General features: G+C 65.5%; 45 protein-coding genes and 2 pseudogenes (2 of these 47 only partly in view). 20 read left to right on the forward strand and 27 right to left on the reverse strand.

The annotated features are described in order from the left end of the window. Positions 1 to 78, forward strand: the final stretch of a protein-coding gene (locus tag IPM80_01070; protein ID MBK8957035.1) for a hypothetical protein. It extends 594 nt beyond the left edge of the window; only the last 78 of its 672 coding nucleotides appear in the window; the start codon falls outside the window, past its left edge; it ends in the stop codon at positions 76 to 78. 118 nt (positions 79 to 196) lie between these two features. Continuing rightward, positions 197 to 649 carry a VOC family protein gene (locus tag IPM80_01075; GenBank protein ID MBK8957036.1) on the forward strand — a complete coding sequence of 151 codons (453 nt, stop codon included), beginning with the start codon at positions 197 to 199 and terminating at the stop codon, positions 647 to 649. A 42-nt stretch (positions 650 to 691) separates the two neighbouring features. On the opposite strand, the gene IPM80_01080 is transcribed toward IPM80_01075, so the two are convergent. Then, a complete protein-coding gene (locus tag IPM80_01080) occupies positions 692 to 1,873 on the reverse strand; it encodes an alkaline phosphatase family protein (GenBank protein MBK8957037.1) in 1,182 nt (393 codons plus the stop codon). A gap of 9 nt (positions 1,874 to 1,882) precedes the next feature. After that, positions 1,883 to 3,520 carry a YdiU family protein gene (locus IPM80_01085; protein ID MBK8957038.1) on the reverse strand — a complete coding sequence of 546 codons (1,638 nt, stop codon included), beginning with the start codon at positions 3,518 to 3,520 and terminating at the stop codon, positions 1,883 to 1,885. Positions 3,521 to 3,608: 88 nt separating this feature from the next. On the opposite strand from IPM80_01085, the gene IPM80_01090 reads away from it, so the two are divergent. Together IPM80_01090 and IPM80_01095 are read left to right on the forward strand one after the other, a co-directional pair. Continuing rightward, on the forward strand, positions 3,609 to 6,044 hold the full coding sequence (locus IPM80_01090) for an MMPL family transporter (GenBank protein MBK8957039.1): 2,436 nt from the start codon (positions 3,609 to 3,611) through the stop codon (positions 6,042 to 6,044). Between the two features lie 254 nt (positions 6,045 to 6,298). Further along, complete coding sequence (locus IPM80_01095; protein ID MBK8957040.1) at positions 6,299 to 8,743, forward strand: MMPL family transporter; 2,445 nt, start codon at positions 6,299 to 6,301, stop codon at positions 8,741 to 8,743. Positions 8,744 to 8,837: 94 nt separating this feature from the next. On the opposite strand, the gene IPM80_01100 is transcribed toward IPM80_01095, so the two are convergent. Together IPM80_01100 and IPM80_01105 are read right to left on the reverse strand one after the other, a co-directional pair. Further along, positions 8,838 to 10,049: an FAD-dependent oxidoreductase gene (locus tag IPM80_01100; GenBank protein ID MBK8957041.1), complete on the reverse strand. Its 1,212-nt coding sequence runs from the start codon at positions 10,047 to 10,049 to the stop codon at positions 8,838 to 8,840. Continuing rightward, the gene (locus tag IPM80_01105; GenBank protein ID MBK8957042.1) at positions 10,046 to 10,591 is read right to left on the reverse strand and encodes an Rrf2 family transcriptional regulator; all 546 of its coding nucleotides are present in this window, start codon (positions 10,589 to 10,591) and stop codon (positions 10,046 to 10,048) included. The genes IPM80_01100 and IPM80_01105 overlap by 4 nt, the downstream gene beginning before the upstream one ends. Positions 10,592 to 10,778: 187 nt before the next feature. Between IPM80_01105 and IPM80_01110 the strand changes: the two genes are divergently transcribed. Next, positions 10,779 to 11,309 (forward strand): cupin domain-containing protein, encoded by a 531-nt coding sequence (locus tag IPM80_01110; protein ID MBK8957043.1) that lies wholly within the window; start codon positions 10,779 to 10,781, stop codon positions 11,307 to 11,309. Between the two features lie 112 nt (positions 11,310 to 11,421). Here IPM80_01110 and IPM80_01115 read toward each other — a convergent pair whose 3' ends face one another. Together IPM80_01115 and IPM80_01120 are read right to left on the reverse strand one after the other, a co-directional pair. Next, positions 11,422 to 13,911: an MMPL family transporter gene (locus IPM80_01115; GenBank protein ID MBK8957044.1), complete on the reverse strand. Its 2,490-nt coding sequence runs from the start codon at positions 13,909 to 13,911 to the stop codon at positions 11,422 to 11,424. A gap of 231 nt (positions 13,912 to 14,142) precedes the next feature. Then, complete coding sequence (locus tag IPM80_01120; GenBank protein ID MBK8957045.1) at positions 14,143 to 14,991, reverse strand: hypothetical protein; 849 nt, start codon at positions 14,989 to 14,991, stop codon at positions 14,143 to 14,145. A 154-nt stretch (positions 14,992 to 15,145) separates the two neighbouring features. Here IPM80_01120 and IPM80_01125 point away from each other — a divergent pair, with 154 nt between their 5' ends. Both IPM80_01125 and ettA read left to right on the forward strand, forming a co-directional pair. Then, entirely contained in the window at positions 15,146 to 17,224 is a 2,079-nt protein-coding gene (locus IPM80_01125; protein ID MBK8957046.1) for a PQQ-dependent dehydrogenase, methanol/ethanol family, read from the forward strand. 241 nt (positions 17,225 to 17,465) lie between these two features. After that, positions 17,466 to 19,153 (forward strand): annotated as a pseudogene (gene ettA, locus IPM80_01130) (energy-dependent translational throttle protein EttA). A 111-nt stretch (positions 19,154 to 19,264) separates the two neighbouring features. Here the strand turns inward: ettA and IPM80_01135 are convergent. Then, positions 19,265 to 20,818 carry an amino acid permease gene (locus tag IPM80_01135; GenBank protein MBK8957047.1) on the reverse strand — a complete coding sequence of 518 codons (1,554 nt, stop codon included), beginning with the start codon at positions 20,816 to 20,818 and terminating at the stop codon, positions 19,265 to 19,267. A 110-nt stretch (positions 20,819 to 20,928) separates the two neighbouring features. Next, on the reverse strand, positions 20,929 to 21,933 hold the full coding sequence (locus IPM80_01140) for a sodium:calcium antiporter (protein MBK8957048.1): 1,005 nt from the start codon (positions 21,931 to 21,933) through the stop codon (positions 20,929 to 20,931). Between the two features lie 258 nt (positions 21,934 to 22,191). Here IPM80_01140 and IPM80_01145 point away from each other — a divergent pair, with 258 nt between their 5' ends. Both IPM80_01145 and IPM80_01150 read left to right on the forward strand, forming a co-directional pair. Next, positions 22,192 to 24,006, forward strand: a complete 1,815-nt coding sequence (locus tag IPM80_01145; GenBank protein MBK8957049.1) for an SLC13 family permease — start codon at positions 22,192 to 22,194, stop codon at positions 24,004 to 24,006. A gap of 46 nt (positions 24,007 to 24,052) precedes the next feature. Continuing rightward, a complete protein-coding gene (locus tag IPM80_01150) occupies positions 24,053 to 25,903 on the forward strand; it encodes a KUP/HAK/KT family potassium transporter (GenBank protein ID MBK8957050.1) in 1,851 nt (616 codons plus the stop codon). 31 nt (positions 25,904 to 25,934) lie between these two features. Here the strand turns inward: IPM80_01150 and motB are convergent. Next, positions 25,935 to 27,115 (reverse strand): annotated as a pseudogene (motB, locus tag IPM80_01155) (flagellar motor protein MotB). 16 nt (positions 27,116 to 27,131) lie between these two features. Further along, positions 27,132 to 27,986 carry a flagellar motor stator protein MotA gene (gene motA, locus IPM80_01160; GenBank protein ID MBK8957051.1) on the reverse strand — a complete coding sequence of 285 codons (855 nt, stop codon included), beginning with the start codon at positions 27,984 to 27,986 and terminating at the stop codon, positions 27,132 to 27,134. Between the two features lie 147 nt (positions 27,987 to 28,133). Between motA and IPM80_01165 the strand changes: the two genes are divergently transcribed. Further along, the gene (locus IPM80_01165; GenBank protein MBK8957052.1) at positions 28,134 to 29,345 is read left to right on the forward strand and encodes a CoA transferase; all 1,212 of its coding nucleotides are present in this window, start codon (positions 28,134 to 28,136) and stop codon (positions 29,343 to 29,345) included. 16 nt (positions 29,346 to 29,361) lie between these two features. Here the strand turns inward: IPM80_01165 and IPM80_01170 are convergent, their stop codons facing one another. The 4 genes from IPM80_01170 to IPM80_01185 all read right to left on the reverse strand — a co-directional run bounded on the left by IPM80_01170 (position 29,362) and on the right by IPM80_01185 (position 35,961). Beyond that, positions 29,362 to 30,447 (reverse strand): FHA domain-containing protein, encoded by a 1,086-nt coding sequence (locus IPM80_01170; protein ID MBK8957053.1) that lies wholly within the window; start codon positions 30,445 to 30,447, stop codon positions 29,362 to 29,364. A 311-nt stretch (positions 30,448 to 30,758) separates the two neighbouring features. Then, positions 30,759 to 33,182, reverse strand: coding sequence for an MMPL family transporter (locus IPM80_01175; protein ID MBK8957054.1), 2,424 nt, complete (start codon positions 33,180 to 33,182; stop codon positions 30,759 to 30,761). Positions 33,183 to 33,393: 211 nt separating this feature from the next. Beyond that, positions 33,394 to 34,611, reverse strand: a complete 1,218-nt coding sequence (locus IPM80_01180) for an acyl-CoA dehydrogenase family protein (protein ID MBK8957055.1) — start codon at positions 34,609 to 34,611, stop codon at positions 33,394 to 33,396. Between the two features lie 189 nt (positions 34,612 to 34,800). Then, positions 34,801 to 35,961, reverse strand: a complete 1,161-nt coding sequence (locus tag IPM80_01185; GenBank protein MBK8957056.1) for a beta-lactamase family protein — start codon at positions 35,959 to 35,961, stop codon at positions 34,801 to 34,803. Positions 35,962 to 36,072: 111 nt separating this feature from the next. Here IPM80_01185 and surE point away from each other — a divergent pair, with 111 nt between their 5' ends. Then, on the forward strand, positions 36,073 to 36,987 hold the full coding sequence (gene surE / locus IPM80_01190) for a 5'/3'-nucleotidase SurE (GenBank protein ID MBK8957057.1): 915 nt from the start codon (positions 36,073 to 36,075) through the stop codon (positions 36,985 to 36,987). Between the two features lie 104 nt (positions 36,988 to 37,091). Next, positions 37,092 to 38,150, forward strand: coding sequence for a class I SAM-dependent methyltransferase (locus IPM80_01195; GenBank protein MBK8957058.1), 1,059 nt, complete (start codon positions 37,092 to 37,094; stop codon positions 38,148 to 38,150). Positions 38,151 to 38,195: 45 nt separating this feature from the next. Here IPM80_01195 and IPM80_01200 read toward each other — a convergent pair whose 3' ends face one another. From IPM80_01200 to IPM80_01210, 3 genes are read right to left on the reverse strand one after another with little or no spacing between them, the layout of a single operon-like run. After that, complete coding sequence (locus IPM80_01200) at positions 38,196 to 39,302, reverse strand: acetoin dehydrogenase dihydrolipoyllysine-residue acetyltransferase subunit (protein ID MBK8957059.1); 1,107 nt, start codon at positions 39,300 to 39,302, stop codon at positions 38,196 to 38,198. Further along, positions 39,299 to 40,312: an alpha-ketoacid dehydrogenase subunit beta gene (locus IPM80_01205; protein MBK8957060.1), complete on the reverse strand. Its 1,014-nt coding sequence runs from the start codon at positions 40,310 to 40,312 to the stop codon at positions 39,299 to 39,301. The genes IPM80_01200 and IPM80_01205 overlap by 4 nt, the downstream gene beginning before the upstream one ends. 11 nt (positions 40,313 to 40,323) lie before the next feature. Next, the gene (locus tag IPM80_01210) at positions 40,324 to 41,298 is read right to left on the reverse strand and encodes a thiamine pyrophosphate-dependent dehydrogenase E1 component subunit alpha (protein MBK8957061.1); all 975 of its coding nucleotides are present in this window, start codon (positions 41,296 to 41,298) and stop codon (positions 40,324 to 40,326) included. 244 nt (positions 41,299 to 41,542) lie between these two features. Between IPM80_01210 and IPM80_01215 the strand changes: the two genes are divergently transcribed. The 3 genes from IPM80_01215 to IPM80_01225 are packed head-to-tail and all read left to right on the forward strand — an operon-like array spanning position 41,543 to position 43,553. After that, on the forward strand, positions 41,543 to 42,010 hold the full coding sequence (locus IPM80_01215; GenBank protein MBK8957062.1) for a nuclear transport factor 2 family protein: 468 nt from the start codon (positions 41,543 to 41,545) through the stop codon (positions 42,008 to 42,010). Further along, positions 42,007 to 43,002 (forward strand): threonine dehydratase, encoded by a 996-nt coding sequence (locus IPM80_01220; protein MBK8957063.1) that lies wholly within the window; start codon positions 42,007 to 42,009, stop codon positions 43,000 to 43,002. The genes IPM80_01215 and IPM80_01220 overlap by 4 nt, the downstream gene beginning before the upstream one ends. 53 nt (positions 43,003 to 43,055) lie before the next feature. Further along, positions 43,056 to 43,553, forward strand: coding sequence for a GFA family protein (locus tag IPM80_01225; protein ID MBK8957064.1), 498 nt, complete (start codon positions 43,056 to 43,058; stop codon positions 43,551 to 43,553). A gap of 15 nt (positions 43,554 to 43,568) precedes the next feature. On the opposite strand, the gene IPM80_01230 is transcribed toward IPM80_01225, so the two are convergent. After that, positions 43,569 to 44,021: an inorganic diphosphatase gene (locus IPM80_01230; protein MBK8957065.1), complete on the reverse strand. Its 453-nt coding sequence runs from the start codon at positions 44,019 to 44,021 to the stop codon at positions 43,569 to 43,571. A gap of 260 nt (positions 44,022 to 44,281) precedes the next feature. Between IPM80_01230 and IPM80_01235 the strand changes: the two genes are divergently transcribed. Both IPM80_01235 and IPM80_01240 read left to right on the forward strand, forming a co-directional pair. Beyond that, positions 44,282 to 45,367: a GGDEF domain-containing protein gene (locus IPM80_01235; GenBank protein ID MBK8957066.1), complete on the forward strand. Its 1,086-nt coding sequence runs from the start codon at positions 44,282 to 44,284 to the stop codon at positions 45,365 to 45,367. Then, positions 45,364 to 46,116 (forward strand): class I SAM-dependent methyltransferase, encoded by a 753-nt coding sequence (locus IPM80_01240; protein MBK8957067.1) that lies wholly within the window; start codon positions 45,364 to 45,366, stop codon positions 46,114 to 46,116. Before IPM80_01235 ends, IPM80_01240 begins: the two co-directional genes overlap by 4 nt. Before the next feature lie 102 nt (positions 46,117 to 46,218). Here IPM80_01240 and IPM80_01245 read toward each other — a convergent pair whose 3' ends face one another. From IPM80_01245 to IPM80_01255, 3 genes are all read right to left on the reverse strand, one after another. Next, positions 46,219 to 47,031, reverse strand: coding sequence for an alpha/beta fold hydrolase (locus tag IPM80_01245; GenBank protein MBK8957068.1), 813 nt, complete (start codon positions 47,029 to 47,031; stop codon positions 46,219 to 46,221). Next, positions 47,028 to 47,414, reverse strand: a complete 387-nt coding sequence (locus IPM80_01250; protein MBK8957069.1) for a cupin domain-containing protein — start codon at positions 47,412 to 47,414, stop codon at positions 47,028 to 47,030. Before IPM80_01250 ends, IPM80_01245 begins: the two co-directional genes overlap by 4 nt. A 90-nt stretch (positions 47,415 to 47,504) precedes the next feature. Beyond that, positions 47,505 to 49,346, reverse strand: coding sequence for a lysophospholipid acyltransferase family protein (locus tag IPM80_01255; GenBank protein ID MBK8957070.1), 1,842 nt, complete (start codon positions 49,344 to 49,346; stop codon positions 47,505 to 47,507). A gap of 226 nt (positions 49,347 to 49,572) precedes the next feature. Here IPM80_01255 and IPM80_01260 point away from each other — a divergent pair, with 226 nt between their 5' ends. Beyond that, positions 49,573 to 50,397 (forward strand): ferritin-like domain-containing protein, encoded by an 825-nt coding sequence (locus IPM80_01260; GenBank protein MBK8957071.1) that lies wholly within the window; start codon positions 49,573 to 49,575, stop codon positions 50,395 to 50,397. Here IPM80_01260 and IPM80_01265 read toward each other — a convergent pair. After that, positions 50,374 to 51,264, reverse strand: a complete 891-nt coding sequence (locus IPM80_01265) for a sterol desaturase family protein (GenBank protein ID MBK8957072.1) — start codon at positions 51,262 to 51,264, stop codon at positions 50,374 to 50,376. The two genes, IPM80_01260 and IPM80_01265, sit on opposite strands and share 24 nt — an antisense overlap. Positions 51,265 to 51,295: 31 nt before the next feature. Further along, positions 51,296 to 51,934: a hypothetical protein gene (locus tag IPM80_01270; protein ID MBK8957073.1), complete on the reverse strand. Its 639-nt coding sequence runs from the start codon at positions 51,932 to 51,934 to the stop codon at positions 51,296 to 51,298. A gap of 365 nt (positions 51,935 to 52,299) precedes the next feature. Between IPM80_01270 and IPM80_01275 the strand changes: the two genes are divergently transcribed. Then, positions 52,300 to 52,950: a glutathione S-transferase family protein gene (locus IPM80_01275; GenBank protein ID MBK8957074.1), complete on the forward strand. Its 651-nt coding sequence runs from the start codon at positions 52,300 to 52,302 to the stop codon at positions 52,948 to 52,950. 109 nt (positions 52,951 to 53,059) lie between these two features. Here IPM80_01275 and IPM80_01280 read toward each other — a convergent pair whose 3' ends face one another. Continuing rightward, entirely contained in the window at positions 53,060 to 54,199 is a 1,140-nt protein-coding gene (locus IPM80_01280) for an LLM class flavin-dependent oxidoreductase (protein ID MBK8957075.1), read from the reverse strand. A gap of 111 nt (positions 54,200 to 54,310) precedes the next feature. Next, a complete protein-coding gene (locus tag IPM80_01285) occupies positions 54,311 to 55,126 on the reverse strand; it encodes a methyltransferase (GenBank protein ID MBK8957076.1) in 816 nt (271 codons plus the stop codon). 291 nt (positions 55,127 to 55,417) lie between these two features. On the opposite strand from IPM80_01285, the gene IPM80_01290 reads away from it, so the two are divergent. Beyond that, positions 55,418 to 55,738 carry a hypothetical protein gene (locus tag IPM80_01290; GenBank protein MBK8957077.1) on the forward strand — a complete coding sequence of 107 codons (321 nt, stop codon included), beginning with the start codon at positions 55,418 to 55,420 and terminating at the stop codon, positions 55,736 to 55,738. A 6-nt stretch (positions 55,739 to 55,744) separates the two neighbouring features. Here IPM80_01290 and IPM80_01295 read toward each other — a convergent pair whose 3' ends face one another. Both IPM80_01295 and IPM80_01300 read right to left on the reverse strand, forming a co-directional pair. Further along, positions 55,745 to 56,923, reverse strand: a complete 1,179-nt coding sequence (locus IPM80_01295; protein ID MBK8957078.1) for a carbohydrate porin — start codon at positions 56,921 to 56,923, stop codon at positions 55,745 to 55,747. A gap of 5 nt (positions 56,924 to 56,928) precedes the next feature. Beyond that, positions 56,929 to 57,671: the final stretch of a PAS domain-containing protein gene (locus IPM80_01300; protein MBK8957079.1), read on the reverse strand. 1,879 nt of this gene lie beyond the right edge of the window; only the last 743 of its 2,622 coding nucleotides appear in the window; the start codon falls outside the window, past its right edge; its stop codon occupies positions 56,929 to 56,931.

Below are 57,671 nucleotides of genomic sequence, written 5' to 3' on the forward strand. Positions count from 1 at the left end.
CTCGGCATGGCCATCGGCGAAGCCGCCAACGAAGCGAGCTGGGTGCTGGCGACGGTGGTGTGGTTGTGGGTGGGCTAGGAAGGATTCACTGGCATCTTGTGGGTCAGACTTCAGTCTGACATGCAGCGAAGTCAGACTGAAGTCTGACCCACAAAGAAAGAGTGCTGCACATCTAATCAACGGCAAAGAGGTTCCAATGGTTGAAATCAACGGCATCGCCCACGTCATCCTGTCGGTCAGCAACTGGCCGGCGTGTCGCGACTTCTATGAAAGGCTGCTGAGCTTTCTCGGCCTGACGCGCACCTTCGATGGCGAGGAGATGATGTATTTCGTCGGCGGTCGCACCGCCATCGGCATCAGCAAGTGCGACCCGGCCTACGAACACGAGCGTTTCATCCAGACCCGTCCCGGCCTGCATCACGTGTGCTTACGCGTGCGCGACGAGCAGGCGGTGCGCGATGTGCATGCTTTCCTGTTGTCCATCAATGCCACCATCGTGCACGGGCCGGAAGAAGGCACCTGGGCGCCGGGATATTTTTCGGTGCTGTTCGAAGACCCGATAGGCACGCGCATCGAAGTGAACCACGTACCGGGGCAGGGCCTGTTGGCGCCGGGCGCGGCGTTCAATCCGAGTGGCGACTACCGCTAGGCGTTGCCGGGCTGCGCGTCGCTCCCGGCCCTCGACCTCGCGCTAGGTACCCGCCAACAGCAAGGGCACCTTCTGCTCCGCCGCCGTCACGCCGCCGTGCATGCCGAACAAGTCCATGTCGCGCTCGCCGGTGACGAGGTCGCGCATGGTGTAGCGCTCACGCATCTGCAGGGTGTAATCACCAATACGCGCCATGAGTTCGGGGTGCGGTGTGCCGTGGCCGAACCAGCCGTCGGCCACCAGCTGTGCGCTGCTGACGAGGGTGGTGTAGGGCGCGAGTTCGTTGCCGACGTAGTCCTCGAAGCGCGCGGCGTCGTGATGGCGCACGTAGCAGTAGGTCGAGCGCGGTTCGCCGCATAGCGGTAGGGTGAGAAAATCAGCGAGACGCGGATGGTCGGCCAGATCGACGCGCTCGGCCGGTCCGCTGTCGAGAAAGCCGTGATCGGCGGTCGCCACCAGCGCTGTGCCGTGTTTCGCACAAGTATCGGCGATGCCGGCAAGGGCACGATCCAGCGCCTGGAAATGCGCCGCCACCTGCGGGCTCGACGGCCCGTGCACATGGGCCATGTGATCGAAGTCCGACCAGTAGGCATACACGTAGCGCGCATCGCCCTCACCGGCGCACAGCGCGTCGAGCCGCGCGGCGAAGTCCGCCATGTCCCGGTAGCCGATACGCGCCGCGCCGCGCCCCGCCGCGCGACTGAAATCGGAATCCGCGATGATGGCCGGCAGCAGCGCCACGCTCTCACCGTCGACGCCGGCACAGAAGCTCGGCACGTCCACCACCGCATCCAGCGGTACGCCGGCGCCCGACACCGGCGTGCGGCTGTAGCGCGGCATGAAGGGCAATACCGCGGTCACCGTGCCGAGCTTGCGGAAATGCATGAACCAGCCGGTCAGCCCGTGCTGCTGGGGCGCGAGACCGCTCATCAATGTGGTGACGGCAGTGGCGGTGGTGGGCGGGTAGACCGAGGTCATGGTGCCGACTTTCAAGCTGCGCAGCGCGCTGTGGGGCCCGAGCTGCTCGAGCAGCGCATCGCCGAGACCATCGATGACCAGCAGCACCACGCGCTGGGCATGGCGCAGACGGTCAGCCGGCAGCAGCGTCAGCGGCGCATAGCCGTTGGCCGGCACGCCGAGCCGCTCGCCGAGGCTGCGCATGAGGTTGACCAGCGAGCCGCCGTCGTAATCGGGTTTCATCACGCTGAGATCGTGTTCGAGCATGGCGCTTCCTCAGGAACTGCAGGACAACATCGAGCAACCGGCGCGCTGGCGCGCCCAGTCGGGACGCTTGGCGGCCAGGTGATCGCGGCCCGCCTGGTCGCTATAGGGATGGCGCAGCGTGTCCAGCAATTCATCGACCTTGCTGTTGTCGCCGGCCTCGGCGGCGTCGATGGCGAGCTGCGCCAGGTAGTTGCGCAGGACGTAGCGGGGATTGACCGCGTTCATCGCCGCACGGCGTTGTTCGTGAGGCCTGTCGTCGGAGCGCAGGCGCGTGGCGTAGTGTCGCAGCCAGGCGGCCAGGCGTTCGCGGTAAGGGGCATCGATCTGCTGCGGCACGTAATACGCGTCGCCGACCAGGCGCAGGAAGGCCTCGATGTCGACCTCACCGTTCGCGTCGCCGGGCGCAAAGCCCGCCAAGGCGCGGAAGAACACGGTCATGTCGGTTTCGATACTGGCGAGCAGGCCCAGGAGTTCGCCGAGCAGGGCATCGTCGTGCGGGCCGTCGAGTGAGCGCAGGCCGAGTTTCGCCGCCATCGCGGTATGCATGGCGCGCTGGTAGGCCTCGCCGTAGCCATCGAGCGCCGCCTCGAGCGGCGGCGCTTCTCCTATCAATGGATAAATCGCGTTCGCGAGTTGCACCAGGTTCCACAGTGCAATCTGCGGCTGTTGTCCGTAGCGATAACGGCGCTGCTGGGCGTCGGTGGTGTTCGGCGTCCAGTCCGGATCGAAATTTTCCAGCCAGCCGTAGGGACCGTAATCGATGGTGATCCCCAGGATCGACATGTTGTCGGTGTTCATCACGCCGTGCACGAAGCCGACGCGCATCCAGTCGGCCATGAGCCGCGCGGTGCGCAGGCATACCTCGCCGAACCAGCGCAGGTAGACATCCTTGCGCGCGGCGAGCGGCGCGGCGGCATCGAAGCCGAGTTCCGGAAAGTCGGTGGTGAGCGTGTAAGCGACGAGTTTCTCCAGCGTCGCGAGATCCTGGCGCGCGGCGTGGATCTGAAAATGCCCGAAGCGCGTGAAGGACGGCGCCACGCGACACACCACCGCGCCGGGCTCGGGGCGTGGGTGGCCGTCGTAGAACATGTCGCGCACCACCTGTTCGCCGGTCAAGACCAACGACAGGGCGCGGGTGGTCGGCACGCCGAGATGATGCATCGCTTCACTGCACAGGAATTCGCGCAGGGACGAGCGCAGCACCGCGAGGCCGTCGGCGCCGCGCGAATAGGGCGTGGGGCCGGCGCCTTTCAACTGCAGGGCAAGGCGCTGGCCGGCGTTGTTCACGACTTCGCCGAGATTGATGGCGCGCCCGTCGCCCAGCTGCCCGGCCCAGTTGCCGAACTGGTGACCGCCGTAGACGGTGGCGTAGGGCACCATGCCGTGCAGCAGGCGGTTGCCGGCGAAGACCTCGGTGAAGGCCGGCGACCGGCAGTCGGCGTCGGTCAGATTCAGCAGGCGCGCGACTTCCGGCGAGAAGGCGACGAGGCGCGGCGCCGCGACCGGCGTCGGCGCCACCTTCGACCAGCACGCCCCTTCGACCGCGCGCCGGTAGTTGTCCTCGACCGGGTCGGCCGGCAGTTCGGCGACGAAGCGGTTGTCGAAACGCAGCGCGGCGAGGTTCATCCCATCGGGTTCGGCATTCATCGCGATCAAGTCCGGTGGTTGTTCCCCAAGGTACGCTGACTTAGGGTACCACCGCCCAGCCCAACCCTTCGAACCGCGAGGAATTCACGTGTCGTCCACTCTCACGTCCGGCCCGCGCGCGCAGCGCATCGCCCATTGGTGCCTGGACCATCGCGCGCTCACGCTGCTGTTCATCATCGTGCCCTCGCTGTTGCTGGCTGCCGCGCTGCCGCGCATCGAGGTCTATTCGCGTTTCGCCGACCTGCTGCCCGCCGAGCATCCCTACATTCAAACCTACAACCGCATGAAGCAGACCTTCGGCGGCGCCAACGTGGTGGCGATGTCGCTCAAGGTGCAGGGCGACGGCGACATCTTCACCAAGCGGACGCTGGAGAAGATCCGCCACCTCACCGACCAGGTCGACATGATCCCGGGCGTCAACCACTACCAGGTGGCGAGCATCGCGCATAACAAGATCCGCCGCGTGCGCACCACGGCCGGCGGCACCATCAAGTCCGAACCGGTGCTGCCGCTCGCGATTCCCGACGCCACCGACGACTTGAAGCGCCTGCGCGAGGAAGCCTTCAACAACGACGTGGTGTTCGGCACCTATGTCGCGACCGACGGCCGCGCGGCGCTGGTGGTGGCCGGTTTCGACGAGGAGCGGCTCGACTACCACACCATCTTCACGCGCCTCCAGGCCTTGAAAGCCGAGGTCGAGGCCGATGGCGAGACGCGCCTGTACGTGGCCGGCGAGCCGATGCTGAAGGGCTGGATCTATCACTACGCCGACGAGCTGTGGGTGATCTTCGGCGTCACGCTGGCGGTGATGGTGCTGCTCTTGTTCCTGCACTTCCGCACCCTGTCGGGCGTGCTGATCCCGTTGCTCGGCACGGTGATGTCGTGCCTGTGGGGCTTGGGCTTCGTCGGCTGGCTGGGCTACAACCTCGATCCGCTGATCCTGGTCGTGCCGATGGTGATCTCGGCGCGCACCGCCAGCCATTGCGTGCAGATGATGGAGCGTTACCACGACGAGATCCGCGTCGGCATGACGCGCGAGATGGCCGTGCGCACCTCGATGGGCGAACTGCTGGTGCCGGCCTCCATCGGCATCTTCACCGACGTCGCCGGCCTGCTGGTGTTGACGGTGTCGTCGATTCCCCTGATTGCCAAGCTCGGCTACTTCGCGGCGTTCTGGTCGTTCAGCAATCTCATCACGGTGGTGCTGCTGGTGCCGCTGGTGCTGTCCTTCCTGCCGGCGCCGGCCAGCCACAAGCTCGCCGCGCAGAAGCACGTCTACGCCCAGGCCATGGCGACACTGGCGCTGTTCCTGACTTCCAAGCGCGGCGCGCTGCCCATCGCCCTCGCCACCGCGGTGGTGCTGGCGGTGTCGCTGGTGTGGGGCCGCGAGACCATTATCGGCGAGGAGAAGCCCGGTTCGCCGATCCTGTTCCAGGACGCCGAGTACAACGTCTCGGCGCGGAGCATCGCCACCGACTTCGCCGGCGCCAGCCAGCTCAGCATCTATTTCGAAGGCAACGAGCGTGACCGCATCAAGGCGCCGGACGCGGTGCACCTGATGGAGGATTTCGCGCGCTTCATGGCCGCGACGCCGGGCTACGGCGGCACCCGTGACATCCCGAGCCTGGTGCGCGCGGTCAACCGTCTGTATCACTACGACGACCCGCGCTGGGGCCTGTTGCCACTCACCCAGAATGACATCGGCAACACCTTGTTCATGTACCAGGCCGGGGCCTCGGTGCCGGGCGTCATCACCGAGTTCATGGATCTCGACGGGCGCGTGGCGAATTTCGTGGTGTTTTTCAAGGACGCGACGGGCGCCACCATCTACGCCGCCATGCAGGCCGCCCGTGACTACCTCGAGACACACACGGTGCCGGGCGTGAAGGCGTTGTTCGCCGGCGGCATCGTCGGCACCACCGCCGCCGCCAACGAGGAAGTGGCGACCTCGGAACTGCGCCAGACCTGCCTCATCATCGCCATGGTGATGATGGCGGTGCTGTTGACCTACCGCTCGTTCAACGCCGCGCTGCTGGTGTTCGTGGTGTTGGCGCTGGCGGTGATGGTGAACCGCGCCTACATGGGCTTTCGCGGCATCGGTCTGAATGTCAGCACCCTGCCGGTGACGGCGGTGGGGGTGGGGCTGGGCGTCGATTACGCCATCTACATGCTCGACCGTATCCGCGAGGAGGTGCGCCATCGCACGCTGGACGACGCCATCGAGGTGGCGCTCGCCACCACCGGCGCGGCGGTGCTGTTCACCGCCATCGCCGTCATCGCCGGCATCGCCTACTGGGTGCCGGGTTCGTCGCTGCGTTTCGAGTCGGAAATGGCGATGCTGCTGTCGCTCCTGACCCTCTCGCACATGGTCGGCTCGGTGACGGTGCTGCCCCTGTTGATCCGCCTCACGCGGCCGCACTTCATCATGCGTTGCCACCTCGACGACAGCGCCACGGGCGATGCCGCCAGCCGCGCCGTGCGCGCGCAGGCCTGGTGGCGCGGGTGGCCCGCGAGACAGGCCTGAGGCCGGCCTACCGTCCTTCGGTGCCTATTCTAATTTCGGCGTCGGGCATATACTCCGGAGCCGGTGACGCGACCGCCATTGGGGGGAATCCTACAGGTCGCTACCAGGTCACCATCGTCCCGTCAGTGGAGCGTGAAGCCTCGAGTCCCGGTGTGCCCGGGATGCACGGGCCCTGTTAGCATCCACGCGGGAACGGTCGCGAGGAACGCTGCGTTCCTGGTGTTTTTTGTCGCAGAACTGCAGGAGATGAGTCTATGAGCTCGGTCGTGCCGCCACCGCCGCCACGCATCACACGTGGTCATGCAATCGCGAACTGGATGATGGACCGCAAGTGGTTCTCCTTCGCGATCATCATGATCCCCACCATCGTGCTGGCCATGTACATTCCCAAGATCGAGGTCTTCTCGCGGTTCGCCGACCTCCTGCCCGCCAAGCACGAATACATCGTCAATTACAACCGCATGAAGCAGACCTTCGGCGGCGCGAACGTGGTGACGATGGCGCTGGAGACCACCGATCCGGCGGCCGACGTGTTCACTTTTGACACACTCAAGAAGATCGTCCACATCACCGAGCAGGTCGACCTGATCGGCGGCGTGAACCACTACCAGGTGGCGTCCATCGCCCACCCCAAGATTCGCCGTATCCGCACCACCGCCGGCGGTCTCATCAAGTCCGAGCCGGTGCTGCCCAAGGACCTCCCGACCGAGGCCGAGGCCCTGAAACAGCTGCGTGAAGAATCGTTCAACAACGACATCGTGTACGGCACCTACCTGTCGACCGATGGCCGCGCCGCGCTGCTGGTGGCGGGTTTCGACGAAGAGCGTCTGAACTACGTCGACATCCACACCAAGCTGCAGGCTTTGAAAAAGGAAGTCGAAGCGGACGGCAAGACCCGGCTCTACATCGCCGGCGAGCCGATGCTGAAGGGCTGGATCTACTACTACTCCCACGAGCTGGTACGCATCTTCGCCGTCACCGGCATCGTCATGGTGTTGCTGCTGGCCTTCCACTTCGGTTCGGTGACGGGCGTGGTGGTGCCGACCCTGGGCACAGCGCTGTCGGCCATCTGGGGTCTGGGTTTCGTCGGCTTCATGCACTACAACCTCGACCCGCTGATCCTCGTCGTGCCGATCCTCATCTCGGCGCGAACCGCGTCGCACTGCGTGCAGATGATGGAGCGCTTCTACGATGAAATCCGCGTCGGCCGCGACAAGGAGAGCGCGGTGCGCATCGCCATGGGCGAGCTGATCCTGCCCGCCGGTCTCGGCATCCTGGCCGACGCCATGGCGCTGCTGGTGCTGGCCCTCTCGTCCATGCCGCTGATCGCCAAGCTCGGTTACTACTGCGCGTTCTGGGGTACCTCCAACCTCATCACGGTGGCGGTGCTGGTGCCGCTGATCATGTCGGTGCTGCCGACGCCCAAGGTCACGGTGCAGGAAGAGCACAAGCATCTGCCGTCGCGCATGATGCATGCCATGGGCGTGTTCCTGGTCGGTCCCAAGGCTTCGGCGGTGATCTTTGCCGGCGCCGTGGGCCTCACGGCGTGGTCGTTCTACTACGGCTGGCATGTCGACATCGGCGAAAAGCAGCCGGGCTCGCCGATCCTGTTCCCGGATCAGGAATACAACGTCGCGGCCAAGACCATTGCCGACCATTTCGCCGGCGCCAACCAGCTCAACATCTTCTTCGAGGGCGATGAGCCCCATAAGATGAAGGACCCGAAGGTGGTGGCGGTGATGGAGGAATTCGGCCGCTTCATGGCCAACACCTCCAACTTCGGCGGCACGCGCGACATCCCGCACCTGGTGCGCTCGATCAATCGCCTGTACCACTATGACGATCCGCGCTGGTCGCTGATCCCCGCCACCCAGAAGGACATCGGCAACACCTTGTTCATGTACGAGGCCGGTGCCGCGGTGCCGGGCGTGATTCTCGAGTACATGGACCTTGAAGGCCGCACCGCCAACTTCACGGTGTTCTACAAGGACGCGACCGGCAAGACCGTGTCGGAAGCCATCGCCAAGGCCAAGGAGTTCATCGCCGCCCATCCCATGGAAGGCGTGAAGCCGGCCTTTGCCGGCGGCATCATCGGCACCACGGCGGCGGCCAACGAAGAAACGGAGATCTCCGATCTGAAGATGACCATCACCATCATCACGCTGGTGACGGTCGCCATCATGATCGCCTACCAGTCGATCTTCGCTGGCGTGATGGTGTTCATCCTGTTGATCATCTGCGTGATGACCAACCGGGCGTTCATGACCATTCGCGACATCGGCCTCAACGTCAACACCTTGCCGGTGACCTCGGTGGGTATCGGCGTCGGTGTCGACTACGCGATTTACATGCTCGACCGCTTGAAGGAAGAAATGCGCCATCGCTCGTTGCTGGACGCCATCGTGACCTCGATGCGTACCACCGGCGCCGCGATCCTGTTCACCGCCATGACGGTGCTGGCCGGTATCATCTACTGGATTCCCGGCTCGTCCTTGCGTTTCAACAGCGAAATGGCCTTGCTCCTGTGCTTGCTGCTGACCAGCAACATGATCGGCGCCATCACGCTGATCCCGCTGTGGATCCGCGTGTTCAAGCCGAAGTTCGTGATGGACTCACACATCGACGAGGCCGACACCCTGCGCGACCGCGAACTGGGCGGCTGGCAGGCCGATGCGCTGGCCAAGACTTCGACGCACTGAGCGAAGTCTCAACGCCTGAAATGAAACGGCGCCCCGCGGGGCGCCGTTTTTTTTGCCTCGATTTTGACGAGGCGAAGGGCAGGGAGGCGCGAGCTCAGACCTCTGGCGGCCACGGCGCGTCGATGTCCGACGCCACCAGCAGGGCCGCGCGATCACCGGTAGGTGGATAAATCCACTGGGTGTTGACCATCTGCTTCAAGCCCTTCACCTCGGCCCCGACCTGCGCGACGCTGCGCTCCCAGCCGGTGGTGAACACCGCGCCGAAATCACCGAGGTCGAGGCAGGTGACGTAATCCGGTTGACGGTACTCGCGCACCGGCAGTCCCAGCAGTTCGCGGGCGGCGTTGTAGCCGGCGTGCTTGCCCATCGGCACCGCATGTTGGCAGGACATCAGCGCCACGTGGCTGTCATCGACCTGCGCACGCGCGATGTCGCCAGCCGCGAACACCTTGGGCGTGCCGCGTACGCGCAGTGCGCTGTCGACCACCACGCGTCCCTGGGCGTCATGCTCGGCGCCGATGCCGGCGGCGAGCGGATGGGCGCCAAGACCGGTGGTGATAATGGTGGTGGCGCAGGCGATGCGTTCACCGTTGCTCAAGGTCACGGCATCGGCCTCGATGGCGGTGACGCTGGTGGCGAGGCGCACGTCGACGTTGCAGGCCGCGAGCGCGGCTTCGATGTGCGGGCGCGGCTGGGCGCCGAGATCGGGGCCGATCGCGCTTTCGCGTTCGACGAGCACGATGCGCGCTGCCTTGGCTGCCGCTTCGTCACCCTTGCGGCGCAGGTGATGACGCAGCTCCGCCGCGATTTCGATGCCGGAGAAGCCGCCGCCGATGACCACGAAGGTGAGACGGGCGGGGCTATCGGGCCGGGCAAGTATGCGGTCGATGTGGGCCGACAGGGCCTCGGCGCCAGCGTAGGTGTCGATGTCGAGCGCGTGTTCGGTGGCGCCCGGCACCGGCAGGGCGCGCTGCACGCTGCCGGCCGCCAGCACCAGGCGGTCATAGGCCAGGCTGTAGGCGCCGCCGTTGGCGTCGCGCGCGTCGACCTTGCACGCGGTGGTGTCGATGCTGCTGACCTTGGCCAGGCACAATTCGATGCCGAGCGGCCCGAACAGCGGACGCAGCGGCGCGCGCATCGCGGGCGTGAAGGGTTCGTACAGGCGCGGTCGCACCGTCAGGTGGTCGTCGGGCGCGACCAGGGTGATCGATAGCGGGGTACCGGCGCTGTCCGCTTCGCGGGCCGCGACCAGCGCGGCCCACATGCCGGCGAAGCCGCCGCCGATGATGACGAGTTTCTGCATCACTTCTCTCCTTGGTTGATTCTGCGGGTGGCGGCGGCGCTCCTGGCGCGGCCGCTGCGGCGCGCGTCGAACCACGCGCTCACTTCGCGGGGAAACGCCTTGGGCGCCTTGGCATCGACCCGTGCGGCGAGGTCGGCAAGGGTGTGGGTGGCCAGCACTTTGCGCATTTCGCGCTCGGCCTCGACCATTACGGCGTGGATGCTGCACAGGCCGCGCTGAGCCCAGGCCGGCGGTTCGCCGCCGAACACCGCGCAGCTGCCGCGGATCTCGTTGCACTGGAACAAGGGCTTGTCGCCCTCCAGGGCCTCGACGACATTCAGTACGGAGATGTCGGCCGGCGCGCGCGCCAGGCGGTAGCCGCCGCCGGCGCCTTCCAGCGCCTCGACCAGGCCGGCGCGTTTGAGGGTGGCGAAGAGCTTGGCGACATAGGCCGGCGAGATGCCCTGGAACTCGGCCAGTTCCTGGCTGCTGGCGTGCACATCGGCCGCGCACAGCGGTAGCAGGCAGTGCAGGCCATATTCGACGCTGGTGCTGTAGAGGGCCATATATTTACTCGGACTATTTGAGTCCGAGTAAAACTAACACCATCGTGGTGCGGCTGTCACCCTGTAGGTGCGAATGAATTCGCACACAGATGCAAGGCGGATTGTGCGCTTCGTCTATTGCCAGGGCGAAGTGCGAATGAATTCGCACCTACAATGCCGTCCGGTATTCAGCACAGGAAACTCACCCATGCGACGCATCGTCACCGGCCACGACGCCCAAGGTAAATCCGTGTTCATCGCCGACGGCGAGGCGCCCAATCGCATCACCCTCGATGGCCGGCCGGGTTGGGAATTGAACACCTTGTGGTCGACCAAGGGCACGCCGGGCGTACCCGCCAGCGGCGACCCGTCTTTGCATCTCGACACCTATTTGCCGGCCACACCCGGCACGCGCTTCATCTTTGCCACCTGGCCGGGACGGCAGGACCAGGCGCGCAATGCCGACCCTGAGACCCTGCGCGCCGAGTACAACGCCAAGGTGCCGGGCATGGGCCACGCCCATGAAAAAGACAATCACGGCATGCACACCACCGACACCGTGGATTACGTCGTCATCCTGACGGGGGAGGTGTGGCTGGAGCTGGATGATGGCAAGGAAGTGCTGGTGAAGGCGGGTGACTGCGTGGTGCAGAACGGCACGCGCCATCGCTGGCACAACCGCTCCGATACGCCCTGCACCATGGCGGCGGTGATGCTGGGCGCCGAGCGGCGCAGCTGAGCAGGAGGATACGGTGACCCGTAGGTGCGAATTCATTCGCACATTCAAAGGCGAGCCAGTGCGCCGTCACGGAATGTGCGAATGAATTCGCACCTACAGTCGCAATCTCCGCTCAGGCCGCGGCCTTGTCCGACATCTTGAACGGTTTCCACATCAACAACAGCTTCGGCATCAAGGTCAGCGCGGCCAGGATGGCGATACCGTTGGCGATGGTGGTCAGAAGACCGAACAGGATGCTGGGCGTGAAGTTCGACAGCATCAGGATCGAGAAGCCCGCGCACACCACCAGCGTGGTGTAGAAACCGGCGCGCGCGATATTGCCATGGCAGTGGTACATGGTCGTGAGCCCATCGCCGAAATGATAGAACTCGAGGCGATAGCGGTACACGTAATGAATGCAGTCCTCGACCGCGATGCCCATGGTCAGCGCCGCGACCATGATGGTCATCATGTCGAGCGGGATGCCGGCCCAGCCCATGAAGCCCAGCACCGCGCCGGCCGCCACCATGTTCGGCACGATGCCGATGAAGGCCGCGCGGATGTTGCGGAACAGGAAACACAGCGTCAGGAACACGCCGAGCATGGCGCTGCCGATGGAGGCGATCTGCGAGCTGTACAGGCTCTGCAGCATGTTGTTGTAGAGCACCAACAGGCCGCTGACCTCGAACTGTTCGGGCTTGAGCTTGAGATCCGTTTGCAGACCTTGGTTGATTTTCTGCAGCAGCGCCTGGCGCCGCAGGTCGGGGGTTGAATCGAGGATGCGCAGCGAGATGCGCGCTTCGTCGGCATCGATGTTGATGTAGGGCGTCAAGAGCTCGTCGCGCAGGTTGGCCGGCAGGCGCTTGTAGATGACATTGAGCTCGAAGGGGTCGAACTCGCGGCCCTTGTTGAGATCCTCGGCGACGCGCACGATGGAGGCCAGCGACTGGACCGTACCCACGCCCGGGATGCCGGCCACGTAGTCGTGCACCTTCTTGATGCGCTCTATCTTGTCGGCGGTGAACCAGGTGTCGGATTTCTGTCCGGGCTCGTCACCGAACATCTCGGCATCGAGGTCAGTGCTGCCGGTGCCGGTCTTGACCTCGGTCGACGGAAATTTCAGCACCACTTCCAGCGGCGTGGTGCCGCCCAGGGTTTCATCGACGCGCTTCAAGCCCTGGTAGATCTCGGTGTGCTTGCGGAAGTAGTTGATGAAGCTGTTCTCGACTTCGAGTTTCGAGACGCCGATGGCGCTCATCACCACGATCAGCACCGTCACCGTCATCACACCGAAGCCGTGCTTGTCGGTGACGCGCGCCAGCAACACCGTGAAGCCCGACTGTCCGTCGTCATTCACGCGCGGCTCGCGGTTGGGCAACAGGATCATGAGTGCGGGTATGAGGGTGAACACCACGAAATACACCAGCACCAGCGACAGGCTCATCATCGCGCCGAAATCGGCGATCGGACGGATGTCGGACGACAGCAGCGAGCCGAAGCCGATGATGGAAGTCAGCGAGGTGTACATGCAGGGGCTGGCCATGTCGCGGCACACCTGGCGCACGCGATTGCGATGCGTGAGTTCGGGCCGTTCGCGATACAGCTCGCGATAGCGCACGATGAGGTGGATGTTGATGGAAATGGCGAGGATCAGGGTCAGGGCCAGGAAGTTGGATGAAATGACCGTCAGCTTCCAGCCCACCAGGCCCAGCATGCCGAGGATGCCGACGGTGATGAAGGTGCAATTAAAGACCGGGATCAGCACCCAGCGTAATTCGCGGAAGATGTAGCCGAGCATGCCGATGGCTAGCAGGAACGACGCCGTGCCGAATACCACGATGTCGTTGCGCACGTAGCCGATCATGTCATCGGCAATCATGGCCACGCCGCCGAGGTGCAGTTCCGCAGCGTCGCCGTGGGTGCGCATGATCTCGCGCAGGCGCTCGACGGTGTCGTGGTTGCTGGCGTCGACCGCGTCCTTCTGCTTCTGGTAGCGCGGCTCGATGTCGGCCAGGCGCGCCAGTTCCTCAGCCGAGGCATGGCCCTGGGCACGGCGATACAGCAGCTCGCCGCGCTCGTATTGCAGGTCGGCGAAGTTGTCCGGCGGCGGCTTCAGCGTGATGCGGATGGCGGTGGTCTTGCCGTCGGCGCTGACCACCATGTTGCGATAGAGCGGGCTGTGGGTCAGCTCGTCCATGGCCTTGTCGACGTTCAGATCGGGCGCGTCGACGGTGCGGTAATTGGACACCACCTTCGACAGGCCGCCCACCACGTTCTTGACCAGCGGCACGTCGAGCACCGTGGTCACCGACTCGACCGTCGGCAGCGCTTTCAATTCGCTGCGCAGTGAGCGAATGAGGTCGAGGCTGGCCTTGGACAGCAGCGCGTCCTTGGGCGTGACGGTCATGAAGAGGAAATCGCGTGCTTTGTAGCGCTTGGCGAGATCGCGGAACTGTTTCAGATCCGGGTCGCTTTCCAGCAGCAGCGAATCGGCCGAGGCGTCGAGACGGAATTTCGGCACGCCGGTGGCAACCGCGCCGAGCAGGGTCAGCAACAGCAGCAAGGCCAGCAGCGGTCGCTCGATGACCAGGCCCTCGTAGAAATTCTGGAACAGGCGCTTCATGGCCGGCGGGCGCGTGCGCGAAGGTCGAAGGTGGGCATCAAGGGTAGTCGACGGTAATCAGCTGATTGATGGACGAAAGCGCCACGCGGCCGCGCACGGCGGCGCAATGATAGCACCGCCGTCCGCCGCTGCGGGGCGTCGGGCGGCGCTCGGCAAAGGTCGCCCTGGGGCGCCCGCGGGCGGCAGCGCGGAGGGGTGGCACGGACGTGTCGCGCCCTGGCCGGCAGGCGGTCAGGATGTCGTTTGCATGGCGCGTTTCAACAGCGCGTCCAGCCCCGGATACTCGCGGCGTCGCAGCACCGTGCGCACCGCGCAGTCGCTGAGTTTCTCGTTGCGCGCGAGGCAACGCTGTGCCGCGGCGCTGTCGGTCACGCGCGTGCCGGCCACGATGTCGATGCCGCGCGCGAATACCGCGTCGGGAAAAAAGCCGACGGTCGGGCCGACCAGGGCCACCTCGTCGGCGCCGGCGCAATATTCGAGCATGCCGTCGAAGCTGTCGTTGAGCAGGGTCGCGCCGGTGCAGATGATCTTGTTGCAGCCTTCCAGTACGCGCGGGTCGAGCGAGATCTCGAAGTTGTCCGCCACCATCACCATGTGCGCCTTGCGTTCGACGATGCGGGTCGGAATGCCGAGTTCGCGCGCGCGCCGCGCCAGCGGCGGGAAGTTGCCGATCATGCCGAGCCGGTCGCCGGCTTCGAACGCGAGGCCGCCGAAGGAGTCGGTGGCGAGCGACGGTGAGAAGGCGGCGCGCCGGTACACGAACTCGGTGATGGCGTTGATGGCGGCGATGCCGACCGAGCGGCTGCCGTCGTCGTCGCCGAGCACGTGGCGCGCGAGTTCCAGCGCCGGCCGACCCACCAGGCTGTCGACCAGGAAGCGCGCCGGCATGTCGGCCTGGCTGTCTCCCAACCAGGCGTAGTAGAGGCCGGCGCAGCCGTCGGCCAGCGCCAGCAGGCCGAATTCGGCGTCCTTGTCCGGCGCCGGATGCGGATCGGTGATGAGGGCGCTGGCGACCGGCGGCACGGGCAGCGCGGCGGCGGCGCGCGTGGCGAGGTCATAAAGTTCGGTGCGGATGTTCATGGGCGGTGGTCGGGTCGTGCCTATCGAAAGTGTGATGGCTGCGCTTTGTCGCGGCACCCTATATTAGGGCCGCGTTGCGTCGCTGCAATCGCTGCCCGGCGCGCGCTCGAAATCGAACAATAGTCGTCAAGACAGCTTTAAGGGGAGATGTGCAATGGCCTGGACTCACCGGGTATGGAGCGCCGTCGTGCTGGCCGCCGCGCTGAATGCGCAGGCCGGCGAGAGCGTGGTGGATGACAAGCTGCTGAGCGTGGATGGTGATGGCAGCAACTGGCCCGCCTATGGGCGCAATTTTTCCGAACAGCGCTACAGCCCGCTCGATCAGGTCAACAGCGACACGGTCAAGCGCCTCGGCGTGGAGTGGACACTGGATCTGCCCAACGACCGCTCATTGATTGCGACGCCGCTGGTGGTCGACGGCGTACTGTATTTCACCGGCTCGTTCAGCGTCGCGCGCGCGGTCGATGCCAGGACCGGCAAGCTGTTGTGGGAGTACGATCCGAAGTCCATCGAGCATGCCGGCGATCGGCTGCGCATCATGTGGGATTCCAATCGCGGCCCGGCCTTCTACAAGGGCAAGCTCATCATCTCCACCATCGACGGCCGCCTGGTGGCGCTCGACGCCAAGACCGGCAAGATGCTGTGGGAGACCATGACCATCGATCCGCGTCGCGCTTACTACATCACCGGCGCGCCCAAGGTCTTCAAGGACAAGGTCATCATCGGCAACGGCGGTACCGAGCACGGCGCGGCGCGCGGTTACGTCACCGCCTACGACGTCGAAACCGGCAAGCAGGCCTGGCGTTTCTGGATCGTGCCGGGTAATCCCGCCGACGGCTTCGAGAACAAGGCCATGGAAATGGCGGCCAAGACCTGGACCGGCGAATGGTGGAAGCATGGCGGCGGCGGCAACACCTGGAACGGCATCACTTACGACCCGGATTTCAACACCGTCTACCTCGGCACCGGTAACGGCTCGCCGTGGAACCAGAAAATCCGCAGCCCCGGCGGTGGCGACAACCTGTTCCTGTGTTCGATCGTTGCGCTCGATGCCGACACCGGCGAGTACAAGTGGCATTACCAGACCAATCCCGGCGAAACCTGGGATTACAACTCCAACATGGACATCACGCTGGCCGATCTGAAATACGGCGGACAGACCGTCAAGGCGCTGATGCACGCGCCGAAGAACGGCTTCTTCTACGTCATCAATCGCGCCAACGGTGAGCTGCTGTCGGCCGAGAAGATCGGCAAGGTGACCTGGGCCGAACGCATCGATCTGAAGACCGGCCGGCCGGTGGAAGTGAAGGGCGCGCGCTACGAGGACGGCGAAGAGAAGGTATGGCCGAGCCCGTTCGGCGCGCACAGCTGGCACGCGATGTCCTACAACCCCAACACCGGCCTGGTCTACATTCCCACCATCGAGATGCCGGGCGTGTTCAACGACAAGAGCATCGATCTCAAGAACTGGCAGTCGCCGCATTTTGCCGCCTCGACCGGCGTCAAGTTCGGCGACGAGGACGCACCGGGCGATTACGGCACCGCCTTCCTGCAGGCCTGGGACCCGATCAAGCAGAAGCAGGTGTGGAAGCAGCCCTCGCCGCCGCAGTGGAACGCCGGCACCATGACCACCAAGGGCAACCTGGTGTTCGAAGGCTTCGCCGATGGCAGCTTCAACGCCTTTAATGCCACCACCGGCGAAAAGCTGTGGTCGGTGAATGTCGGCGTGGGCGTGTCGGCGCCGCCGGTGACCTATGCCATCGACGGCAAGCAGTACGTGTCGCTGCTGGCCGGTTGGGGCGGCGCCGGCCTCATCTCTGGCACCCTGGCGGCCCAGCATGGCTGGAAGTACAAGGTCCATCCGCGGCGGCTGCTGACCTTCGCGCTCGACGGCAAGCTGGCGATGCCGAGCTCGCCGCCGCCGGTCAATGCCAAGCCCATGGACGTGCCGGACTTCAAAGTGGACGCGGCGCTCGCGGAGGCGGGCAAGGAACTCTATTCGCACTCCTGCTTCCTGTGTCACGGCGGCGGCGCGGTGTCCGGCGGCTATGCGCCGGATCTGCGCGAGTCGCCGATCGCGGCCTCGCGCGAGGCCTTCAAGCAGGTGGTGGTGGACGGCGTGCGCGTGCCGCAGGGCATGCCGAAGTTCGCCGATTTCGGCGACAAGGAAATCGACAGCCTCATGCACTACGTGCGCGCCATGGCACGCAAGGCGGTCACCGCCAGTCAATGAGCGTGACAGGTCGGGCGTGTCGGCCCCGCTCGACACGCCACCGGCCCTGCCTCCGGGGTGACACGGCCGTGAAACCCATTATCATTGGCGCCGCGCGCGCCAAGCTCTCGGTGCCCGCCGTTCCAATGTGCGAATGAATTCGCACCTACAGTAGAAGGCGGCTGGGGCGCCCATCGTGTAGGTGCGAATTCATTCGCACATTCAATGCCCCTTCGAACTCTCACAGGAACAGCACACGCCCATGGCACAGTACGTATTCCAGATGCACCGGGTCGGCAAGGTCGTGCCGCCCAAGCGCCACATCCTGCGCGACATCTCCCTGTCCTTCTTCCCCGGCGCCAAGATCGGCGTGCTCGGTCTCAATGGTTCGGGCAAATCGACCCTGTTGCGCATCATGGCCGGCGTCGACAAGGACATTGAAGGCGAAGCGACGCCGCTCAAGGGCTTGAAGATCGGCTACCTGCCGCAGGAACCCAATCTCGATGCGGCCAAGACCGTGCGCGGCAACGTCGAGGAGGGCTTGGGCGACACCATCAAGCTGCTCGAGCGCTTCAACGAAGTGAGCATGAAGTTCGCCGAGCCCATGAGCGACGACGAAATGAACGCGCTGTTGGAAGAGCAGGGCGAACTGCAGAACAAGATTGACGCCGTCGGTGGCTGGGAAGTCGAGCGCAAGCTCGAAATCGCCGGCGACGCGCTGCGCCTGCCGCCATGGGACGCCGACGTCACCAAGCTGTCGGGCGGTGAGCGGCGGCGCGTGGCGCTGTGCCGCCTGCTGTTGTCCGAGCCCGAGATGCTGTTGCTCGACGAGCCCACCAACCATCTCGACGCCGAGTCGGTGGCGTGGCTGGAACGTTACCTCGAAAGCTACGCCGGCACGGTGGTGGCGGTGACCCACGATCGCTACTTCCTCGACAACGTCGCGGGCTGGATCCTGGAACTCGATCGCGGCCACGGCATTCCCTGGGAAGGCAATTACTCCTCGTGGCTGGAGCAGAAGGAGGCGCGCCTCAAGCAGGAAGAACGCGAACAGGCCGCGCACAAGAAGACCATCGCCGCGGAACTGGAATGGGTGCGCAGCAACGCCAAGGGCCGCCAGGCCAAGAGTCGCGCGCGCCTCGCGCGTTTCGAGGAACTACAGTCCAAGGAATTCCAGGCCCGCAACGAAACCAACGAGATCTACATCCCGCCGGGCCCGCGTCTCGGTGACGTGGTCATCGAAGCGACGGATCTCAAGAAGTCCTTCGGCGATCGGCTGCTGTTCGAAGGCCTGTCGTTCAACCTGCCGCCGGGCGGCATCGTCGGCGTGATCGGCGCCAACGGCGCCGGCAAGTCGACCTTGTTCAAGATGATGACGGGCCAGGAGCACCCGACGCCGGCAGCATCCGCATCGGCGACACGGTCAAGTTCGCCTACGTCGACCAGAGCCGCGACACGCTCAACGACAAGAACACCGTGTGGCAGGAGATCTCGGGCGGCCAGGACATCCTGCGTATCGAGGACTACGAAGTGCAGTCACGCTCCTACTGCGGACGCTTCAACTTCAAGGGCGGCGACCAGCAGAAACACATCGGGCAATTGTCCGGCGGTGAGCGCAATCGCGTGCACCTGGCCAAGACCTTGTTGTCCGGCGGCAACGTGCTGCTGCTCGACGAACCGACCAACGATCTCGACATCGAGACCCTGCGCGCGCTGGAAGAGGCCCTGCTGAGCTTCCCCGGCTGCGCGGTGGTGATCTCCCACGATCGCTGGTTCCTCGACCGCATCGCCACCCACATCATGGCCTTCGAAGGCGATTCACACGTGGAGTGGTTCCCGGGCAATTACGCCGACTACGAAGCCGATCGTCGCCGCCGTCTGGGTGACGACGCCGATAAGCCGCATCGCATCAAGTTCAAGCCGGTGACGCCGCTGAACGGCACGCTGTAGGTGCGACTTCAGTCGCAAAAGCACACTTGGGTCAGACCTGGAAACGCCGGACTTCGGCCTTCATGTGCGCCGGCTTCAGTCGGACCTACGGCGGGCCGCGCGGTGGCGCGTCTACGCATCCTTGCCGCCCGGCGTGTGCACGCCGGGCAGCGGCGGCACCGGCTGCGGCGGCGTTTCGGCATCATCCTCGTGCACGTCGATGATGCCGCGGCCGGCGAAGCTGTGGCTGCGGCTGTAGAAGAAATACACGAACAATCCCACCACGCCCCACGCCACGAACATCATCTGGGTGTCGTAACCGAGAGAGAAGAACAGGTACACGCAGCCGACGATGGCGAGCGGCGCGGTTACCTTGATGGCGGGTGTGCGGAACGGGCGATGACGATGCGGGTCGGTGCGGCGCAGGACCAGCACCGCGATCGACACGGCGGCGAACGCGAACAAGGTGCCGCTGTTGGACACGTCGGCCAGCTTGCCGACCGGAAAGAAGCCGGCGAACAGCGCGACGAACACGCCGGTCAGCACCGTGATGACGTGCGGCGTGTGGTAGCGCGGGTGCACGGCCGAGAACATCTGCGGCAACAGGCCGTCGCGGCTCATGACGAAGAAAATGCGGGTCTGGCCGAACATCATCATGAGGATCACCGAGGGCAGGGCAAGGCCGGCGGCGAGGCCGATGAGATTGCCGACCTGCGGCCAGCCGATGCTGCGCAAGGTCCAGGCCAGCGCTTCCTTGGAACACACCACCGCGTTGTCGCCGAGCGCCGCGCACTGGTGCGCGAGGGCGATGCTGCCCGGTGACAGCACTTCGCCCTCGGGGCCGGCCACCGGCTGCGCGCCGACGCTGCCGATCACGCCCACCGCCACCAGCAGGTAGAACACCGTGCAGATGGCCAGCGAGCCGATGAGCCCGATGGGCATGTTGCGCTGAGGGTGCTCGGTTTCCTCGGCCGCGGTCGATACCGCGTCGAAGCCGACGTAGGCGAAGAAGATCGAGGCCGCCGCCGCCGAGATGCCGCCGAAGCCGAGCGGCGCGAACGGCGTGAAATGATCCATGTGCACGACTGGGATGGCGAGCGCGATGAACACCGCGAGCGCGGTGACCTTGACGCCCACCAGCACCGCGTTGACCGCCGCGCTTTCGCGCGTGCCTATGACCAGCAGCCAGGTGACGAGGCCGGCGATGCCCATGGCCGGCAGGTTGATCAGGCCGCCATCGTAGGGACCGCGCACCAGCGCCTGTGGAATGTCGATATGCAAGGCATTCTGCACGAGGCCGACCACATAGCCTGACCAGCCCACCGACACCGCGCCGGCCGCCACCGCGTATTCGAGGATCAGCGCCCAGCCCACCATCCAGGCGATGAGCTCGCCCATTACCGCGTAGCTGTAGGTGTAGGCTGAGCCCGACACCGGCACCATGGCCGCCATCTCGGCGTAGCACAGGGCCGCCACCGCGCACACCACGCCGGCGATGACGAAGCTCGCCATCATGCCGGGGCCGGCCTTCTGCGCGGCCTCGGCGGTCAACACGAAGATGCCCGTGCCGATCACCGCGCCGATACCGAGCATGGTCAATTGAAAGGCGCCGAGTGAGCGATGCAGGGCTTTCCTTTCCGCCGTCGCGAGGATGGCGTCGAGGGATTTCACGCGGCCGAAGATCATCACTGCTGCCTTCCGGTGTTGGGGCGCGGCATGGCCGCACGGGTTGTGGGATTAACCGTCAGCCTATCGGCTAAATCAAAAGGCGCAAGGGGCGCGGGCCGCGCCCGCCGTCAATGCAGCATCAGCGCGAGATAGCCAACGTAGAGCAGCGCGCTGACCGCCACGTGCCACACGCGAATGGTGCCGCGATGCGCGTGCACCGCCAGCCACAGTCCGGCCACCAGCGTGGTGAGGACGCCGCCCATGATCTCGGCATTGGGACGCCACGGTGTGATGGTGAGGCCCAGGGCCGGCAGCAGGCTGCCTTGAAAGACCATCGCGCCGGTGATGTTGCCGAACGCGAGGGTGTCCTTGCCGCGCCGGATCCACAGGATGCTGTTGACCTTCTCCGGCAGCTCGGTGGCGACCGGCACCAGCAGCAGCGACAGCATCAGTGGCGACACGCCGAGCAGGGTCGATGCGTGCTGGATGCCGTGCACGAAACCCTTGGCCCCGAACACCAGCAGCGCGAGGCCGAGCACGGCCTGCACGGCCGCCAGTGCGATGTGGTCCGGCAGGCCGAGGCGCGCCAGGAATAACTGCGAATGGGCCACCGTGCCGTGACCGTCCTCGACCAGTTGCGCGGAGGCGCGCAGGGTCAGCAGGACGTAGATGAAATAGATGCCGACCAGCAGTACCGCGGCGCCGACGCGCCATAGCGCGGCATCGGCCGGCAGGTAGAGGCTGGCGCTGGCGATGGCGAAGGCCAGCAGGAAGAACCATACGTCGCGTTTCAGGCCGACGCGCTCCGGCCGCAGCGCGCCCGACCAGCCGCGCCTGGACAGCACCGACAAGGCCATCAACGCCAGGCTCAGGGTCGACAGCATGAGCGGCGCGCCGAGAATCGCACCGACGCCGACCTCCATGTTGACCGACTTGTCCTCGCCGCCGGCCAGCACCGCGACCAGCGGCACGATGCTTTCCGGCATGGCGGTGCCGACCGCCGCGAAGATCGAGCCCGTCACGCCTTCGGAAATGCCGAGTTGTTCGCCGAGGTGCTCGAGCGCGTTGGTGAAGATTTCCGCCGCCGCCAGGATCAGCAGCAGCATCACGATGATTTCAAACCAGACCGGCATGCGTCGATTCCACGACAGGGCGATACGCTGCGCGTATCGCGGCTTGATGAGCTTGTGCGTTTGCGATGACGCATGGGTTGCGCGCACCTGCGTGGGGCGCACGGCAGGCATCTTAGTGAATTCCCGAGCGCCGGCAAGGCTTGCGCGTCGAATTGCCCGCCATGGGCCTTCGGTGTAGGCTCCGCGCCTCGTCCAACCCCGCCCACCGCCGCCACCGGAGGCGTGCCCGATGTCCCACTCCTTGCCGCGCGTGACACCATGAGTGCCGAAGCCTGGCTGACCTTGGCGGTCGTCGTTGCGATCTTCGGCAGCCTGGCCCTGACCCAGCTCGCCACCGACCTGGTGATGCTGGCAGGGCTCACGACCCTGCTCGTCGGCGGCGTGTTGACGCCGCGCGAAGCGCTGGCCGGTTTTGCCAATGAAGGCGTGATGACGGTCGGCATCCTGTACGTGGTGGTGGCGGGCCTGCGCGATACCGGCGCGATGTCGGCGCTGGCCCAGGAATGGTTCGGCAAGCCGCGCACCGTGGCCGCCGCGCAACTGCGCATGATGCTGCCGGTCGCGGCGATTTCGGCCTTCATGAACAATACGCCGTTGGTGGCGGCGATGTTACCGGCGGTGTCCGACTGGGGCAGACGCCTGCGCATTCCGCTGTCGCAACTGCTGCTGCCCTTGAGCTACGCGGCGATCCTCGGCGGCCTGTGCACCCTCATCGGCACCAGCACCAACGTCATCGTGGCGGGCCTCATGCGCGACGCGGTCGCCAAGGGCGAGGTAGACAGCGGCCTGTCATTCTTCACCCTCACGCCGATAGGCCTGGCCTGCGCGGTGACGGGTCTCGCCTACATCGTGCTGACCACGCGCTGGCTGCTGCCGCTGCGCGGCTCGCCGCTGCGCGACGCCAGCGACCCGCGTGCCTACACGGTCGAGATGCTGGTCATGGCCGACGGCCCGATCGCCGGGCGCAGCATCGAGGAAGCGGGGCTGCGCCACCTGCCCGGCACCTACCTCGCCGAAGTCGATCGCGACGGCCAGGTGATGGCGGCGGTCGGTTCGAATTTTCGCCTGCTCGGCAATGATCGCCTGGTGTTCGTGGGGGTGGTCGACTCGGTGCTGGACCTTACGAAGATGCGCGGCCTGGCGCCGGCCACCGACCAGTTGTTCAAGCTCGACGGTTCGCGCACCGATCGCATGCTGATCGAGGCCGTGGTGTCGCACCAGTCGCCGCTGCTCGGCAAGAGCATTCGCGAGGGGCGCTTCCGCACCCAGTACAACGCGGTCGTGATCGGCGTGGCGCGTGGCGGTGAACGCCTCTACCAGAAACTCGGCGACGTGGTGCTGGAAACCGGCGACACGCTGCTGCTCGAGGCGCGTCCGGCGTTTCTCCAGCAACAGCGTAACGCGCGCGATTTTTACCTGGTCAGCGGCATCGAGGATTCCACGCCCCTGTCACGGGAAAAGGCACCGCTGGCGCTCGCCATCCTGGTGGCGATGGTGGCGGCGGCCACCGTGTTCGAACAGCATCCGTGGTTCATTGCGCGCGGCTACAGCATGTTGCATGCGGGTCTCCTGGCCTCGTTCGCGATGCTGATCTCGGGGTGCTGCAAGGCCGAGTCGGCGCGGCGCACCATCGACTGGCCGGTGCTGATCGTGATTGCCGCGACCATCGGCATCGGCACCGCCTTGCACAACACCGGTCTCGCGGCGGCGGCGGCCGAGCTGGTCGCGGGCTTCAGCGCCGCGTCGCCGTGGCTGGCGCTCGCGACGGTCTATATTGCTACCATGCTTGCCACCGAACTGCTCAGCAACAATACCGCCGCGGTCTTGATGTTCCCGATTGCCGTGGCGTCGGCCGAGGCCTTGCACGTGTCGCACATGCCGTTCGTGGTGGCCATGACCATCGCCGCGTCCTGCGGCTTCGCCACGCCGCTCGGCTACCAGACTCACATGATGGTGTTCGGTCCGGGCGGTTATCGCTTCGCGGATTTCCTGCGCTTTGGCATTCCCCTCAACCTGGTGGTGGCCGCCACCACCGTGCTGTTGACGCCGTGGGTGTTCCCTTTCCAGCCCTGAGCGCGGCGCGGCCGTGACGGCCGACGGCGCCCAGCGCGTCACCTCGGTGCGGCTGCTGGCGGCGCTCGGCGTGGTGTTCGGCGACATTGGCACGAGCCCCCTGTACGCGCTGCGCGAATGCTTTCTCAACAGCCACCATCCGCTGGCGGTGACCGAAGCCAATGTGCTCGGCGTGCTGTCGCTCATCACCTGGGCGCTGATCCTGGTCATTTCCATCGAGTACATGGCGGTGCTGATGCGCGCCGACAATCGCGGCGAAGGCGGCATCCTGGCCTTGACCGCCCTCATCGGACGCAAGCTCGGGCAGGGCGGCGCCTATCCCAAGCTCGCCATCGCGCTCGGTGTACTCGGCGCGACCTTGATGTTCGCCGACAGCATGATCACGCCGGCCATTTCGGTGTTGAGCGCGCTGGAGGGGCTGGCCTTCGCCAACGCGCGCCTGCGGCCGCTGGTGGTGCCGCTGGCGCTGCTCGTCATCACTTCGCTTTACATGATTCAACACCACGGTACGGCGCGCATCGGACGCGTGTTCGGGCCGGTGATGCTGGTGTGGTTCGCGACCTTGGCGGTCAGCGGCGCGGTGTCGGTGGCCGGCAATCCCGGCGTGCTGGCGGCCATCAATCCGGTCCACGCGCTGCGTTTCTTTCTCGACAACGGCCTGCTGGGATTTTTCGTGATGGGCGCGGTGTTCCTGGTGGTGACCGGCGGCGAAGCGCTGTACGCCGACATGGGGCATTTCGGACCGCAGCCCATTCGCCATGCCTGGTTCGGCGTGGTGCTGCCCGCGCTGTTGCTGAATTACTACGGCCAGGGCGCCTTGCTGCTGCGCGACCAGCAGCATCTCCACCAGCTGTTCTTCGCGCTGATGCCGGCGGTCGCGGTGCCGGTGGTGGTGGTGCTGGCGGCCTGCGCGACCGTCATCGCTTCTCAGGCAGTGATCTCGGGTGCCTTCACCATCGCGCGTGCCATCATCCAGCTCGGCTACAGTCCGCGCCTCGCGATCCGGTCGACTTCCGCCGACAGTGCCGGCCAGATCTATGTGCCGGTGGTGAACTGGCTGTTCCTGCTCGGCACTGCCGGCCTGGTGCTGGGCTTTCGCAACTCGAGCAACCTCGCCGCCGCCTACGGTGTGGCGGTCGCCACCACCATGCTCGCGACCACCGTGCTGTTGCTGGCCTACGCGCACGTCACCACCGGCTTCAGCAAACGCGTGGTGCTGCTGTGCGGCCTGCCGTTCCTGTGCATCGACGTGACGTTCTTCAGCGCCAACCTCGTCAAGGTGCCGGCCGGCGGCTGGCTGCCCTTGCTGTTCGCGCTGGTGCTGTGCCTGCTCATCGCCGCCTGGCGCACGGGGCGCAACGAACTGTCGGTACGGCGCAACGCCGAGCGCATGCCTGAAGATCTCTTCATGACCAGCATCGGCATCGAACCGCCGGTGCGGGTGCCGGGCGTGGCCATCTATCTATCCGCCGCGACACGCGGTATTCCGCGCGCGCTGTTGCACAACCTCAAGCACAACAAGGTGCTGCACGAGCACGTGTTGCTGGTGACGGTCGAGACCCAGCGCACGCCGATGGTGGCGCCCGACCAGCGCGGCACGCGCCTGGCGCTGGAGCACGGCATCTCGCGCGTGAAAATGGCTTACGGTTTCATGGAGCAGCCGGACCTGCCGCAGGACCTGCCGCGGGTGCTGGGCGACAGCCTGACGCTGGATGCCATGAACACCACGTATTTTCTCGGCCACGAGACGGTGCGGGTGAATGCCGATGCGCCGCTCGTGCAACGCGTGCGGCGCCACCTGTTCGCGGCGATGCTGCGGGATGAAACCAGCGCCGCCGATTACTTCGGCCTGCCGCCCAACCAGGTGGTCGAGATCGGCGCGCAGGTGGTGCTGTAGGGCTGAGCGTCGCGTCGCGCCCCGCGCGGCGTCAGGGCTTGGCCTTGGTCGCGGTATTGGCCTTGAGCTTGGCCGGCGACTTGGCGGCGGGCGCTGCCAGTGCGGCGGCAGCCGCCACGGCATCAGCGGCGGCGGCGCCGGCTGAGGGCGCGACGCCGGTTGATTTCCTGGCCGGCTCGGCGGCCTCGGGCTGTGGCGCTGCGGCCTCGGTCGATGCGGTCGCTGCCGTGTCGTGTCGGCGGCCGGCGTCGCCACGGCGTCGGTCGCTTCCCGCGGCGCTTCAACGGCCGGCGCGGCGGCATCGCCAGCCGCGGCGGACGCGTCGCCGGTGTTCGTGGGTGCGCCCTCGGCGCCATCCATGTTCACCGACTTGCCGAAATCGCCACGCAACACCACGATGCTGATGCGGCGATTGATCGGCGCCTGGGGCTGACTGGGGTCCAGCAGGTCGGACGAACCCAAGCCCACCACGCGCCCCACTTTCTCTTCCGGCAGGCCGCCGTTCAGCAGTTCGCGGCGCGCGGCATTGGCGCGATCGGCGGACAGTTCCCAGTTGCCGTAGTCGCCGTCGTAGGCATAGGGCGTGGCATCGGTGTGCCCCGAGATGGAAACGCGGTTCGGCGCTTCGCTGATGACTTTCACGATCTCGTGCAGGATGTCGGCGGTATAGCTTTTGAGGTGCGCGCTGCCCTGGTCGAACATCGCGCGGTTTTCCTTGTCGACGATCTGGATGCGCAGTCCTTCCGGCGTGATGTCGAACAGCACCTGGTCGGCGTAGTCCTTGAGACCCTTGCCGGCATCGACCACCGCTTTCAGCTCGTCCATCATCTTGATCATGCGCGCGCGGTCGAGCTTGTCGGCATCCTCGACTTCCGCGGGCCCGTTGTTGGTGGTGTTGTCCTTGTTGGACGACTGCGAGGTGAAGGGATTCTCGCCGCGACCGGACAGGATGCCGTCGCCGCCGTTCAGGGCCGGATTGCCGGCGCCGTTGCCGGAAAAGCCGGTAGTCGCCAATGGGTCGTTGAAATAGGACGAGATCGCGGCGCGCTGCTCGACGGTGGTGGAAGACATCAGCCACATCAGCATGAAGAACGCCATCATGGCGGTCACGAAGTCGGCGAACGCGACTTTCCACGCGCCGCCATGGTGACCGTGGCCACCCTTCTTGATCTTCTTGATGATGATCGGGGCGGCGCCCTGGTTCGCTGCCATGTCCTGCGCTCCGCCCTTACTTGCCCTTCACGCGGTTTTCGAGCTCCATGAAGGACGGCCGGTCGACACCGCCGATGGCCTTGCGTCCGAACTCGACGGCGATCTGCGGTGCGTAGCCCTGGGCCGAGGCGACCAGGGTGTTCTTGATGGCGAGGAACAGCGCCGCTTCGTCCGCCGCCTGGTGTTCGAGCGCGGTCGCCATCGGGCCGACGAAACCATAGGCGAGCAGAATGCCGAGGAAGGTGCCGACCAGTGCCGCCGCGACGTGATGGCCAAGCTCGGCGGGCGGGCCGCCGATGGCGCCCATGGTGATGACGATACCGAGCACCGCCGCGACGATACCGAAGCCCGGCAGACCGTCGGAGACCCGCGTCAGCGCCGCCGACGGCTTGTGACCTTCCTGGTGATGGGTCTCGAGTTCGACGTCGATGAGCGCGTCGAGCTCGTAGGGGCTGGTGATGCTGCCGGCCGCCAGCAGGCGCAGGTAGTCGGTGATGAATTCGACGAGGTGATGATCGGCGAGCAGGGTCGGGTACTTGCCGAAGATTTCCGAGGACTCGGGTTTGTCGACATCACCTTCCAGCGCCATCATGCCTTGCTTGCGGGCCTTGACCAGCAGGTCGTAGAGCAGGGCGAGGGTGTCCATGTAGAACTCTTTCTTGTACTTCGAACCCTTCAACAGCTTCGGGATCGAGCCAAAGGTTTGCTTGACGACCTTGCCGGGATTGGAGATCACGAAGGCGCCAAGCGCGGCGCCGCCGATGACCAGCAATTCGTAGGGCTGCCACAACGCCGCGAGTTCGCCGTGGGACAGAACGAAGCCGCCGGCCACGCAGCCGAGGACGAGGACGATGCCGATGATCAGTGACATGAGCGCGATTTCGACCGGTTGAACGGAACAATCCGGAAGGTCTTAGCGGCAAGCGGTGCGGGCGGCTTGAGGCGCGCAAAGCGGCGCGGGACCAGTACAATCGGCCGGCACCAGCCGAAAACCGACAGCGCCAGCCAGGGGAGCACGATGGACAGATCCGCTTTTTACGCCCATGCCCGCGACGATGTACGCGGTCCCTTGCACGGCATCACGGTGGTCGAGGCCACCACCACCTGGGCGGGGCCGATGGCGGCCTGCCTACTGGCGGATTTCGGCGCGACGGTGATCAAGGTTGAGCACCCGCAGGGCGAGGTGGCACGCATGCTGCCGCCCTACCTGCCGGATTCGAAGCTGACGGTCGCCCATGAGACCGTCAATCGCAACAAGCAGAACGTGTCGCTGGACCTGCGCCTGGCCGAGGGCCGCGACATCTTCCTCAAGCTGTGCGCCCGCGCCGACATCGTCGTGGAGAACTTCAAGCCCGGCACGCTGGCCGGCTGGGGCGTCGGTTACGCCGACGTGGCGGCGGTCAAGCACGACATCATCTACGTGTCGGTGAGCGGCTTTGGCCAGTTCGGGCCATTTTCCGAGCGGCCGGCCTACGACCCCATCGCGCAGAATTTCAGCGGCTGGACCTCGCTCAACGGCGACCCGCAGGGCGGCCCGACCAAGGCCCCGACCTTCCTCGGTGATGACCTGGCCGGCATGCACGGCGCGCTCGGCGCGCTGGCCGCGCTCCAGCATCGCCAGCGTACCGGCGAGGGCCAGCACGTCGACGTGGCGCTGCTCGACGGTCTCATCTTCCAGAGCAACGGCAACCTGACCTCGGGCGCGCTGGGCATCCCGCTCGAGCGCTACGGCAACCAGTTCTCATTGGCGGCGCCGGTGAACGTCTATGCGTGCCGCGATGGCAGCATCTATGGCGGCGTGTTGCTCGACAGCCATTGGCGCAGCCTGTGCGCGCTGCTGGAGCGTCCCGACCTGGCCACGCTGCGCAACGCCGATCGCATCGCGCGCCGTGACGAGCTCGATGCCTTGATGGCCGACTGGTGCCGCCGCTTTCCGGCCGATGACGTGGTGGACAAGCTGGCCGCCGTCGGCGTCACCGCCACGCGCGTCAACACCTATGCCGAGGCGGCGCGCCATCCGCAGGTGGCGGCGCGGGACATGTTGCAGACCACGCGTTTGTCCGACGGCAGCGAGGTGCCCTTGACCGGCCCGGCGGCCAAGTTCTCACGCACGCCGACCGCCATCCGCGAAGCGGCGCCCACGCTCGGACAGGACAACGCGCGAATTTATGGCGAGCTCGGCCTCGGCGCCGACGATCTCGAGCGCCTGCGCAAGGCGGGCGTAATCTGACAGGCGGCGGCGCGCCTTACATCGCGAAGTGTATGAGGTCGGGGTCGTCTTCGGCCGCTTCATCGCCGAGGGCAATGGTGCCGGCGCCGTGCAGCAGCATCGAGGCCTTGTGCAGCCTGGCGCGGCGTCCGTCGAGGAAGTGCAGGTAGGTGCCGTTGGAACTGTCGTCGACGAGGTGGTATTCACCGTCCTTGAACTCGATGCGGGCGTGAAAGCGCGACACGCGCTCGCGGCGCATGCGCAGATCGCAGTCGCTGACGCGGCCCAGGGTGAATGGGCCGACGTGGGTGGCCAGGTCCCAGTTCAAGCCGCGCCACGCGAGCTTGAGCTGCGGCGGACGCTTGAACAGGTTCTTCAGGCGCCCGCTGGTGGCGAGCCGCGTTTCGGTGGTTTCCTCGATGCTGTCCTTCTTGTGCTTTTCCCATTCCAGGCGACGTCGTAGCTGATCGCGCACATCGGTCGACACCTCGTGGCGCAGGAAGGAATTCGGCGCGCGGGTCACGAACTTCAACAGCTCTTCGCACCACGGCTCGGTGACATCGGCCGGATTGAAAAACTGGCGACGCTCCACCAGTTCATCGTAATTGCGCGTCACGAGTTGCACGGCCGCATGTTCGACATCGATGCTGAACTGCAGGCTGGTCGGCACCGGGCCCTCGATGGTGACCAGGGCTTTCTGATTGGCGCCGCGCGTATCCGTGACGCGCAGCACCTTGAGCGCCAGATCCTGGCGCCGCAGGCGATCGACCCAGGTGGTGGGCGAGGTGCCGGCGGTGGTCATTTCCAGGGGCCGCACCTTGGCGAGCTTGAGCGTGCAGCGCAGGGTCACGGTGCTGGGGGGCGTGCCTTCGGCGCTGACTGAATAATTGCCCTGCTGGAATCCGGCCACGTCGCCGATGCCGGGGATCTTGAGCGTCACCGGCGTTTCGTCGCCGAGGATGTTCAGCTGCTTGACCAATTCCGAAAGGTTGGCGTGGATGCGGAACAGCGCCGGCAAGGCTACCGCGCGAAGGGCGTCGGCGCGCGCGTCATCGTCGACATTCGAACTGCGCTGGGCTTCTTTTTCCGCCGCGCGCTTCTTGAGTTCGTCCAGCAATCCCATCCGCTGCCCCTGTTGCCGCCTCGGCCTTGGTGATGAAGCGCCCGTCCTCGCGACCTCGGTATTGCTTCATCTTAGCATCGTGTTCGCCGGTAATTCACCGCCATACAACGACATTGCAACAACAATTCACGTAGTGCTTGAGGCTGGGACAGTGCTGGCCCGGCTAGCTTGGCGCGGAGACCGGCGGCGCGAACGTCGCGCATGATCGAGTGAGGGGAGAGGAGGGGCAGGGAGGAGAGTGGACCCCACGCCCGGGGGCGTGGGGTTGCCGACCCTGCCACGGCCTTGCGCCGTGGCAGGCAACGCAGCGCTCAGGCGACGGCGGTCTCGTCGACCTTGTCCATGAACTGCGACAAGTCCACGCTTTCGCCGACCAACAGGTCGGTGCGACGCAGGAAGTTCGGGTTCACGAACCATACTTCCAGCGGTAGCACGACCAGCGACAGCACCATGTTGATCAGCATGATGGCGACCAGCAGCACGCCCATGTCGGCCATGAACTTCAGATCCGACAGGAAGTACCAGGGCATGATGGCCAGCAGCATGATGGACGCGGTGAACATGATCGCCTTACCGGTGGTGGTCAGGGACGCGAAGATGGCTTTCTTCAAGTCCTGTTCCTGGGCGATGTATTCCTCGCAGATACGTGACAACAGGTAGATGCCGTAGTCGATACCGACGCCGACGCCCATCACCGCCACGATCGCGGCGTTGATGTCGAGGCCGATGCCGAGCACGTGCATCGCCGCCATCAGCATGAAGTTCGACAGGTTCACCGGCACCAGCAGCAGGAACGCCGCCACGACCGAGCGGTAGGCGTACCAGGCGAGGAAGAACACGCCGATGTTCACGCAGCCCAGGATCAGCCAGTGGTACTTGTGCACCACGTTGTTCATGGCCTGCTGCAGCGCGATCACGCCGGTGGCGATACGCACCTTGAACTCCGGATGGTCGAGGCCGACCTTCGCGCCTGCCGCGAAAGCGGACGCGAGCGCCGAGTCCACGGTCTCCTGCTTGTTGTCGCGGAACCACGCCGAGACCGTCGAATTCTGGAATTCGAAGTCGGCGACGTGGCTGAAGTTGATGGCGTTGGAACCCATCAGCGCCGCGAAGCCGGCCGCCGAAATGGCTTCGTCGGTCGGGTCAAGCGGCATCCACTTGGGGTTACCGCCGGCGAACAGCCGGTTGATGTCGCGCATGTAGTCCGAGAACGACAGCGTCGCGCGCGGCGGCAGGTTCGGATCGGCCTCCAGCGTGCGCTGCAGTTCGGTCGCCACCTTCACCACTTCCGGCGTATTCACCACGCGGTGATCGTTCTTGCGGCTCTTCGCCTCGAGCACGATTTCCAGCGTGTTGGTGCCGGGGAAGTGCGCATTGATGGCGCGCGTGCCGGTGTTGAACTCCGAATCATTCCACAGCAGGTTGGTGCCCTCGACCGGGTTGCCGACCTTGATCTGCGAGGTCAGGTAGATGGAGATGATGGCGGCCACGACCACCACCACGGCCGTGCCCCGCGCCGCGTTGCCGTAGGTGATATGCGCGATGCCCTCGAGCAGCTTGGTCTGCCAGCGATGGAAGGCCGATTCCTTGTCTTCGCCGCCGACGATTTCTTCCAGGTTCTTCGGCGCCGGCAGGTAGGACAGCAGGATCGAGGCCAGGAACACGCCGGTCGGGATGATCCAGAACGCCCACCAACCGCAGAAGATCGAATGGTTGATCATGGTCGTGATCGGCGCGATGGCGATGAAGATGATGCCGAACACGTCGGTGAAGATGCCGAGAATCGAGGGCGCCATCATGATGCCCATGGTGATTTCCGCGGCCAGCACCTTGTCCTTCACATGGTGCAGGATTTCGTAGTAGCGCTCGGTGTACTGGATGCAGTGCGAAATCGAGCGCGCCACCAGCAGCAAGGGCACGATCATCAGCAGCGGTTCAATCGGACGCTCATACCAGCCGATGGTGCCGAAGCCCCAGATACCGGCGACCGCCGCGCTCACCAGCGGCATCACGGTGCCGGCGATGTTGCCCATGTAGAACACCAGCAACAGCAGCATCACGCCGATGGTGGCGGCGAAGATCTTGTAGGTCTGGTGCTGCAGCTTGTACACCCAGCCGGTCAGCGCGGGCTGGCCGACGAGATGGATATCGTGGTTGGCGTCGCGGTTCTTTTCGACCAGGTCCTGCACGTACTTGAACGACGCGCCGTAGTCGATGCTGTCGAGGAAGGCGGCGTTGAGCAGGGTCGCGGTGCTGTCACCCGAAATGTAGAAGGTCTGCGCGCCGGACGAGATGTTGACGCGGCGGCGGAACTCCGCGATTTCCTCCTCCGTCTTCGGCGCATGGGCCTCCATCAGCGGCTTGGTGTCGATACCATCGCGGGTTGCTTCCGCGTAGCGCATCTTTTCCGTCGCGATCGAGATGATCTGGTCATGGTCGATGCTCGGCGCCAAGTCGATGTCGCGAGTCATCTGGTAGACCTTGCCCAGCGTCTCGGGATTGTAGATGTCGCCATTCTTGTTCTTGATCATGATCGTCATCGTCAACGGATTACCGAAGTTGCGATGCGCGAAGAAGACCTTGACGAATTCCTCGTTGGTCGGCAGGAAGTCGTTGTAGATGGTGCGAATTTCGACTTTCGGAAACTGGCTCATGAAGGCCAGCGTCACGATAATGAAGGCCATGCCCACGCCGAAGCGATGGGTCATGATCCATTTGGCGATTCGGAATCTCATGGAATGAAACTCTCCCGATGGTAGTGATTATCTAATGTGATGTGATGACGCCAGTCGCCAGGCGCCCCACCATCCTTCTCGACCGACCATTCACTCGACGGCTGCGCCGCCTTCCCCGAATGGCCTGCCGAGTGCCGGCGCGCAATCTGCCTTGTGAGCGAATGCGCGCCGCGCGCGGCGGCGGAGTCAACCTGCTTCAGGCGAGCCTCGTTCAACCCGCCAGCGTCTGCTGAATGGTCAGTTTCCCAAGCTGAGACATGTGGACTTCGTCGGGGCCATCCGCCAGACGCACCGAACGCGCGTAGGAGAATATTTCCGGAAGCACAGTATCCTGGCATACACCCATGCCGCCATGGGCCTGCATCGCCCGGTCGGCGATGGTCTGGCACATCTGCGGCACGATGATTTTTATCATCGCGATGGCATCCTTGGCCACCTTGTTGCCTTCCCGATCGAGACGATCGGCGGCCCACAGCGTGAGCAGGCGAGCCTGCTCGACTTCACAACGCGATTTCGCGATGTCTTGCCGGATGCTTGACTGCTCCGACAATTTCTTGCCGAAAGCCACGCGGCTCTCGACGCGTGCGCACATGATGTCGAGGGCGCGCTGGGCGCAGCCGATCAGGCGCATGCAATGGTGGATACGGCCCGGCCCGAGCCGGCCCTGCGCGATTTCGAAGCCGCGGCCTTCGCCGAGCAAGAGGTTCGCCACCGGCACGCGCATATTGGTCATGCGCACTTCGCCGTGACCGTGGGGCGAGTGCATGTCGTTCAGCACGCGCAGCGGGCGCACGATCTCGAAGCCCGGCGTGCCGGCCGGCACCAACACCATGGACTGCTGCACGTGGCGTGCGGCGCCCGGGTCGGTCTTGCCCATCAGGATGTAAATCTTGTTGCGCGGGTCGAACACGCAGGAGCTCCACCACTTGCGGCCGTTGATGACGTACTCGTCACCGTCACGCTTGATGGAGGTTTCGACGTTGGTGGCGTCGGACGACGCAACCTGCGGTTCGGTCATGAGGTATGAGGAGCGGATCTCGCCGGCCAGCAGCGGTTCGAGCCAGCGCTTTTTCTGTTCCGGCGTGCCATAACGCGCCAGCACTTCCATGTTGCCGGTGTCGGGCGCGCTGCAGTTGAAGACTTCCGAGGCCCAGTGCACGCGGCCCATTTCCTCGGCCAACGGCGCGTATTCGAGATTGGTCAGGCCGGGGCTGTACTCATGGTATTCGTGCGGCAGGAACAGGTTCCACAGGCCTTGCGCCTTGGCGATTTTCTTCAGTTCCTCGATCTGCGGCGGCACCACCCACAGATTCTTGGGATCGTGGTTGAAGGTGTAAATCTCTTCTTCGATCGGGTAGACGTGCTCCTTCATGAAGGCGCGCACCTGCTCGAGTAGCTGGCGACTCTTGTCGTTATATGTGAAATCCACGATGACTCCCCTGGAAACCGGAAACGGCGAAAGCAAACGCCGGTAGTCTACCCGGTAAAGCGGGCCCCGACGACATTCCCCTTTCGAGTTTTTTCATTGGCGAAAGAGCGATTTAACGCCATTTCACCGACCACTGTCGCGCGCCGCCCGTTGCCGCAGTGCAGCAGGGCGGCGCGACGATTCCGGCCCTCAGTCGATGAGCGAAGTCACCACCAGGTCGGCCAGGCGTTGCAGGCGTTCAATGTGGTAGGTCTCTTCCATGAGGCCGGTGGAGAGGAACGCGAAAGTCAGGTCGAGCTCCGGGTCGACCCAGAAGCAGGTGGAGCCCGCGCCCCAACCGCAGAAGCTCTTGGGGCTGGAGAAATTGCTCATCGGGCCCGGCAGCACGCCTTCGCCGCGCACGAAGAAACCCAGCCCGATATTGGCCGGCCACGGCTCCCAGCCGCGGGTGTCGGCGGCGTAGTCGAACAGGGCGTTCGGCTTGTCGCCGGTGAAATTCTTGGTGCAGTAGGCCAGCGTGCGCGGCGACAGCAGGCGCACGCCGTCCAGTTCGCCGCCGTTGCGCAGCATCAGCGCGAAACGGTGCAGGTCGTCGATGCTGGTGATGTAACCGCCGGCAGGGATCTCGGCGCCCGGCATCGTCACCACCTGGCCCACCCCCAGCACGTCTTCCGGCGCGAACATGCCGGCCTCGGTATAACAGGTCGACACCGGGCACAGGCGCGCCACGAGGTCGTCGCGCGGGCCCATGGCGGTGTTCTTCATCTTGAGCGGCGCGAACAGGTCCTGGTTGAGGATCTGGGTGAAGCTGCGGCGGCTGCCCTCGGCGCGCTTGACCATCTCGGCCAGCACCGCATGGGCGGCGATGATCGAGTAGTTGACGCGCTCGCCCGGGCGCGTTTCGGGCCGCTGGCTGGCCACGTAGGCCGTCAGCTTGCCGACGTCGATCAAGGTTTCCAGCGGGACCGCCGGGATGGTCGACTGGATGCCGCTGGTATGCGTCAACAAGTGCCACAGCTTGATGCCGCGCATGCCGCGCGTGCGGAATTCGGGAATCAAGTCGCCGACCTGCATGTCGAGATGCAGGGCGCCGCTCTCGACGCGGTTGAGCACGATGACGTTGGTGAACTGCTTGCCGATGGAGAACGACACGAAGGTATCGTCGAAGTCGAGCTTGCGCCCGTTGGCGCGATCCGCGTAGCCATGTACGCCGCGATAGGCGACCACGCCTCGGCGGCTGACGCACAGCGCCGCGCCGTTGTAGCGGCCGGCGGCGATATCCGCCTCGATGCGGGCCGGCAGGCGCGCGAGTCGTTGATGATCGATGCCGAGCTTGGCTGATGAGTCCATGGTAAGTCCTCCCCGTGTCATGAGTCCGTGGCATTCTAACCATGCGCGCCGCGCGGACCTTGAAAAAGATCAAGCCGCGGCATGCATGGAAAATCATCACGGGGGACAGGCATGCAACGGTTCGGAGGCAGGTGGACAGCGGCGGCCTTGTGCCTGCTGGCAAGTATCGTGTGCGGGCCGGCCGCGGCCGACCCCGCGCGCCTGCGCGTGATGCTGACCAACGATGACGGCTACCAGGCGGCCGGCCTCGTGGCCCTGCGCGCGGCGCTCGAACGGGCCGGTTTCGAGGTCACGGTGGTTGCGCCGCTCGCCCAGCAGAGCGGCAGCGGCGTACGCCTCACGCTCGGCGAGATCGCGGTCGAGGATCACGGGCGCCGCACCTGGTCGGTGGACGGCAGTCCGGCCGACAGCGCGGCCTATGGACTGACGCAGGTGTTCGCGACACAGCGGCCGGACATCGTGGTGTCGGGCACCAATCTCGGCCAGAACCTCGGCGCCAACGTGGTCAGTTCCGGTACGGTCGGCGCGGCGGTCATGGCGGTACAACTCGGCGTGCCGGCCATCGCGGTCTCGGTAGGCCTCGATCTGGCCGAGGCCAAGGCGCAGCCGACGCCGTTCCCGAGCACGGTGGCCGCCTATCCGCTGGCCGCGGAATTCGTCGCCCGCGTGCTGCAACGGCTGGCGCAGGCCGCCGGGGGCGGCCCGCTGTTGCCCGCCAATACCGTGCTCAACCTCAACGTGCCGGCGCGGCCGGCCGACCAGGTCCGGGGCGTGCGCCTGGCGCCGCTCGGTCGGCACGGCGGCTTTCGCATGGCCTACCCGCCGGCAAGCGAGGCAGGCCGGGTGCGCAGCACCCTTGCCGTTGACACCGAGGGTGAACTGGAACTCGACGCCGATACGGGATGGTTCGCGCGCGGCTACATCACGGTCTCGGTGTTGCGCCCCGACTGGAATGCCGACGCCGCGAGCGCCGCAGACCTTGCGCCGCGTCTCGGTGAGCTCGAGCGCCTACGCCTGCCGCCATGAAACGCGCCCCAACCAGCGGGCAACAATAAAGCTACAAACGGGACTGCTTGGAGGCGCGGGCTTTTCCTACACTCGTTGCTACTCAACGCACGGGGAAGCACGCCATGTCAGTCGATCCGGATCGTCTCAATCAACTCGCCGGTCGCGCCTTCGGCGATCTCGCGGCCGACGCCAGCGGTGTGATGGTCAGCCTGGGACGCCGCCTCGGCCTGTACAAGGCGATGGCCGGCGCCGGCCGCCTGACGTCGGCGGAACTCGCCCGACGCGCCGGCTGCGCCGAGCGTTATGTACGCGAGTGGCTGGCCAGCCAGGTGGCTTCGGAATACCTGGTCTATCACCCGCAAGACCAGACCTACGAGATGACGCCGGAGCAGGCCATGGTGCTGGCCGATGAAAACAGCCCCTGCTATTTCCCCGCGGCGTGGGAAGTGGCGGCCTCGATGTGGATGGACGAAGAGCGCTCCGCCCAAGTCTTCAGAACCGGCGAAGGTTTTGCCTGGGGCGATCATCACCCGCGCCTGTTCTGCGGCGTGGCGGCGTTCTTTCGCAATTCCTACCGCGGTTCACTGGTGCCGCAGTGGCTGCCGGCCCTGGACGGCGTGGTGGCCAAGCTCGAAGCCGGCGCGCGGGTCGCGGACATCGGCACCGGTCACGGTCACTCGTCGCTGCTGATGGCCGAGGCGTATCCGAATTCGAGTTTCCACGGCATCGACGTGCACCCGGCTTCGGTCGAGGCGGCGCGTCGCAACGCGGTCGCGGCGGGTCTCGATAACAGGGTGAGCTTCGAAGTGGCCAAGTCCACCACGTTCGTCGAGCGCGGCTTCGATTTGATCTGCTTCTTCGATTGCCTGCATGACATGGGCGACCCGGTGGGCGCGCTGCGTCACGCCGCGCAGGCGCTGGCGCCCGGTGGCACGGTGATGTTGGTCGAACCGGCGGCGGGCGACAGCCTGGAAGAGAACATCAATCCCGTCAGTCGACTGTTCTACTCGAGCTCGACGACGCTCTGTTGCGCCCATTCCTTGTCGGAGCCGGTCGCGCTGGCCCTCGGCGCGCAGGCGGGCGAGGCGCGCTTGCGCAAGCTGTTCGAAGAGGCGGGCTACGCGCGCTTCCGCAAGGCGATGGCGACGCCGTTCAACCTGATCCTGGAAGGGCGGCTGTAAAAGACTTGCCCGCGGGCGCGACGGCTCGCGCCCGCGGGACATTGCTCAAGCCAACAGCTTGTTGACCTCGGCGGCGGCTTCGAGCTGCACGAGATGGCCGAAGCCATCGAGTACCGTCACCGACACCTTGCCCGGCAGGCCACTGGCATGGCTGGCCGGGATGATGGCGTCCTTCGACCCCCAGATGACCTTGATCGGGATGTCCAGGCCTTCGAGGTTGGCGCGCAGGTTGACGGTCTGCCGGCTGCCGTCCTGGAAGCCCTTGGCGATCGCCGTCAAAGCCTCGGTCACGCCATCGATGCGTTTGAATTGCAGGATGTCGTTGATGAGGGTGCGGTTGATGAGATTGGCATCGGCCACCAGTTGTTCGAGCAGCGGTTTGATTTCCTTGCGCGACTCGGCGGCGATGAAGCCGTTGATGTAGTCGGCATTGATTTCCGCGCCGAGGCCGGCCGAGCCGATCAAGGCCAGCGCGCTGATGCGGTTCGGATGATCGATGGCCGCCTTGAGCGCGATCGCGCCACCCAGCGAATGACCGACCAATTCAGCCTTGGCAATCTGCAAGGCGTCCATGAAGGCGACCACGGTCGCGGCCAGGTGCTCGACCGAACTGTCGCTGAGCGCCTTGCTCGACTGGCCGTGGCCGGGCAGGTCCAGGGCATAGACGGTGGCATTGGCCGCCAGCGCGCCCTGGTTGAACAGCCAGCCGGCCGCATCGCCGCCGAAGCCGTGCAAGAGGATGATGACGCGCTCGGCGTCGCCCATCTTCGAATACCGCAGCTTGTAGCCACCGGCCTCGACGAACTGGAAGCCGTCGCCGCCTTCGCCTTCCTCGGGCGCGGGCGGCACGTAGTTCTTCTGGAACTCGGTGATGTATTCATCGATTTCGGCGTCGGACACCTCGGCCGGCGCCAGCACGCCGAGCAGCGCGCCTATCGGCAGCACCTCGTCGGGCTGTGCGACGATGCGGCGCAGGGTGCCGGCGTCCAGCGCTTCGAAGGTGTTGGCGATTTTCTCGGTCTCGATGTCCAGCACCTGGTCGCCGAGCTTCAGCAGCGCGCCTTCCTCGGCCAACCACTCGACCACCTTGCCTTCCTGCATGGACAGGCCCCACTTGGGCATGGTGATCGGCACGATGTTGGGATTGCTCATGCCTTGTACCCCGCGGTGGCGCGCACGGCCGCGGCAATCTTGTCGGGATTGGGCACGTAGAGATCCTCGAGCTTGCCGGCGAACGGTACCGGCGTATGGGGCGGGGTCACGACCTCGATGGGCGCCTTCAGCGAACTGAAACCCTTGCGCGCGACCAGCGCCGAGATGTCGGCGGCCATGCCACAGCGCGGCGAGGCCTCGTCCACCACCACCAGGCGGCCGGTGTTCTCGACGGACTCTAAGATCGAGTCTTCATCGAGCGGCGAAGTGGTGCGCGGGTCGATGATCTCGCAGCTGATGCCCTCCTTGGCCAGCACCGTCGCGGCCTTCATGGCCTGGTTGACCATGCGTCCGAAGGCCACGATGGTGACGTCGTCACCTTCGCGCACGATGTTGGCTTCGCCAAACGGAATCGTGTAGGACTCTTCCGGCACATCGCCTTCCATGGTGTAGAGCACCTTGTGCTCGCAGAAGATCACCGGGTCGTTGTCGCGGATGGCCTGGATGAGCAGGCCCTTGACGTCGTAGGGCGAGGACGGCAGCACCACCTTCAGGCCCGGAATGTGCGTGAACAGCGGGTACAGGCATTGCGAATGCTGCGCGGCGGCGCGGAAGCCCGCGCCGTACATGGTGCGGATCACGACCGGGGTCTCGGCCTTGCCGCCGAACATGTAGCGGAACTTGGCGGCCTGGTTGAAGATCTGGTCGAAGCACACGCCCATGAAATCGATGAACATCAGTTCGCAGATCGGGCGCAGGCCCGAGGCCGCCGCGCCCACCGCCGCACCGACGAAACCCGATTCGCTGATCGGGGTGTCCATGATGCGGTCGCCGTACTTGCCGTACAGGCCCTTGGTGACGCCGAGCACGCCGCCCCAGGCGTCCATTTCGCCGTCGGAACCGGAGCCACCGACGACGTCCTCGCCCATCAGGACAATGTTCTCGTCGCGCGCCATTTCCTGATCGATGGCTTCGTTGATGGCCTGCTGATAAGTGATTTTTCTAGCCACGGACCATCTCCTCAGTACTTGATGTAGACGTCGGTCAGGAGATCCGACGCTTCGGGTTCGGGGGACGTTTCGGCGAAGGCCACGGCCTCGTCGATGAGCCGCGCGACTTCATCGTCGATGGCCGACAGCTGCTGCGCGGTGATGCCGTGTTCGCCGGTGACCTTGCGCGCGAAGCGCTTGATGCAGCAGGTCTCCTCGCGCAGGCGCGCGACTTCGCCGGCCGGGCGGTATTTCTGGTTGTCGCCTTCGAAATGGCCGAAGAAGCGATCGAGCTTGTGTTCGATGAGCGATGGGCCGCCGCCGCTGCGCGCGCGTTCGGCGGCCTCGGCAAACGCTTCGTGCACGGCGAAGAAATCATGGCCGTCGACGATGCGGCCGGGCATGCCGAAGCCGATGGCGCGCTGGGCGATGTCCTTGCACGACACCGAGAAGCGGCTGTCGGTGGCCTCGGCGTAGCCGTTGTTCTCGAACACGAACACCACCGGCAGTTTCCATACCGTGGCGAGATTCATCGCTTCGAACACCGTGCCCTGGTTGGAGGCGCCGTCGCCGCAGAAGGCGACCGCGAGGCCGCCCTTGCCACGGCGTTTGGCCGCCAGCGCGGCGCCGCACACCAGCGGCGGTCCACCGCCGACGATGCCGTTGGCGCCCATCATGCCGGTGTCGAGATCGGCGATGTGCATCGAGCCACCCTTGCCGCGACAGGTGCCGGTGCGTTTGCCGTAGATCTCCGCCATCATGCCTTTCACTTCCACGCCCTTGGCGATGCAGTGGCCGTGGCCGCGATGGTTGCTGGCCAGGCGATCGTCGTCACGCAGATGCATGCCGACGCCGGTGGCCGAGGCCTCTTCGCCGGCATACAGGTGTACGAAGCCCGGAATACCGCCCTTGGCGAATTCGACGTGGACGCGGTCCTCGAATTCGCGGATGGTCTTCATCGTGCGATACGCGTCGAGCAGATCCTCGACGGACAGTGCTTGCGCCATGAATGTCTCCCCTTGAATGATGTGGTCCGGCACGGGCCATTGCGACCGGCATCGGATGCCGCGCGGCCAGGGTGCACTGGTCGCGCCGACGCAGGCCGCTTGCTGCTTGCGTCACGCTGCGTGCTGGGTGCGTCGCGGACGCGCCCACCGGCTAAGACTATAACAACGCGCCGGCAAGGGAATAGCCATTTCTTTCGGCGCGCGATGACGGCAACATGACGTGCATCAAGACGAGGAGGGAGCGATGGAATTTGCCGATCTGATCGTGCGGCTCACGCAGGCCATCGTGCGTGGCGACGGCGCCGAGGCCGCGTCCTGCTTCAACGACGATGGCATTTATCATGACGCCTTTTACGGCGCGTTCGCCAAGCCCGACATTCCCACCCTGGTCCACGAACGATTCCATCGCGACGGCCGCAACTACCTCTGGGACCTGCACTCGCCCGTGAGCGACGGGCGCGTCGGCTACGCGCGCTACGTGTTCAGTTACGACGGGCTCATCGCGGGCGCCGAAGGGCGTCGCACGCTGTTCGAAGGCGTGTCGGTGTGCCAGTTGCGTGATGGCCTGTTGCTGAGCTATCACGAAGTCGCCAACACCGCGCCGGCGCTGCAGAGGCTGGGCTTCGCGCCTGACCGCCTGGCCAAGGTCGTCGAGCGCCAGGGCCGTGAACTCGCCGCGCGCGCCGAGTCGGCGCACCACCTGAAGACATGAACGCGACCACGCTGCCGGAACGCTCTTTGCTGGGCCAGCCACTGGGCGCCGCCGATTTCGCGCGTGCCGCGCAGGAGATCTACGCCACGCTGATGCCGACCCCGCAATTGCACTGGCCTTTGCTGTCCGAGGCCTGTGGCTGCGAGGTATGGGTGAAGCACGAGAACCATCTGCCCACTGGCGCGTTCAAGGTGCGCGGCGGCGTGTGGTTCATGCAGCAGCTGCACGAGGCTTTGCCGGAGGTGCGTGGCGTGGTGGCGGCCACGCGCGGTAATCACGGCCAGAGCATCGCCTTCGCGGCACGGCGCCAGGGCCTCGAGGCGGTGGTGGTGGTGCCGCGCGGCAACAACGTCGACAAGAACCGCGCCATGCGCGCCCTCGGCGCGGAATTGATCGAGCACGGTGAGGACTTCAATGCCGCGCTTGACCACGCCGCGGCGCTGGCCGCGCGCCGTGGGCTGTACGCGATGCCGTCCTACCATGCGCTGCTGGTGCAGGGGGTCGGCACCTATGCCTACGAACTGCTGCGCGCGTTGCCGGATCTCGACACCGTGTACGTGCCGATTGGTCTCGGCTCGGGTATCGCCGGCACGCTGGCCGCGCGCAACGCCTTGGGGCTCGCCACCGAAGTGGTGGGCGTGGTGTCGGCCCATGCCGATGCCTATGCGCAATCGTTCGAACGCGGCGAACTGGTGGCCACCGCGAGCGCCGACACCCTGGCCGACGGCATGGCGGTGCGCGTACCCTCGGCCAGCGCGCTCGATTACCTGCGCGGCGGCGTGGCGCGCATCGTGCGCGTCACCGACGACGAGGTGTTGGCGGCGATGGCGCTGCTGTTTTCCGCCACCCACAATCTCGCTGAAGGCGCGGGCGCCGCGCCGCTCGCCGCGCTGTGCAAGGAGCGCGAGCGGATGCGCGGCCGGCGGGTGGCCATCGTGCTGTCGGGCGGCAATGCCGACCGTGCCACCTTCATGCGCGCGCTGTCGCGATGAGTCTTGCATGAAACCCGGCGGCGTCATTCATTTCGAACACGGAGGCTCACGTCATGCGTCTTGAAGGTTCCTGTCACTGTGGCAAGGTGAAATTCAGCCTGTCGTCGCGCCATCCCTATCCTTTCAACCTGTGCTATTGCTCGATTTGCCGCAAGACCGCCGGCGGTGGCGGCTATGCCATCAACCTCGGCGGTGACAGCGACAGCCTCAAGGTGCGCGGGCGGAAGTTCGTCAAGGTCTATCGCGCGATGATGCCGGCGGCCGACGGAGCGCGCGCCAGGCGCAGCCCCGCCGAGCGTCATTTCTGCACGGAGTGCGGTAGCGCGCTGTGGGTGTGGGATCCGCGCTGGCCGGAGTTGATCCATCCGTTCGCGTCGGCCATCGACAGCGAGCTGCCGGCGGCGCCGGAACGCACGCATCTCATGCTCGGCTCGAAAGCGTCCTGGGTGCCGCTCGTGACCGGCAAGCGCGACAAGCGCTTCGACGAATATCCGCTCGAAGCGATAGCCGAATGGCATCTGCGCCTCGGGCTCGAGAGCCCCGATGATTGACTTTGGATTGTCGCGCTACGGCGGCGGCAGGCGCGCGAGACGGTCGCCCACTTCGCCCCACCCCAGGCAGCAGGTCGCGCCGTGGCGGCCGCGCGCGACATTGAGCAGGCGTTTGCACAGCGCGTAGAACCTGAAAAAGGCCAGCACCCGACGCTGGTCGGTGGGGCTCAGGGCGCGCTCGGCGCAGATGAGCTTGTCGTCCGGCTGGCCGGCGTCGAGGAAGCCGACCACCGCACGCACCGGCACGTGCACACGTTGCCCGGCTGCACGGCGCGGGCCGAGCAGCACCGCGTCCTGCGCATCGCCGTCGGCGGCGGGCAGAGCGGGCAGTGAGCCGTAGTTGAAGGGGCAGGGCAGCGGCGACAGGAACTCGAAGGCGCCGTGCGCGTCACGCTTGATGAAGCTTCCGCGCGGCACTTCAACCAGTACCTCGACGGGGGTGGAGACGAAGGGCGGCGGCGACTTCATGCGGGCATGGCGGTGTTGAAGCGGTCGGCTCGGCGTTGGCGGCGCGGCCATTGTGCCATGCCCGGCACGACGCGGGCGGCGCGCCGCAGCGAGCGCATGGCGCGCCGGGACTGTGAACATTTGCGCCAAGCGCGCATTTAAGGGAATTGGTCGGTGGGCGCGGGAACGCGCTCACCGTAAGGTACGCATCGCGGCCTGCGCCGGCCGCGATGTTTGCAGCATGGATGAACCCGGCGCCAGGTTTCAGCGATACGTTTACGATGTCTCAATCCCCAGTGCCCGCGAATGACGATCCCGGCGAAGCGAAAATAGCGGAGTTCCGCGGCCTCGTGCTGTCGCGCTTCCTGTACATCGCGACCGCCCTGGCGGTGTTCGTGCTGCCGGCCTACTGGGTGATCGGCCTCAACGGTCTGACCATTTCGTGCTGCGTGTTTTTCGTTTTGACCACGGTGTTCTGCTACCTGCACAACGTGCGGCACGTCGCGCACGCGTGCTGTGCGCACGGTTTCATCGGCATGACGGTGCTGGTGACCTGGGCGGGCATCGCCTATGGCAGCGAGTTCATCGACAACAAACCCTGGCAGATGCTGGTGCCGATGCTTGCCTATCTGATCGCCGGCAGTCGCCGTGGTACGGCCTGGGTGTGCCTGCACCTGTTGGGGCTGGTGGCGCTGTTCTATGTGCGGCGTCACGCCTACGAACCGCTGTCGGTGGCCATCCTGCTGCTCGCCTACCCGAGCCTGGCTTACGGCATGTACGTGTTCACGCGCGCCAACGAGACCAATATCCGTACCATCAGCCGCCTGTCCCACACCGATTCCCTGACCAAGACTTACAATCGGCAGTTGTTCGAGGAACTGTTCGTGAACATGTTCAACCGCGCACGCCGTGCCGGCGAACCCTTGGCGGTGTACATGATCGACATCGATCACTTCAAGAAATACAACGATAACTACGGTCACATCGCGGGAGACCGCGCGCTCAAGCAAGTGGCGGATGTCATCCGCGGCTCGGCGCGGCGCGCCAGTGACCTGGTATTCCGCTATGGCGGTGAAGAATTCTGCGTGGTCTCGTCGGGCGTCAACAGTCATGACGCGCTGGTGATCGCCGAGTCGATCATCGAAGGCGTGCGCCGCCTGGACACCCCGCATGTGAGTGGCGAGAACGGCCGGCTGACGGTTTCCATCGGTTTGACCTACGGCGACAGTCTCGACGACCTCGATACCGAGGCCTTGTTGCGGCGCGCCGACCGCGCCCTGTACGCGGCCAAGACCCATGGCCGCAATCGTATCGACGTCGACAGCCAGGGTGTGGCCGTCAATGCCGCGCTGGCCGAGGCTTCGTGAGCGGGACGTCCTTCCCCGATCATTTTTCACAGCTGGCGGCGGCTTACGGCCAGTTTCGCCCCGACTACCCGGTCGCCCTGTTCGAGCACCTGGCGTGGCTCGCCCCCGGTCATGCGCTGGCGTGGGATTGCGCCACCGGCAACGCCCAGGCCGCGCTGCCGCTCACCCGGTATTTCTCGACAGTGATGGCGAGTGACGCGAGCGCGGCGCAACTCGCCGAGGCCCGCCGCGCCGATACGCTGTGTCTGTGCGTGGCCAGCGCCGAGCGCGTGCCGCTGGCCAATGACAGTGTCGACCTCATCACCGTCGCGCAGGCCTTGCACTGGTTTCGCCTGCCTGAATTCTTCGCCGAGGCGCGCCGCGTGCTCCGCCCGCGCGGCGTGCTCGCCGCGTGGACCTATCACCTGTTCTCGGTCACGCCTGACATCGACGCGCTGTTACGGCATTTCAATCGCGAAGTGGTAGGGCCCTACTGGCCGCCACAGCGGCGCATGGTCGAGCAGGCCTATGGCGACATCGAGTTCCCGTTCGACGAACTCGAGACCTGCAGTTTTCCGATGGTGGTGCACTGGAACGTCGAACACCTGCTGGCCTACGTCGGTACCTGGTCGGCGGTGGCCCGGTACCGCAAGCTGCGCGATGGCGACCCGCTGCCCGGCTTTGCCCGTGAGGTGCGCGCCGCGTGGGGCGACACGACAACGCGCGACGTCCGCTTCCCGCTCACGGTCAAAACCATGCGCAAGCTGTAGCCGTTCGCGGCAGGGATCGGCCGGCCCGTCGAACGTCGCGCGGCGCGTGACCGGCGCGCATGAAAAAGGGGCTTTGTGCCCCCGTACTGAACTCGGCTTGGCCTAGTTCAGGGTCTTGAGGAAATCGCGCACGCAGGCATTGAAGGCGTCGGGTGCTTCGATGTTGCTGAGATGGCCGGTGTCCGGCAGCTCCAGCAGGCGCGCGTCGCGTATGCCGTCCGCCATCTTGCGAGAGATGGCCGGCGGCGTGAGCTTGTCGTCGGCGCCGACGATGATCTGCACCGGCACGTCGATGATGCCGACGTCGGTCACCGGCTGGTACATGGTCATCGCTTCGATGGTCTTGATGTACGAGGCCTTATGCAGCATCGATATGCTGTCGATGAGCTGCTGCACGACGGCTGCGTCGGCCTTGGGCGAAACCAGCGTGCGCGCGACCGCCGGTGCGATGTCCCGTGGTTCCTTGCCCTCAATCAGCGGCTGACGGCGCTCACGCACGAAGCGTTCGCGACCTTCCTGGGTGAAGGAGGCATCGAAGCCCGGAAACGTGTCGACCAGGATCAGACTCTGCACGCGCCCGGCGTGGCGCTCGTAGAAATCGAGTGCGATGCGTCCGCCCATCGACAGGCCGCACAGGTGCGCGCGCTCGACCCCGAGATGGTCCAGCAGGCGCAACAGGTCCGCGGCAAAATCGGTGAAGGCGAGCGGGCCTTCGTAGTCATCGCTGTCGCCGTAGCCGCGCGCGTCCCAGGCCACCACACGGCACACGTCGGCCAGCGCGCGCAACTGGGCGTGCCAGTTGCGGCGGTTGCCGCCGATGCCGTGCAGGCACACCAGCGTTGCGCCGCTGCCCGCCGCTTCGTAGGCGATGCGCGGCGCGCCCGGCACGAAGCCCAAGGCGGGCGTCATGCTCACGCGTTGTTCCCGTCCCAGGGCAGCGCCATGTGCTGGCGCTCGGCCGTTTCGACCCGCACCGGCGCCATGGCCAAGGTCGCGATGATATGCAGATCGCCATCCCCGGCATTGCAGATCTGGTGGGTCACGCCGGCCGGGATGACCAGCGTCTCGTCTTCCTTGAAGTGGTATTCGGCGCCGTTGTAATGGCACACCGCCGCGCCCTTCATGCAGATGATCACTTCTTCGCAATCGTGGCGATGCACTGGCGTCGCCGCGCCGGCGGCAATGGTCTGGCGCCACACTTCCATCGTGCCGAGTCCGTCACGACCACCGGCCAGGGTCTGGTGTTCCAGGCCGGGCAGGTGGTGCTTCTTCATGTCCGAATTGTGATTGACGCGCATGGCTGTTCTCCGCTCGCGGTTGAGGTGGTGCCTGACTATACGAAATCGCGCGCGCCCGAAACAGGGGCGCGGCGGCGGGGTGACGCAGGCCTAGCGGCGGATGACCGCGGCACCCTGTTCGGCGTCGTCCCGGTGGTGGGCGAGGAAGTTTTCGGCTGCCTGGGCGCCCATGTATTTGCGCAGCAGGGTCGGTTCGGTCTGCGCCAGGTCCACCCACAGCAGGCAGTCGATGGCGTTGTTGAATTCCGGGTCGACGTTGAAACCGAGAATGCGACCGTTGAGCTTGAGGTACTGGCGCAGCAGCACCGGGATACCCACATCCTGCTCCTCGACGGTGCTGAGCAGGGTCGCGATGATGCGCAGGTCGCTCACATTCAAATCGACCAGGGTCGCGGTGCGATCGCCGCGCGGAAACGGCTGTCGCGGTTTGACCAGGCTGGCGCGCTCGGGCTCCATGCGGTTGCGCTGCAGAAAGCGCACCATCAACTGTTGCGACACCGGGTGGTAGTCATTGCTGATGCTGACCGGTCCGAACAGCACGCGGTAACGCGGATGGCGGGCGACGTAGGCGCCGATGCCTTTCCACAGCAGCATCAGGGATGAGTAATTGCGCTGGTGCTCCGGCCGCACGAACGAGCGGCCCACTTCCAAGGCCGAATGCAGTTCCGCTTCGAGTGGCCGCTCGAGGCGGAACAGCGTGCGCACGTACAGACCGCGCGCGCCGTAGCTCGACAGGATGCGATCGGCCTGGCCCAGCCGATAGCCGCCGACCACGCAATGATGGGCCCTGTCCCACACGAAAAGATGCAGGTAGTAGCTGTCGAACAGGTCGAGATCGACGCTGCGGCCGGTGCCTTCTCCGACCTGGCGGAACGTCACCTCGCGCAGGCGGCCGATTTCCTGCAGCAGCCACGGGATCTGCTCGGCCTGCGCCACCCACACTTCGAGATTGTTGCTGCTGACCAGTCGCTGGTCATCGCCGAGCCTGGCGATTTCGTCGGCCAGCAATTCGGCGGCGATGGGCGCAGCCAGCGCTTCGCGATGGATGTTGGCCGGCCGCACGCGGGTCAGCCTGACGGGCTTGCGATACGCGGCGCGCGCCTTGATGAGATAGGTGCTGGTCTGCAGGTAGGGCGCAATCGCTTCGCGATCTTCCAGCAGGCTCAAGGTCTCGGCCTCGATCATGCGCCCGCACTTGACGTTGATGACCGTGCCGCGGTGATTGAGCATCTCGCGCACCAGCAGCGCGGTGCGCACGCGCGGATGCACGAGGCCGCCGAGCTGGAACAGCGTGCTGTTGCGACCGTCGATGAACGCCGGCACCACCGGCGCGCCGGACTTTTCCACCAGCCAGCCGATGCCGGCGTCCCACGGCGGGTCGCTGAGCACACGGGTGCGCGGATTGAAGCTCGACACCTCGCCGCCCGGGAACATGAACAACACGCCGCCGCTGCGCAGCCACGCCAGCGCGCGCCGCACGGCGCTGAAATTCGAACGAGCCGAGTCGCGACCGCCGAACGGATCGACGCCGATGAAGATCGGCGCCAGCTCGATGAAGTTGTCCAACAGGTAGTTGGCCATCACGCGCAGATCGGGTCGCCTGCGCATCAACACCTCGACCATCGCCACGCCGTCCAGGCCACCGTGAGGATGGTTGGCGACCACGATGCATGGACCGCTGGCGGGAATGTTGTCGAGCGAGCCGTCGTCGACCCGCACTTCGACGCCGAAACCGTCCAGCGTGCAGCGTGCGAAGGTGTGGGGATCGAGATCGGGCGGGATGGCGTGATAGACCGCGTTGAGTCCGGTCAGGCCGAGTCCGCGGTCGAGCAGCTTGGTCACCGCGCCGCGTAGCGGACCGAGGCCGGCGGGCAGGTAGGGGCCGAGGGTGAAGTGCGGACGGACGCGTTGCTTGTCGGAAGGGCTGGACATCAGACGGTGAGCCGCTCAGCGGGCGGCGGCGGATTTGCCGAACATTGTTACACTACGCACGAAATTAAGTGACCACGACATGACCGATGCTCCAACCGATTTCCGATGACCGCGTGCTCGGCCGGCGCATGCCCGTCGCGTGGGCGCTCATGATACCCAAAGCCAACCCCGGCGGGGCGCCCGGTGACGTCCTTGCCTTGCCGAAAGACCTCTCACGGGGTCTGCCATGCTGAGACCATGGAAACTCGATGACATTGCATGGTCGGACTTTCAGCCCGCGCTGGTCGACCCAAGCCTGCTGGCGGCGGTCAAGACCGCGTCGGTGGTGGAAGCCAACAGTGCTGACTACGTGCGCTACCTCCACAACGTGTTCGGCGACGACGCGGCCTTCAAGGACGCGGCCTCGCGCTGGGGCGAGGAGGAGGCGCAGCACGGCGCGGCGCTGGGGCGCTGGGCGCAGATGGCCGACCCGCAATTCGATTTCGCCGCGAGCCTGGCGCATTTCCGCGCCGGCTACCGCATCCCGGTCGACAGCGCACAATCGATCCGGGGCTCCCGTGCGGGCGAGCTGCTGGCGCGCTGCGTTGTCGAGTCCGGCACCTGCTCCTACTACTCGGCGCTGCGCGACCGCGCGCGCGAGCCGGTCCTGCGCCAGATTTGTCATCGCATCGCCCAGGACGAGGCGCAACATTACCGCCTGTTCCATCAACACCTGTCGCGTTACGCCCAGGACGGCGGCTTCAGCCGCTGGGCGCGACTGCGCGTCGCGCTCGGCCGGGTGGGGGAAACCGACGACGACGAACTGGCCTTTGCCTACCACAGCGCGGTCGAGGCGCGGGCGTCCGGCGCTGTCTACGATCGCGCCCGCTGCGGCGCCGAGTACCAGCGCCTCGCCATGTCGATGTATGCATTGCCTCATGTGCGCACCTTGGTGGGCATGATCGCCCTGGCCTTGGGCTGGCGCGGCACCACGCGCATGGTGCGCGCCGCGGGTTGGCTGGGATGGTGGTGGCTGCGGCTGCGCTGGTCAGCCGGTCTCGCCGGCCGCTGAACGGTGGGCCGCCTGGTGGCGGCGCCAGACGAAGGGCACGGCGAGCTGTTGCACGAAACCCTCAGGCATGTGTTCTTCGATGCCGATGTTGCCCACCTCTTCGCCCGGACGATTCCAGTAGGTGCCGAGCAGTTGGTCCCACAGCACGAGGTTTTCGCCGTAATTGCTGTTGCCGATGGCGCTGTCGCGCGCATGGTGCCAGCGATGCAGGGTGGGCGTGTTGAACACCTGGCTCAGTACGCCGCAGTCCATCGCCACGTTGCAATGGGTCAAAATGCCGATGTAGGCCGTGATGGCGCTGACCCAGATGATGGCATCCATGCTCATGCCGCTCAGCAGGAAGAACGGCAGGCTGGCCGCCACCGCCAGCAGTGAATCGACGAAGTGGAAGCGGCCGGTGTTGACCAACCACAGCTTGCGCACGCTGTGATGCACGGCGTGGAAGCGCCACAGGCTTGGCCATTCGTGCTTGAGCCGGTGCGCCCAGTAGAGGCCGAACTCGGAGCCGATCAATCCGCACACCACCTGCAGCGGCAGTGGCGCCGTGCTCAGGAAGCCGCTGCTGCGATGATCGAGCAGGCCGCGCCCGGCCAGCGTCACGATCAACAACTGCACGAGGCCTTTGTTCAAGACAGTGTGGGCGAGGTCCTGGAAGAGTTGCCCGTCCGGGCGACGCCAATCGCTGCGATAGGGCAGGCGTTGCTCCAGCCAGAACAGCCAGCCGACCATCCATGCGTAGGACAGGTTGAAATACAGCGTTGGTCGACCCTGGGCGAAGCCATAGGCCAGGATGGCGCAACAGCTCGTCACCAGGGCCGGCCACGCGCAGACGCGCGCGACCGCATGGCGGGAAACGGCGTGACTCATGAATTAATCGCGGTCCGGGTCAGGGTGGCCGTCAATTGACGGCGCAGGTGCGTCGCACGGCGGTCGATACGCGGTAGACGTCGTTGCTGCGGTCGCGCGCGAGGCCGCACAGAACCTCGGTGCGCACCGCGTAGCCGGCATTCTGCTCGGCGATGAGGAAGGTGTAGCGCGGACTGCAGTTGGATGAGCACAGTTCGTAAAGCAGCCTGCCGTCTTCGCCGCGCCCTTGCGAGAAGGCCATGATCCACTCGTTCATTTCGTCGACGCTGCGGAATTCGCGCTGGTTGAAGGTCAACGGGTGGCTGGTGGTCTCGTTTTCGAATTTGCGGCACACGTCGAGCTGCTGTTCATCGGCGAGATAGGCGGTCGGCGCTACCCGGTACACGATCTGTGAATTGGCGCGCCGGGCACAGGCGGTATCGCATTCGGCATTGGGGTTCTTGCTGTCGGCCATCAGCGCATCGTTCAGCAGCCGGCCGGCAATTGCGCGTATGGAACTGGGGTCCTCGGCGAGGTTCTTGATGATGCCGACCGAACCGGTCTCGGTGGCTATCGGCGTCTCATGGGCGTTGGGGGCGCAGTTGCCATGGGTGGCGGCCACGTCCGAGGCGGGAGCGGCCAGTGGAGTCATGGCCAGGACCAGCAGGAAAGCGCGGAATCTACTCATCATCTTGGTTCACCGTGGGAACCATCGTGTTGACCGATGGTAAGCGTAAAGCTTTTTTAAATCAATCAATAGTCAACATCTTCTAACCCATCGCTTTACGATCCGGCGGCGTCGACCAAGGCGCCCATCGCGATCCGGACCGGGTGCCCAGGGCGGCGCATGGTGCGTCGCACCAACCGAAATGTAAAGCGGGGCGAAGGATGCGTGCCGAAAACTGATTGGTGCCTGAACTGGCGGGGAAAAGATCACGACGGGCCGGCAGGCGGGGTCGATTGACGCTCCAGGCCCAGCCACCTATAACGTCGGTTCCATATCGATGGCATGCATGCCGAGCCATTGTGACTCTTGAAAAGCGAGGAGAGGATTACATGAAACTTTTGAATTCCTTCGGACCGAACCCGCGTCTGGTGCGCATGTTCATGGCCGAAAAGGGCATGAACATCGCCAGCGAAGATCTCGACCTGCTGGCGGGCGCCAATCGTCAGGCGCCGTACCTGAACAAGAACCCGGCGGGCCAGACGCCCGCGCTGGAACTCGATGACGGCTCCGTGATTGCCGAGACCGTGACTATTTGCGAATACCTCGAAGAGCAGCAGCCGACCCCGGCCTTGATCGGCACGACCGCCGCCGAACGCGCCAACACCCGTATGTGGGTGCGTCGCGTGGAACTCAATATCACCGAGTACATGTACAACGGTTTCCGCTTCGCCGAAGGCATCGAGATCTTCCGTAATCGCATGCTGTGCCTGCCGGAATCGGCGGCGGGCCTGAAAGCCAAGGGCAAGGCCGGGCGTGAATGGTTGGACGGTCTCATCGCCGGCCGCGACTTCATCGCCGGCAGCAAGATCTCGCTGGCGGACATCGTGCTGTTCGCCTGCGTGGATTTCGCCAAGGACGTCGGCCAGCCGCTCGAACCGGAATTGAAGAACCTGTCCGCCTGGTATGCACGCATGAGCGCGCGCCCGAGTGCACAGGCCAGCCTGCACCCGGCAGCGCCGCAGCTCAAGATGGCGGGTTGATGGCGAAAGCCTGAAACGTTGTCCCGGATCGGAAAGGGCGGCCTAGGCCGCCCTTTCCATTTGCGAATACGCGTCCCGCCCGGCGCGGGTGGGCGCGATGCGCAAGATCTCAGGCCGCCTTGGTGGCGGCCGCCGCGAACGCCGGTGCGCCATCGACCTCGCTATCGAACAACGGCCGGTGGCCGAGCTTCTTCAGGTCCGGCACCACTTCCTTGGCGAACAATTCCATGTTGTTGCGCGCGACGGCTTCCGACATGCCCGCGTAGCTGAACACGCCGGTGAAGCCGCAGCAGTCGGTGCGCGAGTGGATGTCCTTGATCTTGTCCAGGCACTGGTCCGGCGTGCCCCACACCTGCAGATTCATGAAGAACTCGGTGACGGCATCGATGCCCTGGCTGCCGATGGTGTCGGTCATGCGCTTGTAGTACTCGTAGCCCTTGGTCTGTTCGAAGTGGCTGCCGCCCATTTCGTAATGCTTGACCACCGATTGCCAGTAGCCGCCGATGTACTTGCGCGCCATGTCCTCGGCGCGACCGGCATCCTTGTCGCAGGCCACCCAACCGGCCACGTAGGGCCGCGGCGGAGCCACGCCCTGGGCCTGGCGGAACACGTCGGCGTAGTCCTTCAGTTCCTTGGCATGTTCTTCCCAGGGCTTCTGCGGAATCACCAGGATACCGAGGCCGAGTCGCGCCATGATCAGTGAGGACTCCGGCGACACCGCGGCGGCATAGGTGCGGTTCTTGAACGAACGGAACGGCTCGGGGCGGATCCGCGCTTTCGGCTGCTTGATGAACTGGCCGTCGTATTCGCAATAGCCCTGTTCGAGGCCCTGCAGGATGGTTTCGGCGCATTCGACGAAGCGCTCGCGCGATTCGCCCATCGGCACGCGGAAGCCTTCGAACTCGACGCGGCCGAGACCGCGGCCGATGCCGAGCAGGGTGCGGCCGTCGGACATGCAATCGAGCATCGCGACCTTTTCGGCGACGCGCATCGGATCGTTCCACGGCAGCACGATGACCATGGTGCCGAGCTTGACCTTCTTGCACTGGCCGCCGACGAATGACAGGAACTGGGTGACATCGGGAGTCATGGTGTAGTCGGTGAAGTGATGTTCGACACCCCACACCGATTCGAAGCCCAGGCTTTCGGCGCTGAGCGCAAGACGCATGTCCTGCTGATAAATGGCGTAATCGCTGACGCCGCTGTCGCGTCCCGGATTCTGGAATATCGCGGCCATTCCAACGTGCATAAAAAGATCTCCCCGGCTTGGCGCCGACAGTGTTTGCGTTGAGCCGGGTAGTAGACGTAGCGGCGCGCTGAGCGTCAACCGCACGGAATGTAGGGTTGAGCGCCGCTGGACTCAACCAAAGAACGCGATGGTGCGCACCTCGATGCTGCGACGGGGCGGCGCACCGGGCGGCGCGCCTGGATCGTGAAACGCGCAATGGGCGGTATAGCGCGCCGGCACATCGTGGTCGGAGTCGAAGCACTTGAGCAGCAGCGCTTCATCCGGCCGCAACCCCGAGCGGTAATACCAGCGATGGCCGGGGCTGAAACGCGCGCTGTACACCTCGCCGGTCCTTTCGGCATAGCGCAGGTCGGTGGGCACCAGGTCGTCGCTGGCCAGGCTCGCGGCGTCACACACGGCCAGCGGAATGTCGAGCGCGGCATGACCTATTGGCCGCCACAGGTTGATGAAGGCAAAGCGCCCCGTGCCCGGCGCGCCGTGCGGGAACAGGTCCCGTACGCGCTGGGGTGCGGATTTCTCGGTGTAGTCGTTGTGCACGAAACGCACCGGTTCGCTGACGCCGCTGTTGGCCTGGCGGGCGAGGGACTTGTCGCGCAGGTTGTAATCGAAGGCATGCACATGGCGCGCGCCGGTGGCACTTGCCACCAACGCGGCGCACTCGGCGAAATACAGTTCGCTGACGGCATGGTGATCGAAAAAATCCCGCGTGGCCGTGGCGGCATCGAGGTAAGCGAAGCCGTTGTCATCGAGACTGGGTTGGAGCTCGGCGTCGCGCAGGTCATGGATGGGAACCGTGACCTTGCACATCACCGGCGGCGGCGCGCCGGTCGCCGCCAGCATGTCGACGCCGGGATGGTTGGTATCGGGCGCAAGGTAATTCAGCACCGCGTCGACGCGGCGCAGGGCGATGGTATCGAGCACAGGCATCGCGGACTCCGGGCATGACTATTGCGCCTCAGGATGGCGGAAGTACGCCGCCGCGACAACGCTCGCGGGCCACGCATTCGCTCGATTCGCTCGCCGGACGCGCGTCGGCGGCCGCTGAATGTAAAACTTTAGGCGCAGAGGCGGCGGGCGCTTGCAGGCGTCGGCGTGGCTCGTCAATCATGGCCTTGAGGACCGGGGAGGGTAGGAGCTCGCTGGCAACCTGGGAGAACAAGCAAAATGAAGTCGAAGCCGGGCAAACAAGGCCTGTGTGCGCTGGGATTGGCGTTGACGTTGGCCGCCATCTCCAGCCACGCCGCTGATCAGGGCTATCCGCTGCGCGTGGTGTCTTCACAGCTCGTCGCGGCGGACAAGGGCGCGAGCGTCACCACCCGCATATCGCGCAGCCTGACCAATTCTCTGCTTGCGCCGCGCCAGCTGCGCATTGCCCTGCTGGCTGCCGATGGCAGTGTGCGGGACGAGAAACGACGCTTCGTCGGCCCTGCGCAGCTCGCGCGCCACAGCGCGCGGGATGTCTACCTGAACACTGTCCTCGACGTCGCGCCACAGGCACAGGATCGCCTGCAGGTCGAGTGGCTTGCGAGCAGCCGCTAGTCGCCGCTAGAGGGTCACCTGCAGGCGCAGACCCAGCACCAGGGCATTGTCGATGCCGCTGTCGGTGCCGGGGTCGATGATGTACTGCAGGTCGGGCTGTACCGTCAGCCACGGCTTGGGCGTGATGAGATAGCTCGCCTCGAGCGTCGTTTCGGCGCGCTCGAGCCCGACGTTCACGCGACGAAAGTGGTCGCCGTTACGGGCATGGGCGACGGCGAGACCGGCGACGTCGCGCGGGCGTTGCGGCAAGGGACCGGTCCAGCTCACGCCGCCGCCGACATAGGTGGCAATCTGGTTGTTGTCGCCGTCGGCGAAGCCCAACTGGGTGAACACGCCGACGCCGCGCCCATCTTCGTCGCGCCACAAATCGGTTTCGCCAATCGCGTAGATACCCGAGTTGTCGTCCTGCGGTCGACCATCGAGGTCGTCGATGTTGGCAGTGTGATGCCAGCCGCCGACACCGACTTTGAAGTACCGCGATTCGCTGCCGAGCAGGCCGGCCTCGGCAATCACGAACACGCCATCGCCGTGGTCGAAGCTGATGTGGGTGCCGTAAGGGTCGTTGGGGTCACCGGCCACGCCATCGTAGATGGCGGCCAGCAGGTAGGTGTTCGGCGTCCAGTTCAGACGCAGCCGCACGCCCGGTGAAGTGGTCGGGAAAATCGACGGACCCACCTGCGCGAGTTCGGGGCCGACGCCGAGCGAACTGTTCAGGAATATGCCGCTGTGCTCAGTCACGTAGAAGTCGGCGTTGGCGTCGTGCAGTCCAACCGCGATGCCGAGCCTGTCGTCCAGAAAGCGATGCTCGTAGTAGGCCTCGAACAACTTGAAGGTGTCGGGCGCTTCGAGGTTGCTCGCGACCTGCATGTCACCCGCGCGCCGACTCGGATCACCACCGGTATTGCCGAGCAGGTAGAACTGCAGACTGCCGTTGTTCCACCACCCGGCCTTGCCCGTATCGAGCGTGAACACCAGGTCGAAATTGGCCGGTGTCTCGACGCCGCGCGAGCGGCCGCCGTCGACTATCGCCATGAGATCGGTGCTGGCAACGAATTCCATGTCGAGGCCGCGATCGGCCAGCGCCTGGCGCTGTCCGCCCCAGTCTCCCAACAGCCAGGCGCTGTCCTCGGCTCCCGCCGGGACGGCCCACAGGCTTGACGCGATCAGTGTGACGATGCCTTTCATGAGGTTCAGAACTCGTTCCAGGTGTCGTCACCATTGACGACTTTGGCCGCGCGCGGCGTGTTGACCGCGGTGTCGTTGCCACTCCACGGGCGGCTGGCCTTGCGACGTTCGGCGGCCGGCTCGACGCCGGACGCCGGCGGCGCCATGAACTCGCGCCTGCTGCCCTTGAAGAACGACATGAGCTCGGTCAGGGCGCGGGTTTCGTCGTCCATCGATTCACTGGCGGCGGTCGCTTCCTCGACCAGGGCTGCGTTCTGCTGCGTGACTTCGTCGAGCTGCGAGAGCGCGGTGTTGACCTGTTCGATGCCGCTGAGCTGTTCTTCCGAGGCCGCCGTGATCTCGGCGATGATGTCGCTCACGCTCTTCACCGCGCCGACGATGTCGCGCAGCGTGCTGCCGGAGTCGTTCACGAGCTGCGTGCCATGATTGACCTTGTCGACGCTGTCGCCGATGAGATCCTTGATTTCGCGCGCCGCCGCCGCGCTGTTCTGCGCGAGATTGCGTACTTCGCTTGCCACCACCGCGAAGCCGCGACCCTGTTCGCCGGCGCGCGCCGCTTCGACGGCGGCGTTCAAGGCCAGCAGGTTGGTCTGGAAGGCGATGCCGTTGATGACCGAGATGATGTCGGCAATCTTGCTGCTGGCGGCGTTGATGGCGGTCATGGCGTTGATCGCGTCGGCCACCACCTGGCCGCCCTTTTCCGCTTCGGCGCGGGCCGAGGAGGCGAGCTGGTTGGCCTGGCGCGCGT

The sequence above is a fragment of the Pseudomonadota bacterium genome, from assembly GCA_016719885.1.
In the GTDB taxonomy this organism is placed as follows: domain Bacteria; phylum Pseudomonadota; class Gammaproteobacteria.

What these genes read in the sequence shown, in the direction of transcription:
- IPM80_01075 (MBK8957036.1), top strand. Translation starts at nt 197, where the DNA reads ATGGTTGAAATCAACGGCATCGCCCACGTCATCCTGTCGGTCAGCAAC.
- IPM80_01080 (MBK8957037.1), bottom strand. Translation starts at nt 1,873, where the DNA reads ATGCTCGAACACGATCTCAGCGTGATGAAACCCGATTACGACGGCGGC.
- IPM80_01085 (MBK8957038.1), bottom strand. Translation starts at nt 3,520, where the DNA reads ATGAATGCCGAACCCGATGGGATGAACCTCGCCGCGCTGCGTTTCGAC.
- IPM80_01095 (MBK8957040.1), top strand. Translation starts at nt 6,299, where the DNA reads ATGAGCTCGGTCGTGCCGCCACCGCCGCCACGCATCACACGTGGTCAT.
- IPM80_01105 (MBK8957042.1), bottom strand. Translation starts at nt 10,591, where the DNA reads ATGGCCCTCTACAGCACCAGCGTCGAATATGGCCTGCACTGCCTGCTA.
- IPM80_01110 (MBK8957043.1), top strand. Translation starts at nt 10,779, where the DNA reads ATGCGACGCATCGTCACCGGCCACGACGCCCAAGGTAAATCCGTGTTC.
- IPM80_01115 (MBK8957044.1), bottom strand. Translation starts at nt 13,911, where the DNA reads ATGAAGCGCCTGTTCCAGAATTTCTACGAGGGCCTGGTCATCGAGCGA.
- IPM80_01120 (MBK8957045.1), bottom strand. Translation starts at nt 14,991, where the DNA reads ATGAACATCCGCACCGAACTTTATGACCTCGCCACGCGCGCCGCCGCC.
- IPM80_01125 (MBK8957046.1), top strand. Translation starts at nt 15,146, where the DNA reads ATGGCCTGGACTCACCGGGTATGGAGCGCCGTCGTGCTGGCCGCCGCG.
- IPM80_01135 (MBK8957047.1), bottom strand. Translation starts at nt 20,818, where the DNA reads ATGATCTTCGGCCGCGTGAAATCCCTCGACGCCATCCTCGCGACGGCG.
- IPM80_01140 (MBK8957048.1), bottom strand. Translation starts at nt 21,933, where the DNA reads ATGCCGGTCTGGTTTGAAATCATCGTGATGCTGCTGCTGATCCTGGCG.
- IPM80_01145 (MBK8957049.1), top strand. Translation starts at nt 22,192, where the DNA reads ATGAGTGCCGAAGCCTGGCTGACCTTGGCGGTCGTCGTTGCGATCTTC.
- motA (MBK8957051.1), bottom strand. Translation starts at nt 27,986, where the DNA reads ATGTCACTGATCATCGGCATCGTCCTCGTCCTCGGCTGCGTGGCCGGC.
- IPM80_01165 (MBK8957052.1), top strand. Translation starts at nt 28,134, where the DNA reads ATGGACAGATCCGCTTTTTACGCCCATGCCCGCGACGATGTACGCGGT.
- IPM80_01170 (MBK8957053.1), bottom strand. Translation starts at nt 30,447, where the DNA reads ATGGGATTGCTGGACGAACTCAAGAAGCGCGCGGCGGAAAAAGAAGCC.
- IPM80_01175 (MBK8957054.1), bottom strand. Translation starts at nt 33,182, where the DNA reads ATGAGATTCCGAATCGCCAAATGGATCATGACCCATCGCTTCGGCGTG.
- IPM80_01185 (MBK8957056.1), bottom strand. Translation starts at nt 35,961, where the DNA reads ATGGACTCATCAGCCAAGCTCGGCATCGATCATCAACGACTCGCGCGC.
- surE (MBK8957057.1), top strand. Translation starts at nt 36,073, where the DNA reads ATGCAACGGTTCGGAGGCAGGTGGACAGCGGCGGCCTTGTGCCTGCTG.
- IPM80_01195 (MBK8957058.1), top strand. Translation starts at nt 37,092, where the DNA reads ATGTCAGTCGATCCGGATCGTCTCAATCAACTCGCCGGTCGCGCCTTC.
- IPM80_01200 (MBK8957059.1), bottom strand. Translation starts at nt 39,302, where the DNA reads ATGAGCAATCCCAACATCGTGCCGATCACCATGCCCAAGTGGGGCCTG.
- IPM80_01210 (MBK8957061.1), bottom strand. Translation starts at nt 41,298, where the DNA reads ATGGCGCAAGCACTGTCCGTCGAGGATCTGCTCGACGCGTATCGCACG.
- IPM80_01215 (MBK8957062.1), top strand. Translation starts at nt 41,543, where the DNA reads ATGGAATTTGCCGATCTGATCGTGCGGCTCACGCAGGCCATCGTGCGT.
- IPM80_01220 (MBK8957063.1), top strand. Translation starts at nt 42,007, where the DNA reads ATGAACGCGACCACGCTGCCGGAACGCTCTTTGCTGGGCCAGCCACTG.
- IPM80_01225 (MBK8957064.1), top strand. Translation starts at nt 43,056, where the DNA reads ATGCGTCTTGAAGGTTCCTGTCACTGTGGCAAGGTGAAATTCAGCCTG.
- IPM80_01230 (MBK8957065.1), bottom strand. Translation starts at nt 44,021, where the DNA reads ATGAAGTCGCCGCCGCCCTTCGTCTCCACCCCCGTCGAGGTACTGGTT.
- IPM80_01235 (MBK8957066.1), top strand. Translation starts at nt 44,282, where the DNA reads ATGTCTCAATCCCCAGTGCCCGCGAATGACGATCCCGGCGAAGCGAAA.
- IPM80_01250 (MBK8957069.1), bottom strand. Translation starts at nt 47,414, where the DNA reads ATGCGCGTCAATCACAATTCGGACATGAAGAAGCACCACCTGCCCGGC.
- IPM80_01255 (MBK8957070.1), bottom strand. Translation starts at nt 49,346, where the DNA reads ATGTCCAGCCCTTCCGACAAGCAACGCGTCCGTCCGCACTTCACCCTC.
- IPM80_01260 (MBK8957071.1), top strand. Translation starts at nt 49,573, where the DNA reads ATGCTGAGACCATGGAAACTCGATGACATTGCATGGTCGGACTTTCAG.
- IPM80_01265 (MBK8957072.1), bottom strand. Translation starts at nt 51,264, where the DNA reads ATGAGTCACGCCGTTTCCCGCCATGCGGTCGCGCGCGTCTGCGCGTGG.
- IPM80_01270 (MBK8957073.1), bottom strand. Translation starts at nt 51,934, where the DNA reads ATGATGAGTAGATTCCGCGCTTTCCTGCTGGTCCTGGCCATGACTCCA.
- IPM80_01275 (MBK8957074.1), top strand. Translation starts at nt 52,300, where the DNA reads ATGAAACTTTTGAATTCCTTCGGACCGAACCCGCGTCTGGTGCGCATG.
- IPM80_01280 (MBK8957075.1), bottom strand. Translation starts at nt 54,199, where the DNA reads ATGCACGTTGGAATGGCCGCGATATTCCAGAATCCGGGACGCGACAGC.
- IPM80_01285 (MBK8957076.1), bottom strand. Translation starts at nt 55,126, where the DNA reads ATGCCTGTGCTCGATACCATCGCCCTGCGCCGCGTCGACGCGGTGCTG.
- IPM80_01295 (MBK8957078.1), bottom strand. Translation starts at nt 56,923, where the DNA reads ATGAAAGGCATCGTCACACTGATCGCGTCAAGCCTGTGGGCCGTCCCG.